50 protein-coding genes and 1 tRNA gene (2 of these 51 only partly in view) are annotated in these 56,682 nt (G+C 71.5%); 22 read left to right on the top strand and 29 right to left on the bottom strand.

The genetic code is table 11. From position 1 onward, the window contains the following. Positions 1-178: the final stretch of a maleylpyruvate isomerase family mycothiol-dependent enzyme gene (locus tag BJ999_RS04425; protein WP_179832088.1), read on the top strand. It extends 380 nt beyond the left edge of the window; the window shows 178 of its 558 coding nt (coding positions 381-558); the start codon falls outside the window, past its left edge; the stop codon is at positions 176-178. 5 nt (positions 179-183) lie between these two features. On the opposite strand, the gene BJ999_RS04420 is transcribed toward BJ999_RS04425, so the two are convergent. After that, positions 184-726: a TetR/AcrR family transcriptional regulator gene (locus tag BJ999_RS04420; protein ID WP_229810237.1), complete on the bottom strand. Its 543-nt coding sequence runs from the start codon at positions 724-726 to the stop codon at positions 184-186. 135 nt (positions 727-861) lie between these two features. Here BJ999_RS04420 and BJ999_RS04415 point away from each other — a divergent pair, with 135 nt between their 5' ends. After that, positions 862-1,443, top strand: a complete 582-nt coding sequence (locus BJ999_RS04415; protein WP_179838317.1) for a DUF2867 domain-containing protein — start codon at positions 862-864, stop codon at positions 1,441-1,443. 128 nt (positions 1,444-1,571) lie between these two features. Here the strand turns inward: BJ999_RS04415 and BJ999_RS04410 are convergent, their stop codons facing one another. From BJ999_RS04410 to BJ999_RS04385, 6 genes are all read right to left on the bottom strand, one after another. After that, entirely contained in the window at positions 1,572-3,182 is a 1,611-nt protein-coding gene (locus BJ999_RS04410; RefSeq protein ID WP_179832086.1) for a solute symporter family protein, read from the bottom strand. Continuing rightward, positions 3,179-3,538: a DUF485 domain-containing protein gene (locus BJ999_RS04405; RefSeq protein WP_179832085.1), complete on the bottom strand. Its 360-nt coding sequence runs from the start codon at positions 3,536-3,538 to the stop codon at positions 3,179-3,181. The genes BJ999_RS04410 and BJ999_RS04405 overlap by 4 nt, the downstream gene beginning before the upstream one ends. A 151-nt stretch (positions 3,539-3,689) precedes the next feature. Then, positions 3,690-5,420, bottom strand: a complete 1,731-nt coding sequence (locus BJ999_RS04400; protein WP_179832084.1) for a sodium/solute symporter — start codon at positions 5,418-5,420, stop codon at positions 3,690-3,692. After that, positions 5,417-5,725: a DUF485 domain-containing protein gene (locus tag BJ999_RS04395; protein ID WP_229810239.1), complete on the bottom strand. Its 309-nt coding sequence runs from the start codon at positions 5,723-5,725 to the stop codon at positions 5,417-5,419. The genes BJ999_RS04400 and BJ999_RS04395 overlap by 4 nt, the downstream gene beginning before the upstream one ends. 86 nt (positions 5,726-5,811) lie before the next feature. Beyond that, positions 5,812-6,558, bottom strand: a complete 747-nt coding sequence (locus BJ999_RS04390; protein WP_179832083.1) for a LytR/AlgR family response regulator transcription factor — start codon at positions 6,556-6,558, stop codon at positions 5,812-5,814. Between the two features lie 54 nt (positions 6,559-6,612). Further along, a complete protein-coding gene (locus tag BJ999_RS04385; RefSeq protein ID WP_179832082.1) occupies positions 6,613-7,800 on the bottom strand; it encodes a sensor histidine kinase in 1,188 nt (395 codons plus the stop codon). Positions 7,801-8,032: 232 nt separating this feature from the next. Between BJ999_RS04385 and BJ999_RS04380 the strand changes: the two genes are divergently transcribed. Beyond that, complete coding sequence (locus BJ999_RS04380; protein WP_179832081.1) at positions 8,033-8,224, top strand: hypothetical protein; 192 nt, start codon at positions 8,033-8,035, stop codon at positions 8,222-8,224. A 102-nt stretch (positions 8,225-8,326) separates the two neighbouring features. On the opposite strand, the gene BJ999_RS04375 is transcribed toward BJ999_RS04380, so the two are convergent. Together BJ999_RS04375 and BJ999_RS04370 are read right to left on the bottom strand one after the other, a co-directional pair. Further along, positions 8,327-9,583, bottom strand: a complete 1,257-nt coding sequence (locus tag BJ999_RS04375; protein WP_179832080.1) for an alpha/beta hydrolase family protein — start codon at positions 9,581-9,583, stop codon at positions 8,327-8,329. Positions 9,584-9,731: 148 nt separating this feature from the next. Further along, entirely contained in the window at positions 9,732-11,186 is a 1,455-nt protein-coding gene (locus BJ999_RS04370) for an MFS transporter (protein WP_179832079.1), read from the bottom strand. Positions 11,187-11,272: 86 nt separating this feature from the next. On the opposite strand from BJ999_RS04370, the gene BJ999_RS04365 reads away from it, so the two are divergent. Together BJ999_RS04365 and BJ999_RS04360 are read left to right on the top strand one after the other, a co-directional pair. Further along, complete coding sequence (locus tag BJ999_RS04365) at positions 11,273-11,989, top strand: TetR/AcrR family transcriptional regulator (RefSeq protein WP_179832078.1); 717 nt, start codon at positions 11,273-11,275, stop codon at positions 11,987-11,989. Positions 11,990-12,137: 148 nt separating this feature from the next. Further along, positions 12,138-12,752: a 2'-5' RNA ligase family protein gene (locus tag BJ999_RS04360; RefSeq protein WP_229810257.1), complete on the top strand. Its 615-nt coding sequence runs from the start codon at positions 12,138-12,140 to the stop codon at positions 12,750-12,752. A gap of 59 nt (positions 12,753-12,811) precedes the next feature. Here BJ999_RS04360 and BJ999_RS04355 read toward each other — a convergent pair whose 3' ends face one another. The 6 genes from BJ999_RS04355 to BJ999_RS04330 all read right to left on the bottom strand — a co-directional run bounded on the left by BJ999_RS04355 (position 12,812) and on the right by BJ999_RS04330 (position 19,722). Continuing rightward, positions 12,812-13,894 (bottom strand): acyl-CoA dehydrogenase family protein, encoded by a 1,083-nt coding sequence (locus tag BJ999_RS04355; RefSeq protein WP_179832076.1) that lies wholly within the window; start codon positions 13,892-13,894, stop codon positions 12,812-12,814. Beyond that, the gene (locus tag BJ999_RS04350) at positions 13,885-14,832 is read right to left on the bottom strand and encodes a VOC family protein (RefSeq protein WP_179832075.1); all 948 of its coding nucleotides are present in this window, start codon (positions 14,830-14,832) and stop codon (positions 13,885-13,887) included. The genes BJ999_RS04355 and BJ999_RS04350 overlap by 10 nt, the downstream gene beginning before the upstream one ends. 8 nt (positions 14,833-14,840) lie before the next feature. Then, a complete protein-coding gene (locus tag BJ999_RS04345; protein WP_179832074.1) occupies positions 14,841-15,599 on the bottom strand; it encodes an enoyl-CoA hydratase/isomerase family protein in 759 nt (252 codons plus the stop codon). A gap of 24 nt (positions 15,600-15,623) precedes the next feature. Next, positions 15,624-16,856 carry an acyl-CoA dehydrogenase family protein gene (locus tag BJ999_RS04340; protein ID WP_179832073.1) on the bottom strand — a complete coding sequence of 411 codons (1,233 nt, stop codon included), beginning with the start codon at positions 16,854-16,856 and terminating at the stop codon, positions 15,624-15,626. Further along, positions 16,853-18,445 (bottom strand): AMP-binding protein, encoded by a 1,593-nt coding sequence (locus tag BJ999_RS04335; RefSeq protein WP_179832072.1) that lies wholly within the window; start codon positions 18,443-18,445, stop codon positions 16,853-16,855. The genes BJ999_RS04340 and BJ999_RS04335 overlap by 4 nt, the downstream gene beginning before the upstream one ends. Before the next feature lie 380 nt (positions 18,446-18,825). Further along, positions 18,826-19,722, bottom strand: a complete 897-nt coding sequence (locus tag BJ999_RS04330; RefSeq protein ID WP_179832071.1) for a S1 family peptidase — start codon at positions 19,720-19,722, stop codon at positions 18,826-18,828. A 225-nt stretch (positions 19,723-19,947) separates the two neighbouring features. Between BJ999_RS04330 and BJ999_RS04325 the strand changes: the two genes are divergently transcribed. Continuing rightward, a complete protein-coding gene (locus tag BJ999_RS04325; RefSeq protein WP_179832070.1) occupies positions 19,948-21,768 on the top strand; it encodes a bifunctional metallophosphatase/5'-nucleotidase in 1,821 nt (606 codons plus the stop codon). A gap of 173 nt (positions 21,769-21,941) precedes the next feature. Here the strand turns inward: BJ999_RS04325 and BJ999_RS04320 are convergent, their stop codons facing one another. Continuing rightward, positions 21,942-22,886 carry a GlxA family transcriptional regulator gene (locus tag BJ999_RS04320; RefSeq protein WP_179832069.1) on the bottom strand — a complete coding sequence of 315 codons (945 nt, stop codon included), beginning with the start codon at positions 22,884-22,886 and terminating at the stop codon, positions 21,942-21,944. 71 nt (positions 22,887-22,957) lie between these two features. On the opposite strand from BJ999_RS04320, the gene BJ999_RS04315 reads away from it, so the two are divergent. Beyond that, positions 22,958-24,382: a pyridoxal phosphate-dependent decarboxylase family protein gene (locus tag BJ999_RS04315; RefSeq protein ID WP_179832068.1), complete on the top strand. Its 1,425-nt coding sequence runs from the start codon at positions 22,958-22,960 to the stop codon at positions 24,380-24,382. A 61-nt stretch (positions 24,383-24,443) separates the two neighbouring features. Here BJ999_RS04315 and BJ999_RS04310 read toward each other — a convergent pair whose 3' ends face one another. After that, positions 24,444-25,652, bottom strand: a complete 1,209-nt coding sequence (locus BJ999_RS04310; RefSeq protein WP_179832067.1) for a PP2C family protein-serine/threonine phosphatase — start codon at positions 25,650-25,652, stop codon at positions 24,444-24,446. Between the two features lie 230 nt (positions 25,653-25,882). On the opposite strand from BJ999_RS04310, the gene BJ999_RS04305 reads away from it, so the two are divergent. After that, positions 25,883-27,622 carry a BCCT family transporter gene (locus BJ999_RS04305; protein ID WP_179832066.1) on the top strand — a complete coding sequence of 580 codons (1,740 nt, stop codon included), beginning with the start codon at positions 25,883-25,885 and terminating at the stop codon, positions 27,620-27,622. Positions 27,623-27,637: 15 nt separating this feature from the next. Here BJ999_RS04305 and BJ999_RS04300 read toward each other — a convergent pair whose 3' ends face one another. Both BJ999_RS04300 and BJ999_RS04295 read right to left on the bottom strand, forming a co-directional pair. Continuing rightward, a complete protein-coding gene (locus BJ999_RS04300; RefSeq protein WP_179832065.1) occupies positions 27,638-28,462 on the bottom strand; it encodes an oxygenase MpaB family protein in 825 nt (274 codons plus the stop codon). A gap of 197 nt (positions 28,463-28,659) precedes the next feature. Next, positions 28,660-29,391, bottom strand: coding sequence for an isocitrate lyase/PEP mutase family protein (locus BJ999_RS04295; protein WP_179832064.1), 732 nt, complete (start codon positions 29,389-29,391; stop codon positions 28,660-28,662). A gap of 138 nt (positions 29,392-29,529) precedes the next feature. On the opposite strand from BJ999_RS04295, the gene BJ999_RS04290 reads away from it, so the two are divergent. The 4 genes from BJ999_RS04290 to BJ999_RS04275 all read left to right on the top strand — a co-directional run bounded on the left by BJ999_RS04290 (position 29,530) and on the right by BJ999_RS04275 (position 35,853). Then, a complete protein-coding gene (locus tag BJ999_RS04290) occupies positions 29,530-30,558 on the top strand; it encodes an alpha/beta hydrolase (RefSeq protein ID WP_179832063.1) in 1,029 nt (342 codons plus the stop codon). 330 nt (positions 30,559-30,888) lie between these two features. Further along, entirely contained in the window at positions 30,889-33,300 is a 2,412-nt protein-coding gene (locus tag BJ999_RS04285) for a M4 family metallopeptidase (protein WP_229810240.1), read from the top strand. Positions 33,301-33,383: 83 nt separating this feature from the next. After that, positions 33,384-34,892, top strand: coding sequence for a M28 family peptidase (locus BJ999_RS42795; RefSeq protein WP_179832062.1), 1,509 nt, complete (start codon positions 33,384-33,386; stop codon positions 34,890-34,892). A gap of 748 nt (positions 34,893-35,640) precedes the next feature. Continuing rightward, the gene (locus tag BJ999_RS04275) at positions 35,641-35,853 is read left to right on the top strand and encodes a DUF2277 domain-containing protein (protein ID WP_179832061.1); all 213 of its coding nucleotides are present in this window, start codon (positions 35,641-35,643) and stop codon (positions 35,851-35,853) included. Here the strand turns inward: BJ999_RS04275 and BJ999_RS04270 are convergent. Together BJ999_RS04270 and BJ999_RS04265 are read right to left on the bottom strand one after the other, a co-directional pair. Then, entirely contained in the window at positions 35,850-36,872 is a 1,023-nt protein-coding gene (locus tag BJ999_RS04270; RefSeq protein WP_179832060.1) for an aspartate-semialdehyde dehydrogenase, read from the bottom strand. The genes BJ999_RS04275 and BJ999_RS04270 overlap by 4 nt on opposite strands. A gap of 97 nt (positions 36,873-36,969) precedes the next feature. Continuing rightward, on the bottom strand, positions 36,970-38,121 hold the full coding sequence (locus BJ999_RS04265; RefSeq protein WP_179832059.1) for an acyl-CoA dehydrogenase family protein: 1,152 nt from the start codon (positions 38,119-38,121) through the stop codon (positions 36,970-36,972). A 127-nt stretch (positions 38,122-38,248) separates the two neighbouring features. Between BJ999_RS04265 and BJ999_RS04260 the strand changes: the two genes are divergently transcribed. Beyond that, on the top strand, positions 38,249-38,575 hold the full coding sequence (locus tag BJ999_RS04260; RefSeq protein ID WP_229810241.1) for a PspC domain-containing protein: 327 nt from the start codon (positions 38,249-38,251) through the stop codon (positions 38,573-38,575). Here the strand turns inward: BJ999_RS04260 and BJ999_RS04255 are convergent. Beyond that, the gene (locus tag BJ999_RS04255; RefSeq protein WP_179832058.1) at positions 38,572-39,900 is read right to left on the bottom strand and encodes an MFS transporter; all 1,329 of its coding nucleotides are present in this window, start codon (positions 39,898-39,900) and stop codon (positions 38,572-38,574) included. The genes BJ999_RS04260 and BJ999_RS04255 overlap by 4 nt on opposite strands. A 95-nt stretch (positions 39,901-39,995) precedes the next feature. Then, on the bottom strand, positions 39,996-40,346 hold the full coding sequence (locus BJ999_RS04250; protein ID WP_218905445.1) for a metallopeptidase family protein: 351 nt from the start codon (positions 40,344-40,346) through the stop codon (positions 39,996-39,998). Between the two features lie 23 nt (positions 40,347-40,369). On the opposite strand from BJ999_RS04250, the gene BJ999_RS04245 reads away from it, so the two are divergent. Further along, complete coding sequence (locus tag BJ999_RS04245) at positions 40,370-42,010, top strand: metallophosphoesterase family protein (protein ID WP_229810242.1); 1,641 nt, start codon at positions 40,370-40,372, stop codon at positions 42,008-42,010. A gap of 71 nt (positions 42,011-42,081) precedes the next feature. Continuing rightward, positions 42,082-42,157: transfer RNA gene (locus tag BJ999_RS04240), tRNA-Glu, on the top strand. A 187-nt stretch (positions 42,158-42,344) separates the two neighbouring features. Here the strand turns inward: BJ999_RS04240 and BJ999_RS04235 are convergent. The 5 genes from BJ999_RS04235 to BJ999_RS04215 all read right to left on the bottom strand — a co-directional run bounded on the left by BJ999_RS04235 (position 42,345) and on the right by BJ999_RS04215 (position 47,633). Then, positions 42,345-43,475 (bottom strand): cytochrome P450 family protein, encoded by a 1,131-nt coding sequence (locus tag BJ999_RS04235; protein WP_179832056.1) that lies wholly within the window; start codon positions 43,473-43,475, stop codon positions 42,345-42,347. Positions 43,476-43,838: 363 nt separating this feature from the next. Continuing rightward, positions 43,839-44,453 carry a GTP-binding protein gene (locus tag BJ999_RS04230; protein ID WP_179832055.1) on the bottom strand — a complete coding sequence of 205 codons (615 nt, stop codon included), beginning with the start codon at positions 44,451-44,453 and terminating at the stop codon, positions 43,839-43,841. After that, positions 44,434-44,802, bottom strand: a complete 369-nt coding sequence (locus BJ999_RS04225) for a DUF742 domain-containing protein (RefSeq protein ID WP_179832054.1) — start codon at positions 44,800-44,802, stop codon at positions 44,434-44,436. The genes BJ999_RS04230 and BJ999_RS04225 overlap by 20 nt, the downstream gene beginning before the upstream one ends. A gap of 6 nt (positions 44,803-44,808) precedes the next feature. Continuing rightward, positions 44,809-45,222: a roadblock/LC7 domain-containing protein gene (locus tag BJ999_RS04220; RefSeq protein WP_179832053.1), complete on the bottom strand. Its 414-nt coding sequence runs from the start codon at positions 45,220-45,222 to the stop codon at positions 44,809-44,811. Then, on the bottom strand, positions 45,222-47,633 hold the full coding sequence (locus tag BJ999_RS04215; RefSeq protein WP_179832052.1) for a sensor histidine kinase: 2,412 nt from the start codon (positions 47,631-47,633) through the stop codon (positions 45,222-45,224). The genes BJ999_RS04220 and BJ999_RS04215 overlap by 1 nt, the downstream gene beginning before the upstream one ends. Before the next feature lie 229 nt (positions 47,634-47,862). On the opposite strand from BJ999_RS04215, the gene BJ999_RS04210 reads away from it, so the two are divergent. The 7 genes from BJ999_RS04210 (at position 47,863) to BJ999_RS04180 (ending at position 56,506) form a co-directional block, all read left to right on the top strand. Continuing rightward, on the top strand, positions 47,863-48,276 hold the full coding sequence (locus BJ999_RS04210) for a roadblock/LC7 domain-containing protein (protein WP_229810243.1): 414 nt from the start codon (positions 47,863-47,865) through the stop codon (positions 48,274-48,276). An 800-nt stretch (positions 48,277-49,076) separates the two neighbouring features. Then, entirely contained in the window at positions 49,077-50,003 is a 927-nt protein-coding gene (locus BJ999_RS04205) for a DMT family transporter (protein ID WP_189269930.1), read from the top strand. A gap of 281 nt (positions 50,004-50,284) precedes the next feature. Then, a complete protein-coding gene (locus BJ999_RS04200) occupies positions 50,285-51,796 on the top strand; it encodes an RtcB family protein (protein WP_179832049.1) in 1,512 nt (503 codons plus the stop codon). A gap of 207 nt (positions 51,797-52,003) precedes the next feature. Then, positions 52,004-52,675 carry a hypothetical protein gene (locus BJ999_RS04195; RefSeq protein WP_179832048.1) on the top strand — a complete coding sequence of 224 codons (672 nt, stop codon included), beginning with the start codon at positions 52,004-52,006 and terminating at the stop codon, positions 52,673-52,675. Between the two features lie 252 nt (positions 52,676-52,927). Beyond that, a complete protein-coding gene (locus tag BJ999_RS04190; RefSeq protein ID WP_229810258.1) occupies positions 52,928-54,901 on the top strand; it encodes a serine/threonine-protein kinase in 1,974 nt (657 codons plus the stop codon). Between the two features lie 121 nt (positions 54,902-55,022). Next, positions 55,023-55,571 carry a hypothetical protein gene (locus tag BJ999_RS04185; RefSeq protein WP_179832046.1) on the top strand — a complete coding sequence of 183 codons (549 nt, stop codon included), beginning with the start codon at positions 55,023-55,025 and terminating at the stop codon, positions 55,569-55,571. Continuing rightward, positions 55,568-56,506 carry an FAD:protein FMN transferase gene (locus tag BJ999_RS04180; protein ID WP_179832045.1) on the top strand — a complete coding sequence of 313 codons (939 nt, stop codon included), beginning with the start codon at positions 55,568-55,570 and terminating at the stop codon, positions 56,504-56,506. Before BJ999_RS04185 ends, BJ999_RS04180 begins: the two co-directional genes overlap by 4 nt. Here BJ999_RS04180 and BJ999_RS04175 read toward each other — a convergent pair. Further along, positions 56,446-56,682: the 3' portion of an ATP-binding protein gene (locus BJ999_RS04175; protein ID WP_179832044.1), read on the bottom strand. It continues 1,833 nt past the right edge of the window; 237 of the gene's 2,070 nt are visible here — the last part of the coding sequence; the start codon falls outside the window, past its right edge; the stop codon is at positions 56,446-56,448. The genes BJ999_RS04180 and BJ999_RS04175 overlap by 61 nt on opposite strands.

Genomic DNA, 56,682 nt, shown 5'->3' with positions numbered 1-56,682 from the left:
GTCCCGGATCACCGAGGCCGCGCTGCCTCTCGCCCGCGCCAACACCGCGCCCGGCAGCCCTCTCAACGGGCCCGGCGGCGCCTACCGCCCGCCCCTCGCCGAGGACCCGTCCCGTCCCGCGATCGACAACATCGCCGCCCTCCTGGGCCGCGACCCGCACTGGGCCCCGCCGGCCTGACCGGATCAGCCGTCGCCGAGGAGGAGCCGGCCGGCGCGTTCGGTGACCTCGCTCCGGGTGCGGGCGCCGTGGTCGGCGGCGAGGAAGTGGCTGCCGACCAGGAGGCAGAAGGCGAGCATGCTGCGGGCCTCGACCTCGTCGGGGTCCGAGCAGAAGGTGCCGAACAGCTCGCGCAGGTAGTCCATGCGCTGGTTGTCCACGCGGCGGACGCGGTCGGCGACGGCCGGGTCGCGGCGGGCCCAGTCGCGCATCGCGAGGTCGATGTGCAGGTGGTCGCCCGCCCGGGTGAGCATGCCCGCCCGCCGGATCTTCGCGCGGGCGTCGCCGCCCTCGCGTTCGACCCGGTCGCGCATGTCGTTGACGGACTGCCGCTCCCAGTGGTCGAGCATGGCGCCCAGCAGGGCCTTGCGGTCGGGGAAGTGGCCGTAGAAGCCGCCCTTGGTGACGCCGAGCGCCTGGGCGAGGGCCTCGACCCGGACCGCGTCGGGCCCGCCGGCGGCGAGGGCCTTCAGGCCCTGCTCGATCCAGCTGCTGCGTGGCGTGCGCATGACGGCGGGCATGGTCCATTATCACCTCCCCTCCGGACGGCACCTCCCCCTTCGAAGGCGATTCATACGGTGCCGTATATTTGAGCGCGAGGCGGCCGCGACGGAGCGTCCGCCGAACGAGGAGGTGGCTTGGCGATGAAGCTCCCCGCGAGCGCGCACACCGACCGTCCCTGGCGGATCCACGAGATCGCGCCCGACTTCCGGCTCGAGGACGTGTGGGCCCTGCCCGCCACCGGCGGCCCGGACGACTTCCCGAAGCTGGTGGAGCAGATGACCTCCGGCGAGGCGAAGCTGCCCGGCATCGCCGGCATGCTCATGGAGCTCCGTTGGAAGCTCGGAGAACTGTTCGGCCTGGACAAGCAGGACGCCGGGCTCGACGCGCGGGTGCGGACGCTGAGCGACCGGCTGCCGGACGATCTGCGCGAGCACTCGGGGCCCGCCCCCGGCTCACTGCCGTTCCGGTCGCTGTACCTGACCGGCGACGAGTGGGCGGCGGAGATGGCCAACCGGACGGTGCACGGCGTCATGCACATCGGCTGGGTCCCGGACGGCTCCGGCGGCCACCGCGCCCAGATGGCCGTACTGGTGAAGCCGAACGGCCTGTTCGGCAGGGCCTACATGGCCGCGATCCTGCCGTTCCGCCACGTGCTCGTCTACCCGTCGCTGATGCGCACGATCGGTCGCGAGTGGCGGGCCGGCCAGGCGAAGCCGGCCTGACCGGCGTCGAGCCCGCCTGACCCCGGGCATGGAGGCGGCCCCGTCCCTGCGGGGGCAGAAAGGGACGGGACCGCCGTGCCGCGCGGGACCGGGCGACGCCCGCCCGCGCGGCGGCTCTCAGTGCTCGTTCAGTGCTCGGCCGCCTGCTCGGCGCCCGCGCCCGTGAGGGAGCGGACCTCGATCTCGGCGTACTTCTCGGCGTTGAACTCCTTGCTGAGCATGGTCCCGATCCAGCCGCACAGGAAGCCGAACGGGATGGAGATGATCCCGGGGTTCTCCAGCGGGAACCAGCTGAAGTCGGAGTCGGTGAACAGGGCCTTCTCCGAGCCCGACACCACCGGCGAGAACGCCACCAGGAAGATGGCCGAGCCGAGGCCGCCGTAGATGGCGGAGACGGCGCCGGTGGTGTTGAACCGCTTCCAGAACAGGCTGTACAGGATCGCGGGCAGGTTCCCCGACGCCGCGACCGCGAAGGCGAGGGCGACGAGGAACGCCACGTTGAGGCGCTGGGCGTAGATGCCGAGGACGATCGCCACGGCGCCGATCACGAACGCGGAGATGCGGGCCACGCGCACCTCGTCCCGCTCCGAGGCCTTGCCCCTGCGGAACACGTGGGCGTACAGGTCGTGGGAGAAGGACGAGGACGAGGCGAGGGTGAGGCCCGCCACGACCGCGAGGATCGTCGCGAACGCGACCGCCGCGATGACCGCGAGCAGGATCGTCCCGCCCGCGTCCCCGAAGACGATCTCGCCGATCCGCTGGGCGAGCTGCGGGGCGGCGGTGTTGCCGGCCGGGTTGGCCTTGGCGATCTCCTTGGACCCGACGAGCGCGGCGGCGCCGAAGCCGAGGACCAGGGTGAGCAGGTAGAACACGCCGATGATGCCGATGCCCCACAGCACCGACTTGCGGGCGTCGCGGGCGGTCGGGACGGTGTAGAAGCGGATCAGGATGTGCGGCAGCCCGGCGGTGCCGAGGACGAGCGCCAGGCCGAGGCTGACCAGGTCGAGCTTGCCGCTCAGGCCCTGCTCCGCGGTGGCGTAGCGCAGCCCCGGCTCCAGGAACTCGCCGCCCTTGCCGCTCTGGTCGGCGGCGTCGTTCAGCAGGCTGGACAGGTTGAACCCGAACTTGCCCAGCACCAGCAGCGTGATGAGGGTGGCGCCGGTCATCAGCAGGACGGCCTTGACGATCTGGACCCAGGTGGTGCCCTTCATCCCGCCGAACACCACGTACACGATCATCAGCACGCCGACCAGCGCGATCGTCGCGCCCTTGGCGAAGTCGCCGGTGAAGCCGAACAGCAGCGACACCAGGGCGCCGGCGCCGACCATCTGCGCCAGCAGGTAGAAGATCGACACGATGATGGTGGAGACGCCGGCGGCGGTGCGGACCGGGCGGGGGCTCATCCGGAACGCCAGCACGTCCGCCATCGTGAAGCGGCCGGAGTTGCGCAGCAGCTCGGCGACGAGCAGCAGCGCCACGAGCCACGCGACGAGGAACCCGATCGAGTACAGGAACCCGTCGTAGCCGTACAGGGCGATCAGGCCGGCGATGCCGAGGAACGAGGCGGCGGACATGTAGTCGCCGCCGATCGCGATGCCGTTCTGCGCGCCGGAGAACGACCGCCCGCCGGCGTAGAAGTCGGTGGCGTTGCGGGTGTTGCGGCTCGCCCACACGGTGATCGCCAGGGTGGCCGCGACGAAGACCAGGAACAGGATGATCGACAGGGTCTCGTTGCTCATGGGGCGTCCTTCGCGGCCGGGGCCGACTCCGCCTCGATGCGGGCGCGGATCTCGTCGGAGACCGGGTCGAGGCGGCGCTCGGCGTGCCGCGCGTACAGGTAGGCGATGAGGAAGGTGGAGACGAACTGCAGCAGCCCGAACACCAGGGCGACGTTGACGGCCCCGAACAGCTCGGTGCCCATGAAGTCCCGCGCCCACCCGGACAGGACGACGTACAGCAGGTACCAGGCGAGGAACGCCGCGGTCATCGGGAACACGAAGCGACGGAATCTGCGCCGGAGTTCCTGGAACTCCGTGGTGCCCTGGAACCGTTCATAGACGGTGCCGGTGGCGCTCTTGTCGACGGACACGCCCACCCCTCCTCGGTTGTGACGCCGGTCACGCGCAACCGTAAAGATCCTGCTGGGAGCGGACGAGGGGTCGGCGGCAAGGCTGCGACCAGCCGCCGTTCGCGGTCGACCAAAGGTCGCCCCCGTCGCCGAACGGTCGTTCTCGCACGACGAACGGTCACACCCGCTTGGGCCGCCACGTGCCCCGGTCGACGTCGAGCGACTCCGGGGTGTGCAGGCGCACCATCATCCGCGCGACGCCGCGCGGGATCCGTCCCGGCGTGCACAGCGACACGAGGATCATGACGGTGAACGCGATCGGGACCGTCCAGGCCGCGGGCTGGGCGAGCAGCGCGCCGAGCAGCCCCGGCGGCGGCCCGGCGGCGATCGTCACCACGACCGCGGTCCCGGCGAGCGCGCCGCCGAGGACGAGCCCGGCGAGCGCGCCCGGCACGGTGAGCCGCCGCCACCAGACGCCGAGGACGAGCAGCGGGCAGAACGTGGACGCCGCGACGGCGAACGCCAGCCCGACGACGTCCGCGACGGCGAGGGACCGGGCCGCGATCGCCAGGCCCAGCGGGACGGCGAGGGCGAGCAGCGTCCCGACGCGGAACGAGCGGACGCCGCCCCGCAGGATGTCCTGCGCCAGCACCCCCGCGACCGACACGGTGATGCCGGACGACGTCGACAGGAACGCCGCCACGGCCCCGCCCGTCACCAGCGCGCCCAGCAGATCGCCGCCGAGCCCGCCGATGAGCCGTCCGGGCAGGGTGAGGACGACGGCGTCGGCCCGTCCGGTCATCAGCAGCTCGGGGGTGTAGAGGCGTCCGAGCACCCCGTACAGGGCGGGCAGCAGGTAGAACGCGCCGAGGAGCGTCAGCACCACGACGGTCGTCCGGCGGGCGGTGCGACCGTCCGGGTTGGTGTAGAAGCGGACGAGGACGTGCGGGAGCCCCATCGTCCCGAGGAACGTGGCGAGGATGAGCGAGTAGGTGGCGTAGAGGGAGTGGTCGCGCCCGTCCAGCGGCAGCGCCCACTCCCGTCCGGTGGTGGCGGGGCGCCCGCTGACGTGCGGGACGTCGGCGCCCGCCGGGAAGGTCACGGACGTGTCCTTGTCGAAGCGGTGCCGCCCGGGCCCCAACGCGAGAGGGGAACCGGAGTGGGCGCGCCCGTCCACCCGGCCGTCCGCGGTCACCTGGACGGGCGTCGTGACCTCCACGGTGACCGCCATGCCGACCGAGACGGTCGTGCGGTCGCCGAACCGCGGAGGGACGTCCGACGAGAGGCCGGGCGCGCCGTCGTACCGCCACGCCATGAGCAGGAACACCAGCGGCACGGCCAGCGCCGTCAGCTTCAGCCAGTACTGGAACGCCTGCACCATCGTGACGCTGCGCATGCCGCCGGCCAGCACGTTCGCCGCCACGACGACCGCGACGAGGACGCCGCCCGTCCACACCGGCGCGCCCGTGACCGTGCGCAGCACCAGCCCGGCGCTCTGGAACTGGGGCAGGAGGTACAGCCAGCTGATCAGCACCACGAACACGCTCGCGACGCGGCGCACCGCCATGGACTCGAGCCGCGCCTCGGCGAAGTCCGGCAGCGTGTAGGCGCCGGAGCGGCGCAGCGGCGCCGACACCAGGACGAGCAGGACGAGGTACCCGCCCGTCCAGCCGACGGGCAGCCACAGCATGTCGGCGCCGTAGGCGAGGATCAGCCCGGCGATGCCGAGGAACGAGGCGGCCGACAGGTACTCCCCGCCGATCGCGGACGCGTTGCGCAGCGGCGTCACCGTCCGGGACGCGACGTAGAAGTCGGACGTGGTGCGGGAGATCCGTACCCCGAGCACGCCGACGAGCATGGTCGCGACGACGACCAGCAGCACGCCCGCGAGCCCGTACGCGGCGCTCACAGCCGGTCGGCCCGGTCGACGAGGTCGGCGAAGTCGTCCTCGTTGCGCTCGGCCTGCCGGACGTACCACCAGCCGCAGGCGACGAACCACGGGTAGATCAGCCCGCCGAGCAGCACCCACGGCAGCGGCAGCCCGAGCACCTCCTGCTCGCGCACCGCGGGGACGAGCGCGAACAGCAGCGGCAGGCCGAGCACCACCACGGCGAGGACCAGGCACAACCGGGCCGCGAGCCGCCACTGGGCGCGCACCAGCGACCGCATGTACGCCTCGCCGAGCCCGGTCTGCTCGTCGATCTCCCGCGTCACCGGGTACCGGGGCCGCCGGACGGTCCGGGTCCGCGGCCCGGTGACCAGCGTCCGCCCGGGCGCGACGTCCCGCGCGTCCGGCCCGCTCAGGGGGACCGCCTCGCCCGGCGGACGAGCAGGTCGCGCAACTCGCGCACGTGCCGGCGGGCGACCGGCAGCTCGGCGCCGCCCACGATGACGGTGCAGCGTCCCGAGTCCAGCCGCAGCTCCGTGATCGCCGCCAGCGCGACGAGATGGCTGCGGTGCACCCGGACGAACCCGGCGCCGCTCCACCGCTCGCTCAGCGCGGCGAGCGGAATGCGCACCAGATGACTGCCGCCGGACGTGTGGAGCCGCGCGTAGTCGCCCTGCGCCTCCACGTACAGCACCTCGCCCGGCGTGACGAACCGCGTCACCCCGCCCAGCTCGACCGGCATGGCCTCCGGCTCGGACGGCTCCGGCGCGACCTCGTCCTCCCGGGCGGCCTCGGTGACCCGCCGGATCGCCACCGCCAGCCGCTCCGGCCGCACCGGCTTGAGGATGTAGTCGGTCGCCTTGATCTCGAACGCGTCCACGGCGTGCTCCTCGTAGGCCGTCACGTAGACGATCTGCGGGGCGCGGGCGAACTGGGCGAGGACGCGGCCGAGCACGGTGCCGTCCAGGCCGGGCATCCGGATGTCGAGGAAGACGGCGGCGACGGGGCGCCCCTCGGCGAGGGCCCGGTCGAGCTTGCGGAGCGCGGCGGCCCCGTCCCGGGCGGTGTCGATCTCGCCGATGCGCGGGTCGGCGCGCAGCAGGTGAACGAGGTCGTCGAGCGCGGGCGCCTCGTCATCCACCGCCAGGACACGCAACACCGCACCGTCCTTCCGCCGCCATTCGCCACATTCCAGTCAAGTACCGGCCGGGCGTCAAGAGGCCGTGACGCCGGGCCGGTACTTCGGCACCCGCACGGTGACCTTGGTCCCGGCGCCCGGCCCGGTCTCCACGGCGAGGCCGTACTCGTCCCCGTACACCTGCCGGAGCCGCGCGTCGACGTTGGCGAGCCCGATCCCGGCGGCGTCGTCGGCGGACGGCTCGGGCCGCTCCCCCGACAGCAGGCGGCGGACGTCCTCGGGATCCATGCCGATCCCGTCGTCCTCCACACTGATCACGCAGTCGGCCCCGGCGTCCTCCGCGATGATCGTGATCACCCCGGGCTCGGACCGGTCCTGGAGCCCGTGCCGGACGGCGTTCTCCACGAGCGGCTGCAGGCACAGGAACGGCACGGCCACCGGCAGCACCTCGGGCGCGATCCGCAGCATCACCCGCAGCTCCTCCCCGAACCGGGCGCGCTGGAGCAGCAGGTACCGGTCGATCGACCGCAGTTCCTCCGCCAGCGTCGTGAAGTCGCCGTGCCGCCGGAACGAGTACCGCGTGAACCCGGCGAACTCCAGCAGCAGTTCCCGCGCCCGCTCCGGGTCGGACCGGACGAACGAGGCGATCGTCGTCAGCGAGTTGTAGATGAAGTGCGGCGAGATCTGCGCCCGCAGCGCCCGCATCTCCGCCTCCATCAGGAGCGTCCGCGAATGGTCCAGATCCGCGAGTTCGAGCTGGGCGTCCACCCACTGCGCGACCTCCTCGGCTGCGCGGATCAACCCCGCCGGAACGTCCTCCCCGTAGGCGGCCAGCGTCCCGACCACCCGGTCATCGGTGGCGAGCGGCACGACCACGACGCGACGGATCGGGCAGTCGAGCCGGTCACAGTCCACATCGTGCACCTGCGTGCGCCCGTTTCCGCGCGTGACCTCGGCGTGCTTCGGCCCGTCCACCGCGTGATGGTCGTGCTCCCCGTCCCAGGCCAGCAGCCGCTCCCCATCGGTGATGGCGAGCGCCTCGCACCCGAGCAGCGCCCGCAGATGCCGAGCCGCCTTCTGCGCCCCCTGCTCGGTCAACCCGCCCCGAAACGCCGGCGCCGCCCGCGAAGCGGTGTGCAGGGTCTCGAAGGTCGCCCGCCGCTCAGGCCCCCCGAGATCCCCCCGCCGCCGATGCCGCCGCCACAACCACGCCGGAACCCAGGTGAGGACCAACGTCGCGGCAACGGCAACGATCACGCTCATCCGGCAAACCTATGCCGAACCGGGCTCTCTCACTCCTTCTCATCCACCTCGCCTGCCTGGGAAAAACTTCAATCATCTCAGCACGTAGCCCGTGTGACAAGCCCCACAATCGCCACATTCTTCTTCACTGAAGCTTGCCGGCCAACGCCGCACCGGACAGTCCTGCGTGAACGCTTGGCCGCACCTCAAACGCGGACCAGCAAACAAACTGGGGAGTTACAACGTGCTTTTGATGGAGCCGAAGCTCGAGCCGCAGTCCGACCTGCCGCCCGAGACACCGTTCGACCAGCAGCCCGAGTCCTCCAACCTTCCGATCTGCATGGGGGACTGCCCTTCGAGCCCGGATGGCAACCACAATCTGGTGGACCACCACACGAAGGGCTTCAAGATCTGCACGTACTGCAGTGGGGTCTACTACGGGTAAGCAACTGCTTTCAAAGCTCTCATCTCGATGAATTTCGGGAGCTCCTATAAGGGTCCTGGCCGTTATGCGGCCAGGACTTCCTTTTTGTCATGGCCGCTCGGCTCATGTCTGGGTCTGGAACCAGCGCAGCGTGTCGGGCAGGGCGCGGTGGAGGGTCGCGAAATGATCGGTGCCAGTGCCGGTGCCGTAGTCCACGACCTGCGGCCGGGTCCCGTGGGCGCGGAGAGCGCGGACGCAGTTGCGCGTGTTGCCGAAGGTGACCTGCTCGTCGCCGGACGCGCCGTAGAGCCTGGTCGGGACGCTCGGAGCCCAGTCGCAGGTGCCGTCGGCCGCACGGATCGCCCGCAGGAGGGCGCCGGAGGGGTGGTCGAGCCGGCGCAGGTAGCGCTGGGTCACCAGCCGATCGGGACTGGCGGGGAGCTGCGGGAAGATGTCCGATTCATCATGGCTGCCGTCGAAGAGCCGTTCCACGGTGGTGTCATAGGGCGCCTGGAAGACCTCCGAGGGCGCCTTGTACAGGTGGTGGAGCCGGTTCCAGGACACCGTGGCGTAGGCGAGGTTGAACGCGGACACGCGCGGGTCCAGCGATCCCCGGGCGCGCAGGGATTCCGGGAGCTGCGCGCGCCGCAGGTCGTACGTCCCGCTGATCGGGGCCAGCGCGCCCAGCCGCAGATAGGAGTCGGTGCCGCTTTGCAGTCGACGTCCCAGCGCCATGGCGGCCTGGCCGCCCTGCGAGAAGCCGGTCACCAGCACCCGCCGTTCCAGTCCTCTGCCCTGCCGGGCGGCGACGGCGCGGGCGGCGCGGAGCATGTCCAGCGATGCGGACGCCTCCGAGGCGGCGTCCAGGTAGGGGTGCGCTCCGGGCCCCTCGCCGAGACCGAGGTAGTCGGGGGCGACACCGGCGTATCCGGCGGTGGCGTAGTAGATCGCCGCGATCCTGCTCTGGCCGTCCGCGGCGACCGAACCGGCGGTACTGCGTCCGGCATGGGTTCCATGGGTGAAGCTGACCGCCCGCACCGTCCCGGCGGTGTCGCTGGGCAGGACGACGACGCCACTGGCAACGGTGGGGCGGCCGGTCGCGGAGACGGTGCGGTAGACGACCCTGAAGCCGCTCACCCCACTGCGCGGCGGCGGAGACGTCAGCCCCTCATCGCCCAGGTAGTCGCGGACCTGCGACCGCGACATGCTGACCACCGGCGTCACCGAGACCACCGTCCCCCGCCCGCCGGTGACGTCCGACCGTCCGGCCGCAGCCGCGGCATGTTCTCCGGGCTGCGCGGCACAACCCGCGCCCGACACGACCAGCGCGGCACCGAGCAGGACCCGCGACACGCGCCTGCCCACGAAGCTCATTTCCATGCCCATGACGCTAAGAAGCAGGGTGTCTTCACACCATCGGCCTACACACCCGGAAGCCGGTGAACTCAGGCCCCTCAGGCGGTGTACCCAAACACACCTCTTCGGCTTGCGGTGCTACTTGAAGTGGCCGACCACTCGTTGTCGGTGCTCATGGGGCGACTTCCTCCACAGGCACGGGGTCGGGTTCTTTCCCCGGCGCGGTCTTCGCCGCGTCGGGCTTGAGCGCAAGGGCGATGAGCCCCCCGGCGGCGGTGACGGCCGCGGCGGCCCATCCGGCCGTGTGGAGGCCGTCCAGGAGGCCGGGGGTGGCGGGGCCGGTGGCGCGGCCCGCGGTGGCGACGGCGACGAAGACCGCCAAGCCCATGGCGCCGCCGACCTCCTTGGCAGTGCTGGCCAGCCCAGAGGCGACGCCCTGCTCATGAGGCGTGATTCCGGCGCCGGCCGAGGCGAACAGGGCGACGAAGGCGACACCGCCGAAGACGCCCCAGATGAGGCTGCCGGGCATCAGCGTCCAGAATCCGCCTTCGGCCGGCATCCCGGCGACCAGGACGGCGATCCCCGCTCCGGCGCCGAGCATGCCGATGCTGAGCGTGGTGCGGACGCCCCACCGGCCGAGCATCGCCGGGGCGATCTTCAGAGCGGCGGCCATGCAGACGACGGTGAGGGGCAGGAACGTCAGCCCCGCCTCCAGGGCGCTGTAGCCCAGGACGGGCTGCAGGTAGGAGGTGAGCACGTAGTAGCCTCCGCCCAGGGTCCCCTGGAACACGGCGATCACCGCCATGGTCGTGGCCAGGCCGCGATTGCGCAGGAGTCGCGGCGGGACCAGCGGGTCCCGGGTGCGTGACTCGACGACGAGCAGCGCTCCCAGCAGCGCGGTTCCGGCGGTCAGCGCACCAGCGCCGCGCAGCGACCCCCAGCCGTGCTCCGGCCCGCTCGCCAGGCCGAGCACCAGCAGCACCGAGCCCGCGGTCGCCAGCAGCGCGCCCGGCAGATCGAACCCGCCGAAGCCGGAGACGCGGGGCGGATCGGTTGCCAGCAGCCGCAGCGCGGCCAGTGCGGCGCCGAGGGCCAGCGGGACGTTCACGAAGAACACCCACTCCCAGCCCAGGTAGTTGGTCAGCACGCCGCCGAGCAGCGAACCTGCGGCCAGACCGGCGCTGCCCGCCATGCCCCAGGCACCCAGTGCCCGGTTGCGTTCGGGGCCTTCGGCGAACCCCCTGTAGATCAGCGCGAGCGTCGCCGGGGTGAGCAGTGCCCCGCCGACACCTTGAACGGCGCGGGCGGCGATCAGCACACCGGCGTCCGGCGCGAGGCCACCGGCGAGGGAGGCGACGCCGTACAGGGCCAGACCGAGCATGAACATGCGCCGCGGGCCCAGCCTGTCGACGGCCCGGCCGCCGAAGAGCAGGAGCCCGCCGAGACCGACGGCGTAAGCGCTGACCACCCACTGCACCGACGCCGCGGTGAAGCCGAGCGCGCCGGCGACGTCGGGCAGCGCCACATAAACGATGTTGTAGTCGAGAGCGACGATGAGCTGGGTGAACGCCAGCAGCGCCAGCCTGAGGCCGGCACGTGTCGGCGGCCGGGACGGGGCCTGTTCCACGAGCTTCTCCTTCACAGCGTTGATTTACTACACGCCGTTCAACTTTGCCACGGCGGACAGTACTACAACGCTGTAGAGTGTCAAGCGTGAACGATCAGACGACGAGCCGACGCGACCGGCTGCGCGCGCAGGCCAGCGCGGAGATCAAGACGATCGCGCTCGAGCTCATGGCGGACGGCGGACCCGACGCCATCTCACTGCGGGCCATCGCCCGCCAGATGGGCATGACCGCGGGCGCGATCTACAGCTACTACGCCACCCGCGACGACTTGATCACCACGCTGATCAGCGACGTCTACACCTCGCTGGTGGACGCGGCGGAGGCCGCGCGTGACGCCGTGCCCGCCGACGACCCCGGCGGACGGATCCTGGCCTGGGCTCAGACCGTCCGTGAATGGGCCCTGGCCAACCCCGAGGGCTTCCGTCTGGTCTACGGCGATCCGGTGTCGGGCTACCAGGCGCCCGACGACGGACCCGCCAAGGAGGCCGAGCAGCGCGCCTGCACCGGTCTCACCGGCCTCATCGCCGCGATCTGGCCGCAGGCCGAGCCCTTGCAGCCGGGCCTGCGCCGCTATTCGTGGAAGGACTTCGACCCCGGCCTGGCAGCCCACATTCAGGCGAAGTTCCCCGGCCTCCCGCCGGCCGCCGTCGCGCTCGCGCTCCGCGTGTGGGGCCGCATGCACGGCCTGGTGGCCCTGGAGATCTACGGCCACCTGCGCACGCTCACCCACGAACCCGCCACCATCTACCGCGACGAGATGATCGACCTCATCGGATCGCTCGGCATCGCACCACCCGCCTGATCGTCGTAGCCGGTGGCCACAGGGTGGGCCACCGGCACCGCCCCTCGCCCCGTCCCTCGAAGGGCCCGCACGGCCGGGCCGGTGTTCCCGGCCTGAGCGGCGCGTCCGGCATGCTGGCGTTGAGCGCTTTGGAGGCCCCGTGAACCCGATGCCCGAACGCATGTCCGACCACTGGTGGTGGCTTCCGGGGATGCGGCCTGGACGGAGGATGCTGCTCTGGCACATCCTGCCCGACGGGCAGCCGGAGGTGTTCGACCTGGTCCGTCGTTACCAGGAGAAGCTCGCCGGGGTGGACGGGCTGGATCTCGTTCCTGCCGAGTGGCTGCACATGACCACGCAGATCGTCGGGTTCGAGGACGAGATGTCCGGCGAGCAGGTGGAGGCGCTCACCGCGGGGGTCGCCGGTCGTCTGGCCGCCCTTGAACCGATCGAGGTGGAGGTCGGGCGGCTGTGGGTTCACAGCGAGGGGGTGGCGCTCGGCGTCCGTCCGGGGCGCGGGCTCGATCCGGTCCGGCAGGCGATGCGCCAGGCCGCGGCCGAGACCGTGGGTGTGCACCCGCTCGACGGCGAGCCAGGCTGGACACCGCACATCTCCGTCGCCTACAGCAACGCCGACGGACCCGCCGCGCCCGTCATCGACGCTCTCGACCTGCGCCCCGAGCCGGTCCCTCTGCGGGTGGCCGCCGCGTATCTGGTCGCCCAGGTGAGGGACGGGCATCTGTACCGGTGGGAGCGGCTCGCAGAGGTCGCGTCGGGCGGTTGAGGGTCACGGCGCGCGAGCTGATGCCCGCCGGGTCGGCCCGGCGGGCATCAGGTTCGCGGTCAGGGGAGGTCGAGGGCGGTGGCCAGCTGGTCCAGGTGAAGGTCTGCGTCGCCGAAGGCCAGGGACGCCGCCAGTGCGTGTTCGGAGAACAGGTGCAGGTCGTGCTCCTGGGTGAAGCCGATGGCGCCGTGTACCTGGTGGCCCAGGGCGCACACTCGTTCGTACGCCTCGCTCACCCATGCCTTGGCCATCGCCACCTGCTGCTCCGCGTCGCGGTTCACCGACAGGAGCCAGATGGCCTCGTAGGCGGTGAAGCGGGAGCCCAGGACGTCGATGGCCATGTTCGCGCAGTGGTGCTGGACGGCCTGGAACGAACCGACGGCACGGCCGAACTGCTCGCGTTCTGTGGCGTACTGGACCGTCATGTCCAGGACGTGTTGCGCGGCTCCGACCATCTCGGCGCAGGTGGCGGCCGCGCCGAACAGGGAGATCGCGGCGGCGGCGTCCGCGCCCAGGGCGGCTTCGCCGGGGACCCACAGGCCGTCCAGTTCGGCGTGGCAGGGACGGTCGTGGCCGATCGTTCCGAGCGGTTTCAGGGTGACGTCCGCGGCGTCCACCCAGAAGGCGTGCGGCTCGCCGTCCAGGCGCGCCGCCAGGAGGATGTGCTCGGCGGACGCGGCGAACGGGACGAACGTGGCCGTGCCGTCCAGGACGTGACCGGAGTCGGAGCGTGTCGCGACCGGCCCCTCCCCTGGGCGGTCCCACGGGAGGGGCGCGGCGGTCACGATCTGGCCGTCCGAGATGGCGTTCAGCCAGCGCTCCTTCTGGGCGGACGTCCCGAACCGCGCGACCGGCATGCCGCAGCAGGCGACCGAGGCCAGCAGCGGGCTCGGGACCTGCGCGTACCCCAGTTGCTCGAACAGCAGGCAGACGTCCAGGAAGTCGCCGCCCACGCCGCCGTGCTCCTCAGGGAAGGCGAGGCCCGTCCAGCCGAGCTCGACCATCTCCTTCCAGAGCGGCGCCGAGTACCCGGCCGGGTCGCCGCCGAGGGCCCGCGCGCCCGCCGCCGCGGCCTTGGACTCCAGGAGTTCGCGGGCCGTGGCGGCGATCAGCTCCTGGTCCTCGGTCAGGCTCAGGTCCATGGCGGCGGCACCTTGTCCGAGCGGACCCACACGCCCGGCCGCTCCTCCCAGAACAGCTGGACGAGGATGCCGCCGGTGTGCTTCGGGTGGACGAACGTGTGCTTCCAGGCGGCGCCGTCGGTGACGCCCTCCTCGTCGTCGAAGGTGGGGACGCCGTGGTGGTCGCAGGCCGCCAGGGCCGCGTCCCAGTCGGCCACCTCGAAGGTGACGTGGTGGGCGCCCGGGCCGCCGCGCTCCAGGAAGCGGTCGATGAACGAGTCCTCCCCGCGCGGCATGATCACTTCCCAGCAGATCGTCGAGCCGGGGATGTTCAGGACGAGGTCGGCCATGTCGGGGTGCTCCTCGTCCGCCGTCCGCCAGACCTGGACGAAACCGGCGAGGTCGCGGTACCAGCGGGCGAGGACGTCCCGGTCGTGGAAGGCCTGGCAGATGTGGTCGAGCGCCACGACGCCGAGCGACGGGCCGTCCGGTTCGGACGGCCCGGACGGCTCGGTGACCGAGGCGGCGGTGTCGCCGCACATGTCCAGGCCGCCCGGCCCGCGGAGCCGCCACAGCACGCCGGGGCCGTGCTCGGGCGGGCTCAGCGACGCCTCCAGCCAGCGTCCCCACGCCCAGTCGGTCGGCTTGATGGCGCGCACTTCGAGTTCCGCGCGGACGGCCTCCAGGTCGGGCACCTCGGCGCCGACGTGGTGCAGGCCCGGGCGCCCGTTGTGCTCGTCGAGCCAGGTCTGCAGCGACGCGCCGTCTCCGGCGGGCGCGACCACCTCCCACGCCTGCCCGCGGCCTCCCGGGATATCCAGCCGGGCGCCGCGCACGCCCTCGTCCGGGTTGTCCCAGCTCCGGACGCGCCGGAACCCGAACAGCCCCTCCAGCAGGGCGACCTGCGTGTCGAGGTCGGGGGTCACCTGCGCGACATGATCGATGCGGTAGATCTGCACGGGTCCTCCTAGCTCGGGTGGGGTTCGATCCAGTCGTAGCCGTAGGTGACGAGTTCCTTGACGAGCCGCAGGTTGTAGCGGTTCATCGCCGCGATCCGCTCGGCCAGCTCTCCGATCCGCTTGTCGAACTCCTCCGCCGGATACACGTCGTTGACCAGGCCGAGGCGCAGCGCCCGCTCGGCGTCGATGCGGGCGCCGGTGAACAGCAGCTCCTTGGCGCGGGCCTTGCCGATCCGTTCCGGCAGCCGCTTCACGCCGCCCCAGCCGGGCGCCGACCCGCCGAACTCGGGCTGGTCGGGGTCGCCGTCCTCGGTCATCTTCGGGCGGTACGGGGGACGCGCCGACAACGTGATCTCGACGAGCCCCATCTTGGCGTTGTCGGAGGCGATGATGAAGTCCGCCGCGAGCGCCAGCTCCAGGCCGCCGCCGACCGCGTACCCGTGCACGGCGGCGATCACCGGGACGGACAGCCGCTCCATCATCGCGAACGTCTTCTCGCCGAGCCGGCCCTGCTCGATCCGCTCACGCGGGGTCAGCTTCTCCGACCAGGACAGGTCCATGCCGGCGCAGAACGCGCGCTCGCCCGCGCCGCGCAGCACCACCACGCAGACGTCCTCGTCGTCGTCCACGCGGGTGAAGATGTCGCGCAGCTCCGTCATCGTGGTGGGCGTCAGCGCGTTGAGCTTGTCCGGCCGGTTCAGCGTCAGCCAGGCGACCCGCTCCTCGATCCGCAGGTCGACCGTCTCGTAGGCGTTCTCGTCGGGCATGTTCGTGCGCTCCTCCCGTGTTGGTCAGCCGCGGGGCAGGTTCAGGCCCCGGGTGGCGATGACGTTGCGCTGGATCTCGGTGGTGCCGCCGAGGAAGGTGGACGCGACCGAGTCCCGGCGCATGTGGGTGAACACCGCGTCGAGGGGCGCCCCCTCGCGCTCCCACAGGGCGGCGGACCGCCCGAACGCCAGCGCGCCCGTCCGCGCGAGCCGCTGGTGCAGCTCGGCCCCGAACAGCTGGTTGACGGACGCCTCGAAGCCGGGCTCGTCGCCCGCCGCCTGCCGCGACACGGTGTAGCGGGCCAGGTTGTACAGGACGGCGATCTCGGTCCGCCGGCGCGCGATCTCCTGCCGCAGCGCGGGGCCGCGCCGGGCGTGCCGCTCCCCCTCCGGCGACCTGAGATGGGCCACCAGCTCGGCGAGGGCCTGCTCGTACTTGATGGTGGCGCCGATCCCGGCCCGCTCGAAGCCGAGCGCGGACATCGCCACGTACCAGCCGCGGTTCTCCTCGCCGACGCGGTTCGCCACCGGCACCCGGACGCCCTCGAAGAAGATCTCGCAGAACGGAGCGGTGCCGCGGATGTCGGTGATGGGGCGGATCGTCACCCCGGGCGCGTCCGCCTCGACGAGCAGGAACGTGATGCCGCGATGGGGACGCTCGGCGGACGGGTCGGTGCGGACGAGCACGAACAGCCAGTCGGCGTACTGGCCGAGGGACGTCCACACCTTCTGGCCGTCCACGACGTACTCGTCCCCGTCCCGGACGGCGCGGGTGCGCAGCGAGGCCAGGTCGGAGCCGGACTCCGGCTCGGAGAAGCCCTGCGCCCACGTCGCCTCGCCCGCCGCGATCGGCGGCAGGTGGACGGCCTTCTGCTCGTCGGTGCCGTGGACCAGCAGGGTCGGGCCGAGGAGGAACGCGCCGATGCCGTTCACGGTCGGCACCCGGGCCCGCATCATCTCCTCGTGCAGGACGAACTCCTCCAGCGCGGACAGGCCCGCGCCGCCGTACTCCCGCGGCCAGTGCGGCGCGATCCAGCCGCGCTCGGCCAGCGCCGCCGCCCACGCCCGCGCGCCCTCACGTCGCTCGGGGTCGTCCGCGACCCGGTCGACCGGCCAGTTGTAGCCGGCGACGTCCTCGGGTTCGAGGCTCTGCTCCTCGTCCCCCGCCGGACGGTAGGACGCGGGGAACCGCTCCTTGACGAAGGCCCGGACCTCCTCGCGGAAGGCGGCCTGCTCCGGTGTGTCGTCCCAGTTCACGGGCTGCTCGCCTCCCGGTCCCAGGTGGTCGGGGTGATCCCGCCGTCGCCCTGCGCGCGCAGCCGGTACTTGGCGACCTTGTCCGTCGGGGTGCGCGGCAGCGCGTCGATGAACTCGACGTAGCGCGGCACCATCGAGCGCGGCAGCCGCTCCTCGCAGTAGGCCACCAGCTCCTCCGGGTCGAGCCCGGTGTCCGGTTGCACCACGACCGACACCTTGATGTCCTCGTCCTCCAGTTCCGAGGGCACGCCGATCGCGGCGCACTCCAGTACCGCCGGATGCCGGTTGATCTCGGTCTCCAGGTCGAACGCCGAGATGTTCTCCCCCCGCCTGCGGATCGCGTCCTTCATCCGGTCGAGGAAGTAGAAATACCCGTCGTCGTCGCGCCACACCCGATCTCCGGTGTGGAACCACATGTTGCGGAAGCAGCGGGTCGTGGCCTCCCAGTTGCCGTAGTAGCCGGTGGTGAGGACGAACGGCTGCTTCGGCCGCAGCACCAGCTCGCCCGGCTCCCCCGGCCCGACCTCGCGGTCGCACTCGTCCACGACGGCCACCTGGAACCGCTCCTCGTGCGCCTGCCCGCACGAGCCGAGCCGCCACTCCCCGTACGGGCTGCCGGTCGCGATGCCCGCCTCGGTGCTGGTGTAGGTCTCCACCGACCGGACGCCGAACCGCTCCCGCAGCGGCTCGTCCAGGTTGGACTTGCCCATGTAGAACGTCTCCAGCCGGTGGTCGCGGTCGCGGGACGTCGGCGGGCGGTTCAGCAGGATGGGGATCATCGAGAACACGCTCATGCACACCTGCGCGTCGAAGCGGCGCACGTCGTCCCAGAACCTCGACGCGCTGAACCGTTCGACGATCGCGATGGAGCCGCCGCCGAGCAGGGCCGAGAGCATGCCGTCCCAGAGCGCGGCGGCGTGGAACAGCGGCAGCGGGCAGTAGACCGTCTTGCCCCAGCGGTCCAGGAAGTCCAGCGAGTCGTAGGCGCAGGTCAGCGCGAGCGCGTGCGGGACCATCGCGCCCTTGGAAGGCCCGGTCGTACCGGACGTGTACATGATCGCCTGCATGTCGGCGAAGCCGACCCCGGCGTCCACCGGCCCGGACCCGTCGGCCGGGAGCGCGGACATCTCCCGGGCGGGCTTGCCGAGCCGGTCGAGCAGCACCCCGGCCGCGGCGGCGTCCCGCACGACGACCCGTTCCAGGGTGGGCAGGCGGTCGGCGATCTCGACGAGCCGCTCGGCGTACGGGCCGTCGACGACCAGCCAGCGGGAGTCGGAGCTGTCCAGGACGTGCCGGAGCAGTTCGCCCCGGTAGGCGATGTTGATCGGCACGGCGACCGCGCCCAGCCGCGCCAGCGCGAAGATGACATGGACGAAGTCGGCGCAGTTGGGCAACATCACGCCGACGTGGTCGCCGCGGGCGATGCCGGCGGCGGAGAACGCGCGGGCCAGCCGGTCGGCGGCGGTGTCCACCTCGCCGTAGCTGATCTCTCCGTCGCGGAATCTGAGGAACGTCTGTCTTCGGTGAACCTGCGCCTGTGACCGGAGGACGTCCCCGAGGACGAAGCTCTCCAGCGTCTCCTTGCGCATCCGGACCTCCGCTGTCGCTGCGTGGCGTGGGCGGCTCGATGGCTGGCGGCTCGGTGGCTGGCGGCTCGGTGGCTGGGCGGTTTCGATGGGCGGCTCGACGGCGGGCGGGCGGACGGCGGCGCGGAAACGGCCAGCGGTGGTCCGCAATCAGACATTGCCTTAAATAGAGGAACACGAAACGCTAAATACGGCAATACTGACTTAAAGGCCACAAAGATGTTCAAGCGGTGAGCTACTGAGACGTCGGGTCACCACTGTGACGCAGGCCACACCATCGTGGCGGTCGGGTTTCGGACACACGTCCCGGTAGGCGACGTACCCCCGATATGACGGAACGCCCGGTCGGGCATGGCCTGACCGGGCGTTCGCGCGGGACGGGATCAGCCGATGACGCCGGCGATCCAGCGGTGGTAGTGGCCGACGCTCGTGTAGATGTCGGGCGTCTCGCCGCAGACGTCGCCGACGCCGCGGGAGTCGACCCCGGTGATGACCCAGCGGCCCCTCACCTTGATCAGCAGCGGCGAGCCGGAGTCGCCGCCGCAGGGACCGCGGACGCCCTCGGGGTTGTCGGTGCAGATGTCGTGGTCGCGGTAGCCCCACGCGTCGTCGCCGTTCGCGTCCACCTGGCACTTCAGGGTGGTCGGCGAGATCACCTTCGTGTCGAGCTGCTGCAACTGCGCGGGAAGCCGACTCGGGTCGTCGTCACTCGTCGAGGTGTATCCCCAGCCGATCTGCCGGACCGGCGTCCCCGGCGCGGGAATGGTCGTGGCCTGCCGGACGGGCGTCTGCGGCACCGCGGTGTCGAGGTGCAGGAGCGCGATGTCCTTCCCCTCGGAACGGTCGTCCAGGTACTGGTAGCCAGGGTGGACGACGATCCCCTTGAGCTTGGCGACGGTGCCGCCCTGCGTCCGGTCGTTGGACCCGACCCGCACGTGGAACAGCCCCGGGTCCATCACCGAGTAGGGCGCCCCGTTCTGGCCCGCCTGGGTCACGCAGTGGGCGGCGGTGACCACCCACTCCCCGTCGATCAGCCCGCCACCGCAGCGGTGCGAGTCGGGGTTGCCGTTCCGCTCGTACTCCAAGGAGGCCATGAACGGGTAGGCCTGGTCGGCCGGCGTCCCACCGATGATCTTCGGCGTGGGCGGCGGCTCGTCGGCGTGCGCCGCGGCCCCGAGGCCGGCGACCGCCCCGCTCGCCAGAACCGTCCCGCCTGCCAGCACCACCGCGCCGGCGAGCCTCCGCCACGTTCCCGTCGTCTTCCTGTCGCGCGTCCGCAAGGACAGCTCCGATCGGTCGAGTTGATCTTGGCCCGAGGGACGCTACCGGCCGCGGCCGACCGGTGTCCGCAGGTCCGCGGCACAAGATCAAACAGCCCCAGGTCAGGGGTGCTGCACAAGGACTGCCAACGAATCCGCCCAAGGATCGGAGAATCTCGCCGAAAGCGATCGTGAGCTGCGCCTCTATCGTTCTGCCGTCCCCTCCGCCGAAGGAACGAGAGCGTCATGCAGAATCCGAAGGCACCCGAGCCCCGCTGGTGCTCGTGCCGCGTGCCGGACGTCAGTCGCAGGCAGGTCCTCGGCGGCCTCACCGCCGCGAGCGCGCTCGCCGTGGCCGGATGGCCCGGTCCCGCGCAGGCCGCGCCCCGCGGCCGCTCCGTGACGATCACCGTCATGGGCACGTCCGACCTGCACAGCCACGCCGTCGACTGGGACTACTACAAGGACGCCGAGTACACCGACAGCGGCGGCAACGTGGTCGGGCTGGCGCGCATTTCCAGCCTGGTGAACCAGGTCCGCGCCGACCGCGGCCGCGACCGCACCCTGCTCTTCGACGCGGGCGACACGATCCAGGGCACCCCGCTCGGCTTCTACTACGCCTCCGTCGAGCCGATCACGAAGACCGGCGGGATCCACCCGATGGCGCGGCAGATGAACGCCGTCGGCTACGACGCCGTGGCCCTCGGCAACCACGAGTTCAACTACGGCATCCCGTTCCTGGACCGGTGGATCGAGCAGATGGACGCGCCGGTGCTCGCCGCCAACGCCGTCCACGCGGGCACCCGCCGCCCCGCCTACCTGCCGTACATGATCAAGACGATGCGGGTGCGAGGCCTCCCGCCGATCCGCGTCGGGCTGCTCGGCCTCACCAACCCGGGGGTAGCGATCTGGGACAAGGCCAACGTCTCTGGCAAGCTCGACTTTCTGGACCTGGTGGAGACGGCCCGGCGCTGGGTGCCGGTCATCCGCGCGAAGGGCGCCGACGTCGTGGTCGTCAGCGCCCACTCCGGCGACAGCGGCACCTCGTCCTACGGCGACGCCCTGCCCGTCGAGAACGCCGCCGCCCTGGTCGCCGAACAGGTGCCGGGCATCGACGCGATCCTGTTCGGGCACGCGCACCTGGAGATACCCGAGCGGTTCGTCACCAACAAGGCCACCGGCCGGACGGTCGTGATGAGCGAGCCGAAATGCTGGGGCCAGCGCCTGTCGGTCTTCGACCTCACCCTCGTCCACGAGCGGGGCCGCTGGAAGGTCACCGGCAAGTCCGCGACGACCGTGAACAGCAACACGGTCGAGGAGGACCCGGCGCTCGTCACGCTCGTCAAGAAGCAGCACGACGCGGTCGTCGCCTACGTCAACAAGGAGGTCGCCTCCTCCACCGAGGAGATGTCGGCGGCGGAGTCGTGCTGGAAGGACACCGCGATCCTGGACTACGTCCACCAGGTGCAGACCGCGAAGGTCAAGGAGGCGGTCGCGGGCACCGAGAACGCGTCCCTGCCGGTCGTCTCGATCGCCGCGCCCTTCAGCCGCGCCGCGACCTTCCCGGCGGGCAAGGTCACGATCCGCGACATCGCCGGCCTCTACATCTACGACAACACGCTGCTGGCGAGCATCCTGACGGGGTCCCAGATCAAGGCCTACCTGGAGTACTCGGCCCAGTACTTCAAGCCGGTCGACCCCGGCGCCCCGGTCGACCCGGCCTCGTGGACGAACGCGAACAACCGCCCCGACTACAACTACGACCAGTTCTCCGGCGTCACCTACAACGTCGACATCGCCGAGCCCGAAGGCTCGCGCATCACCGACCTGGCCTACGACGGCACGCCCGTCGCCGGCGACCAGAAGTTCGTGGTCGCCGTCAACAACTACCGCCAGTCGGGCGGCGGCGGCTTCCCCCACATCGCCACGGCCCCGGTCGTCTACAACGCCCAGGTGGCGATCCGCGAGGCGATCGTCGAGTACGCGTCCGCCGCGGGCACCATCGACCCCGCGACGTTCCACGTCGAGAACTGGAAGCTCGTCCGGAACGGCACCCCCGTCTTCTGACGCGGATAACCGTTGGCGGTGATCCCGCCGAGGCGGCCATCGTGTGCTCATGCTCTCCGACGCACAGGTGGCCGCCTTCGTCGCGGACGTCGGCGGACGCCTCCGCGGTGGAGGCCGCGATCGTCCGGGCGCTGGAACCATGACGCCCCGGGCCCGGCCGGACGCGGGACAGCTCACGGGGCGGGCGCGAAGGTGCGGCGGTAGGCGGTCGGGGGGACGCCCACCACCCGGGTGAAGTGGTGGCGGAGGTTGGCCGGGCTGCCGAGGCCGGAGCGCTCGGCGATCTGGTCGACCGGGAGGGACGTGGTCTCCAGGAGTTCGCGCGCGTAGTCGACGCGGATGCCGCGCAGCCAGGCCATGGGGGTCGTGCCGGTCGCGGCGTGGAAGCGGCGGATCAGCGTGCGGGTGGTGACGTTGGCGCGGCGCGCCAGCGCGGCGACGGTGAGCGGCTCGTGCAGGCGCTCGCGCGCCCAGTCGAGGAGCGGGCCCAGTTCGTCCGCGTCGGTCAGGGGGACGGCCGCGTCGATGTACTGGGCCTGGCCGCCGGGACGGTGCGCGGGCATCACCAGGCGCTTGGCCAGGGCGCTCGCGACGGCGGCGCCGTGGTCGTTGCGGACGACGTGCAGGCACAGGTCGAGCCCGGCGGCGGTGCCCGCGCTGGTCAGGACGTCGCCGTCGTCGATGTAGAGGACGGATGCGTCCACCAGGACCTCCGGATGACGGGCGGCCAGCTGGCCCGCGTGCATCCAGTGGGTGGTCGCCGGGCGTCCGTCCAGGAGGCCCGCGGCGGCGAGAACGAACGCGCCCGTGCACAGCGAGACGATGCGGGCGCCGTTGTCATGCGCGGCGCGGACGGCGTCGACCAGGTCCGGCGGCTGCTCGTCGACGACGCTCGCGCAGGCGGGGACCACGACGGTGTCGGCGGCCGCGAGCGCGTCGAAACCGTGCTCGGCCTGCGGGGCGAAACCGGCGGTGGTGCGGGTACCGGGGGCGGCGCAGAGGCGGAAGTCGTACCAGGAGTCGGCGAGCCCGGGGCGCTCGTACCCGAACACCTCGCACGGGATCGCCAGCTCGAAGATCGGCACGCCTTCGGTGACGGCGACGGCCAACTTGTGCATGTCACTAATTTAGCGGTGATGGTCACTTCTGCCACTTGGGGTGGGGGTCGGTGCGCATCATGCTCGGACGCATGGACGACTTCCCCTCTGGACGAGCCTCCTTCGACCCGCCCGCGGAAGGCGCCGAGCGCGTGTGGCGGCAGGTCGTCGACCTGCTGCGGGAGGAGCGCGAGCGGATCGCCGGGCGGGACGTGAGCGCGCCCGTGGACGTGGGCGCGCTGCGGGACGCGATCGGCGCCTACGACTTCGTCCGTCCCGTCGCACCCGGCACGGTGGTCGACGGGGTCGCGGAGCTGCTGCGGGCGACCACCGTCCACACCACGCATCCCCGCTACTTCGGGCTGTTCAACCCGACGCCGACCCTGATGGGCGTGGTCGGCGAGACGCTCGCGGCGGCGTTCAACCCGCAGCTGGCCGCGTGGTCGCACGCGCCCGCCGCCGCGGAGATCGAGGCGCACCTGCTGCGCTTCCTGGGCGGACGGCTCGGCTACCCGCCTGAACGGGTGGCCGGGTCGTTCACGAGCGGGGGCGCCGAGGCGAACCTGACGGCCGTGCTGCTGGCGCTGACCCGGACCTGGCCCGAGTACGGCGAGAAGGGACTGCGAGCGCTGCCCGGCCGTCCGGTCCTGTACGCGTCGGCCGAGAGCCACCTGGCCTGGCTGAAGATCGCGCACGCCACCGGTATCGGGCGGGAGGCGGTGCGCCTGGTCCCGACCGGGCCCCGGCTGCGGATGGAGGCCGCGCGGCTGGCCGAGCTGGTCGCCGCCGACCGCGCACGCGGCGACCTGCCGTTCCTCGTCGTCGCGACGGCCGGCACCACCGGCGCCGGGGCGATCGACCCGACGCACGACCTGGCCGACCTCTGCGCGGCCCACGGCCTCCGCCTGCACGTGGACGCCGCCTACGGTGGCGCCGCGGCCCTGTCGGACCTGCTGCGGCCCGCCCTGGACGGCATCGAGCGCGCCGACTCGATCACGCTCGACGCGCACAAGTGGCTGAGCGTCCCGATGGGCGCGGGCGCGCTGCTCACCACCGACGCCGAGGGCCTCGCGGAGACCTTCCGGGTCACCACGTCCTACATGCCGGACGAGATCCACGGCACCGTCGACCCCTACACCTCGAGCCAGCAGTGGTCGCGCCGGTTCATGGGCCTCAAGCTGTTCCTCAGCCTCGCCGTCGCCGGCCGCGCGGGCTACGCCGAGCAGCTCGAACACGACGCCGGACTGGCGGACGCGCTGCGCGACGGGCTCACCGCGACGGGCTGGGAGATCGTCAACGACACCCCGCTCCCCGTCGTCTGCTTCGCCGACCCGGGCGACGGGACGTGGGAGCGCCACGACGCGCTCGCCCGCGCGGTCGTGGGGAGCGGGCGCGCGTGGATCAGCCCCGTCCGGTTGGACGGGCGCGCCGCTTTGCGCGCCTGCGTCATCAGCCACCGCACCACGATCGCGGACGTCGAGGACCTCGTCGACGCCGTGAACAAGGCACGCACCTGAACCAGCAGGTCAGGGGATACGGGCGAGGGCACCTGCGACCGCGTTGTCGGCTGGTTCCGGCCTACTGGTCGAGAGGGGTGCGCCGGCTGGAGCCGGGGCCGTGCCAGTCCAGGCAGATGACGGTGGCGTCGTCGCGGAGTTCGCCGCCGCTGACCTCGTGCAGCGCGCGGGTCATGGACCGGACCGCTTCGCGGGGGTGCAGTCCGGAGCCGTCCGCGATGAGGGCGGGCAGGTCCAGGGCGGTGGTGGTGCGTTCGATCATGCCGTCGGTGAGCAGCACCACCCGGTCACCGGGGGCCAGGTCGAAATCCTGCACCCGGTGACCGTCGGGGTTGGGCACGCCGAAGGGCGGGTCGATATGAGGTTCGATCATGGTGACGCGCCCGTCGCGCAGGCGCAGCGGCCAGGGATGGCCGGCGTTGACGAACAGGGCGCGGCCGGTGGCCAGGTCGATGCTCAGCAGTTGGCCGGTGGCGGTGGCGTCCTGCCCGTAGTCGGTCACGGCCCGGTCGGCCGCCCGAGCCTGTGCGGCCAGGCCGGCGCGCGAGCGGCGAGCGTTGCGCAGGGCGCCCACCAGCAGTGTGGCGAGCATCGCGGCGGGCACATCGTGGCCCATGGCGTCGGTGATGGAGATGTACAGGCTGTGCTCGTCCAGGCTGTAGTCGAAGGTGTCGCCGGCGATGTGACCGGCCGGCTCCAGGCTCCCGGCGATGGTGGCCTGGCCGGCCTCGCACGACAACGCGTCCGGCAGCAGGTTGTGCTGGATCTCGGCGGCCAGCGACACCGGCACGCTGCGCCGTCCCCATTCGTACAGGTCGGTGAAGCGGCGGTTGGCCACCACGATGTAGGCCATGGCGTGCGCGGCCTGTGCGACGTGCATGCGTTGCCGCTCGCCGGGCCGTTCCCGCATCGTCAGTTCCAGCACGCCGATCGCGTCGCCGCGGTTGGTCACCGGCGCCACCACCCGCCACCCGGGATCGAACCCGCCCGCGGGTCCGGGCGACTCGGTCACGAGGAGCCGCTGGGAACTGATCACCTGGTCGTACAGGCTGCCGCTCAGCTCCTCCCGGTCGTTCTTGCCCTCTCCGAACCGGACTTCGGCGGGCAGCCGCCACAACGAGTCACCGGCGAAGTCGGTGAGCATGAAGCACACGTCCGAGGCGTCGAGCTGCTCGGCCAGGATGCGGCCGATCACCGCTGAGGATTCGACCGGCGGCGCCTGCTCCACCGCTGCCAGCAAATGCTCCAGTGCCACATCCTGTTCAGCCATCAAAACCCCCCTTCTCCAGTGTTTCCTTCACAGGCGGCTGATAACGGCCAAGGTCAGGTGCGGCGGGATCCAGGACGGAAATTCCCCCGGTGTCGCCCCGGACTGCACCGGATCCGGCGCTGCAGGCCGCTGGGAGGACGGGGCGCGCGGTTTCCGGATCCCGAAAACTTTGCGCGCGAATCGCTTCGCCGCGTAACTGAATGGTGAACTTCCGGGCAGGACACCGGGCTATGGAGAGGAGCAAGCCCGAGCCCGGCGAGCGGGACGAGTACCCCGGCACCGAGCCCGTGAGTCTCGTCAAGCACGGACGGCCGCACACCGACTGGATCGTCTACGGCGTCGCGGCCGTGCTCTCGGCCTCGTTCGTGGTCTGGGGCGGGGCCGACACCGGCGGCCTCAGCTCGGCCGCGGACACGATGCTGGGCTGGCTGCTGACGAACCTCGGCTGGCTGTTCGTCCTCGCCGCCACCGGCTTCGTGATCTTCTCGCTGTGGCTGGCGTTCAGCCGGTACGGCCGCATCCCGCTCGGCCGGGAGGAGGACGAGCCGGAGTTCCACACCGTCTCGTGGGTCGCGATGATGTTCAGCGCGGGCATGGGAATCGGGCTGATGTTCTTCGGCGTGGCCGAGCCCCTCACGCACTTCGTCGAGCCGCCGCCCGGCACCGACCCGGCGCAGAGCGAGGCCGCGATCGAGACGGCCATGGCGACCACGATGTTCCACTGGACGCTGCACCCGTGGTCGATCTACGCCGTGCTCGGCCTCGCGATCGGGTACAGCCACTACCGCCGGGGGCGCAGCCAGCTGATCAGCTCGGCGTTCGTCCCGCTGCTCGGCCGCCGCCGCGCCGCGGGCCCGGCGGGCAAGGTCATCGACATCCTCGCGCTGTTCGCCACCCTGTTCGGCTCGGCCGCCTCGCTCGGCATCGGGGCGCTGCAGATCCGGACCGGGATGCAGGAGGCGGGCTGGATCTCCTCGCTCGGCACCACCGTCCTCGTGCTGATCATCGTGGTGCTGACGGTCTGCTTCGTGGTGTCGGCGGTGTCGGGGGTCGCGCGCGGCATCCAGTGGCTGTCCAACATCAACATGGTGCTGGCCATCGTCCTCGCGGTCTTCGTGTTCGTGGTGGGGCCGACCGTGTTCATCCTGGAGCTGCTGCCCACCTCGCTCGGCGTCTACATCCAGGACTTCGGGCAGATGGCGTCCCGGTCCGGGGCGACGGGCGGCGAGCCGATGAAGACGTTCCTGTCCAACTGGACGATCTTCTACTGGGCGTGGTGGATCTCCTGGGCGCCGTTCGTCGGGATGTTCCTGGCCCGGATCAGCCGCGGCCGCACCATCCGGCAGTTCGTCGGCGGCGTGATCCTCGTGCCGAGCGCGGTCAGCGTGGTCTGGTTCGCGATCTTCGGCGGGACGGCCATCGACCAGCAGCGCAGGGGCCTGAACCCGTTCGGGAACGGCACCGAGGAGCAGATCACCTTCAACGTCCTCGGCCACCTGCCGTGGCTGGCGGTGACCGCGGTCGTCGTCATGGTGCTCGTGGCGATCTTCTTCGTGTCCGGCGCGGACGCCGCGTCGATCGTCATGGGCACGCTGTCGCAGCGCGGCTCGACCTCTCCGTCCCGCTGGGTCGTGATCTTCTGGGGCGCGATGACCGGCGGGGTCGCCGCGATCATGCTGGTGATCGGCGGGGACAAGGCCCTCAACGGCATCCAGAACATCACGTTCATCGGCGCGCTGCCGTTCGCGATCGTGCTGATCCTGCTGTGCGTCGCGCTGGCGAAGGACGTGCGCTCCGACCCGATGATGCGCCGCCAGCACAAGGGCGCCGAGGTCCTGGAGGACGCCGTCATCGCCGGCGTCACCCACCACGAGGGCGACTTCGAACTCCAGATCAGGCCGTCCGGGCGGGAGGGCGCGAAGGCCGCGGAGGACACCGGGGAGGACACCGCGGAGGACCCGCGGCCCTGAGGGCCCGGGACGCGGTCACACGATCGGGCGCCCGTTCCTGATGCGGCGGCGGACGTCGCGGAGGTAGAGGTTGAAGGGGAACTCCCGGGCAGGGCGCGGCAGGGCGCGGTTGCTCGCCGCCAGCACGCGGACGAAGCGGTCGAAGCGCGCCTGGTCGCGGGCCGTCCAGGGGAAGCCGAGCTCGTCGCGGAACGGCTGGGGCAGGAAGCCGAGCGTCAGGAAGCGGTGGAACCGGCCGAGCGTCCAGTGGACGGGCGCGGGCAGGAAGCGCATCTCGGCGAGGTCGCGCAGGTAGCCGCGGGTGACGTCGTCCATCTCGATCTTCGCCAGGCCCGCCTGCCAGTAGGTCTCGAAGGCCGCCCGGTCCGGCGGCCACAGGTCCGGGGTGACCTGGAGGGTGGTGCCGAAGCGGGCACCGTGCCGGTACAGGTCGGCGGCCTGGTCCGGCGACGGCTTCCCGTACAGCATCGTGTAGATCATCTCGATGCCCACGTAGAGGCACGCGGCGACCCACAGTTGCAGCTCGCGGTCGAACGCGTTGTAGGCGACGGGCTCCTTCGCCCGGACGTGCCGGTGCGCGCGGTTCACCTCGCGGCGCATCGCCTCGCGTTCGGCCTCGGTGCCGAGCATGGCGACGGCGATGTAGCTGAGCGTGGTGCGGGCCCGCTTGACCGGGTGCTTGTCGACACGGCCGCTGTCGACCGTGCTCTCCGCGACGCCGTGCCCGATCGGGAGGCGGGAGAGCTGCATGACGACGTTGGACGCGGCGGCGGCCAGGGCCGCCCCGCTGATCGAGTCCAGGACGACCTTCGGCGGCGTCTCCTCAACGGTCGCGGTCATGCCGGCCCCACCTCCGTACGGGCTCGCGCCTGCGCCCACATGTGATACAACGAGTCGAATTTTGTCTCACTGTGCCAGTGTAAGTACGCACTTGCAAGGCGCCCGCGACGAGAGCGCGCTCACACGCGGCCCGCACGGAGGCCGGGTCGGGCGACCCGGTCAGGGTCGACCGGGCCGGTCCTGAGCGGGTGACCCGGTCAGGCGTAGGGATTCTCCTTCGCCAGGACGCGGCCCGCGAACTCCTTCAGGGAGTCCAGGGCGCGCAGGTACGGCATCGGGCCGTAGGAGACGCGCGCGACGCCCGTCTCCGCCAGCTCCGCGAGCGACGTGCCCGGGAAGTTGTTCGCGTTGACCGGGCCCGGGATCCCCTTCACCAGGGACGGGACGGCGTCCGGCGGTGCGGCGATCGGGTACACGCAGTCGGCGCCGGCCTCCAGGTACAGCCGTCCCCGCGCGATCGCCGCCTCGACCGGGTCCGGGACCTTGGCGACGAACGTGTCGGCGCGAGCGTTGATCACCAGGGCGTCCCCGGCCGCCGCCCGGACGGCCGCGATGTACTCCGCCTGGGTCTCCGGCGCGGCCAGTTCGCCGGCGTAGGTGTCCTCCAGGTTGCAGCCCGCCGCGCCGATGGCGAGCAGCCGCTCGACCAGCTCCCCCGGCTGCAGCCCGTACCCGGCCTCGGCGTCCACGGTGACGGGGACGGTCGCCGCGCGGATGACGCGCCCCGCGGCGGCGAACATCTCCTCCACGGGCGCCCCCTCGTGGTCGGGGTAGCCGAGCATGGCGGACACGGCGGCGCTCGCGGTGGCGAGGGCCGGGAACCCGGCCTCCTGGACGATCTTCGCGCTCCCCGCGTCCCAGACGTTGGGCAGCAGCAGCGGGTCGCCGGGTCGGTGCAGGTCCCTCAGGAGTGCGGCGTTGTCGGTCATGTCTGTCTCCTTCCTTCGCAAGAGGAACGGAGAACACGGCCGCGTCGTGACACCCGCCCCGGGCGACGGCCCCGTCCCGCCGTCCCGGCCATGGGTTAGCGTCGAGGTGATCATCCGCTTGCGACGAGGGAGTACGCAATGCAGCCGTGGTCCGCCGATCTCGCCGGCCGCCTCGAAGAGCACGTCGTCACCAGCGAGCTGCTTCGCGGCAACCCGCTGGACGACCCCCACGAGCGGCCGGTACTGGTGTACGTACCGCCCGGCTACGACGACGAACCGGACCGCCGCTACCCCAGCGTCTACGTGATCACCGGATTCACCGGGCATGTCGGGATCTGGCGCAACCGGATGCCGTACCGGCGGCCGTTCCCCGAGACGGCCGACGCGGTGTTCGCCTCCGGGGAGGCACCGCCCGCGATCGTGGTGTTCGTGGACGCCTGGACCGCGCACGGCGGCAGCCAGTACGTCGACTCCCCCGGCACGGGCCGCTACCACTCCTACATCTGCGACGAGATCGTCCCGTGGGTGGACGGCCACTACCGGACGCTCGACGCACCCGGGCACCGGGCGATCAGCGGCAAGTCCAGCGGCGGCTACGGCGCGATGATCACGCCGATGCTCCGTCCCGACCTGTTCGGGGCGCTCGCGACGCACGCGGGGGACGCCCTGTTCGAGTACTGCTACCTGACCGAGTTCCCCAAGTGCGTCCGGCACCTGCGCAAGTACGACGGCGACATCCGGCGCTGGTGGGACGACTTCAGGAGCCGCACCTCGTTCACCAAGCCCGAGGACATGGAGCTGCTCAACATCCTCGGCATGGCGCTGTGCTACTCCGCGCGCGAGGACGGCACGCCCGACCTGCCGTTCGACCCGGTCACCGGCGTGCTCCGGCCGGAGGTGTGGGATCGCTGGCTCGCCTGGGACCCGGTACGGATGGTCCCGGGGCACGCCGAGGCGATGCGCTCGCAGCGGGCGATCTGGATCGACGGCGGCACGCGCGACGAGTGGTACCTCGACATCGGCGCGCAGGCGTTCCACCGGGCGCTGCTCGACGCCGGCGTCGCCGAGGACGCGATCCACTTCGAATTGTTCGACGCGGGCCACGGCGCGATCGACTACCGCTACCCCCTGGCGCTCTCCTGGCTCTGCCACCGCATCGCCCCCTGACCCCGCCGGGCGGCCGGCGTCTCAACGCGCGCGCCGCCCCCGCGGTTCCCTGCCGGACGGGCCGGGCCGACCTTTCGGCCCGGCCCGTCCGCGCTGCTCCGCCACGGAATTCCATTGGTTTCAGAGAGCTGCCCAACAGTATTGAAAATCCAGAACTAAATGGATTTATTGACACCTTTCTCGAACCAGGGTGCACTTCGGGTCAGCTCATCCGGATGAGTCCCCCATCCCAACCCCCCGCCGGGCGGGCGGCGGTTCCTGGAGCGCTCTTACAAGGGCCTCCACGTGCCCACCCCCTCCGCCCGTCCGGCATGTGGAAGGAGCACCCCCGTGAGACACCAGACCGCGATCGGGGCGGCGGCCTTGTCCGTCGGCCTCGCCGTGGCGATGTCCTCGCCCGCCTCAGGTGCGACACCCCGCACCGCCCCCGCGGCGCCGGCCAGGCCGGACCCCCGCACCGTCGCCGCCGCCTCGGCCGACCGCCTGGTCGCGGCGAAGCCCGCCGAGTTCAAGAAGGCCCCGAAGGACAGGATCGTCCGGCGCGGGGTCACCTCGGGCCTGCGCGGCCTCCAGTACGTGGCCTACGAGCGCACCTACGACGGCCTGCCCGTCTACGGCGGCGACTTCGTCGTCACCACCAACGCGAGCGGGGGCGTGCTGAGCACCTCCGTCGACCAGACCCGCATCCTCGACGTGGGGACCAAGGCGTCGGTCGGCGCGGCTCAGGCCGCCACGACCTCGCGCGCCCGCGTCTCCAAGGTCGAGACCGCCTCCACGCCCCGCCTGATGGTGCTCGCCGAAGGCTCGGGACGCCTCGTCTACGAGACCGTCGTCAGCGGCACCCGGAAGAAGGCCCCGACGAAGCTGCACGTGTTCGTCGACGCCAAGTCCGGCAAGGTCGTCAAGACCTACGACGAGGTCCGGGACGCGGCCGACGACCGCAGCTACTACCACGGCACCGTCGACCTCAGCACCGCCGCCACGTCCATGACCGACCCGCAGCGCTCCGGCATCCGGTGCGGCGGCCAGAACGGCTCCGCCTACACCGGCACCGACAGCGCCTGGGGCAGCGGCAGCGGCACGGACCTGGAGACCGCCTGCGTCGACGCCCTCTACGCGGTCCAGAAGGAATGGGACATGCTGGGCTCCTGGCTCGGCCGCAACGGCGTCAACGGCAGCGGCGGCGGCTTCCCGCTCCGCGTCGGCCTGAACGACGTCAACGCCTACTGGAACGGCAGCTACACCAACTTCGGCCACAACCAGGCAGGCACCAAGCAGGCCACCTCCGTCGACGTCGTCGGCCACGAGAACGGCCACGCCGTCTTCACCACCACGCCCGGCGGCGACAGCGGCGGCAACGGCAACGAGAAGGGGGGCATGAACGAGTCGGCCGGCGACATCTTCGGCACGCTGACCGAGCACTACATGAACGAGCCCTCCACCTACGACCCGCCGGACTACCTCATCGGCGAGGAGGTCGACCTGGTCGGCAGCGGACCGATCCGCAACATGTACAACCCGTCCGCGCTGGGCGACCCGAACTGCTACTCGTCCTCGATCCCGAGCACCGAGGTGCACGCGGCGGCCGGCCCGCAGAACCACTGGTTCTACCTGCTGGCCGAGGGCTCGAACCCGAGCAACGGCAACCCGACCAGCCCGACCTGCAACAGCTCCACCGTCACCGGCATCGGCATCCAGAAGGCCGGCCAGATCTTCATGGGCGGCCTCAGCCGCAAGGTGACGAGCTGGAGCCACGCCCGCGCCCGCGTCGAGACGATCAACGCGGCGCTGCAGCTGTTCCCCGGCTCGGCCACCGAGTGCAACGCGGTGAAGGCGGCGTGGAGCGCGATCAGCGTCCCCGCGCAGAGCGGCGAGGCGTCCTGCGGCACCCAGCAGAACGACTTCACGGTCACGCTGAGCCCCGGCTCGGGCAGCGCCCAGGCCGGCGGGACGGCGACCGCCACGGTCGGCACCCAGACCACCGGCGGCAGCGCCCAGCAGGTCTCGCTGTCGGCGACGAGCAGCCCGTCCGGCCCCACGGCGACGTTCTCCCCGGCCACGGTCACCTCGGGCCAGTCGTCCACGATGACCGTCACCGTCCCGGCCGGGACCGCTGACGGCACCTACAGGCTGACCGTCCTCGCCGACGGCGCGTCCGTCGACCGCACGGCCACCTACACGCTGACCGTCGGGCAGGGCCAGCCCGGCACCGTCTACTCCGACGACCTCGAGTCCGGGACGGGCTGGACGACCAACCCGAACGGCACCGACACCGCCACCGCGGGCCGCTGGGAGCGCGGCACCCCGCAGCCGACCAGCTACTCCGGCACCAACCTGCAGCTCGCCGCCGCGAGCGGCAGCGGCGCCCTCGTGACGGGCGCGGCCGCCGGAACCGACGCGGGCACCTACGACCTCGACGGCGGCGTCAGCAGCGTCCAGTCCCCGGCGATCAGCCTGCCGAGCGGCACCCTGTCGCTGAAGTTCTCCTGGAACTTCGCCTACCTCAACAACAGCACGACCGAGGACTACCTGCGCGTCCGCGTCGTCGGCGCGAACGGGTCGAGCACCGTGCTGAACCAGGGCGGCGCCGCGGCCAACAAGGCCGGGGCGTGGCAGACGGCGACGTACGACCTGTCCGCCTACGCCGGGCAGTCCGTCCGCATCCTCGTCGAGGCGGCCGACAACGGCACCGGCAGCCTCGTCGAGGCCGGCATCGACAACGTCTCCATCACCAAGGCCTGACCGCCCCCCGCCCGCGGCCCGTGACGGGGCCCGCTCCCCCGTCGCGGGCCGCGCCCTACCTGGAGGAACGCATGAGATCGCGCATGATCGCGACCTTGGGCGCGGCGGCCCTTGCGGCGTCGGCCCTGCTCGCCCCGTCCGGCGCGTCGGCCGCGCCCGCCACGCTGGCCGCGCCCGACATCTCGCTCGCCAACGTCAAGGCGCACCTGTCCCAGCTGCAGAGCATCGCCACCGCCAACGGCGGCAACCGCGCCCACGGCCGCACCGGCTTCCGCGCCTCGATCGACTACGTGAAGGGCAAGCTGGACGCCGCCGGCTACCAGACCAGCGTCCAGTCGTTCACCTACAACGGCGCCACCGGCTACAACCTCATCGCCGACTGGCCCGGCGGCGACACGAACAACGTCCTCATGACCGGCGCGCACCTCGACAGCGTCACCGCCGGCCCCGGCATCAACGACAACGGCTCCGGCTCCGCCGCGAACCTGGAGATCGCCCTCACCATCGCCCGCGAGAAGTACGCGCCCAAGCGGCACCTGCGGTTCGGCTGGTGGGGCGCCGAGGAGCTCGGCCTCGTCGGCTCGACCAACTACGTCAACAACCTCGCCTCCACCGAGCGGTCGAAGATCAAGGGCTATCTGAACTTCGACATGGTCGGCTCCCCCAACCCGGGCTACTTCGCCTACGACGGAGACGGCTCCAGCGGCAGCGGCGGCCCCGCCGGGTCCGCCGAGATCGAGCAGACGCTGCGCGCCCACTTCCAAACGATCAACGTGCCCGTCCAGGACACCGCGTTCGACGGCCGCTCCGACTACGGGCCGTTCATCCGGTACGGGATCGCCGCCGGCGGCCTGTTCACCGGCGCCGAGGGACGCAAGACGACCCAGCAGGCGCAGCTGTGGGGCGGCCAGGCAGGCGTCGCGTTCGACCGCTGCTACCACTCGTCCTGCGACACCACGTCCAACATCGACGACACCGCCCTCGACCGCAACTCCGACGCCATCGCGCACGCCGTCTGGACGCTCGGCGGCGACGGGGGCACCACGGAACCGCCCGGCGACACCGTCTTCACCGACGACCTCGAATCGGGCACCGGCTGGACGACCAACCCGAACGGCACCGACACCGCCACCGCGGGCCGCTGGGAGCGCGGCACCCCGCAGCCGACCACCTACTCCGGCACCAACCTGCAGCTCGCCGCCGCGAGCGGCAGCGGCGCCCTCGTGACGGGCGCGGCCGCCGGAACCGACGCCGGGACCAACGACCTGGACGGCGGCGCCACCACCGTCCAGTCGCCCGCGATCGCGCTGCCGGCCGGCTCGAAGACCCTGTCGTTCTCCTGGTACCTCGCCCATCTGAACAACAGCTCCACCGACGACCACCTGCGGGTGCGGGTCGTCGGGCCGAACGGCTCCACGACCGTCCTCGACCAGTCCGGCGCGGCCTCCAACCGTGCCGGCTCCTGGCAGACGCAGACCGCGGACGTCTCCGCCTACGCCGGCCAGACCGTCCGCATCGTCGCCGAAGCCGCCGACGCCGGTACCGGCAGCCTCGTCGAGGCCGGCCTGGACAACCTCAAGATCACCAAGTAACCGCAGGCCGGGGGCCGGTTTCAGAGTTTTCCACGGCCCCGTTCACACCATTGAAAATCCAGTGGCGGATGGATTCGTTGACACCCGGCCACCCGCCGCGATCCACTCGAAAGAGCCCGACCCCCACCCCCAAGGGCCGTTCACCGGCGACCGCACGGGACGAATCTCGGCCCGGCCCGTGCACCGCAAGAAGAGACGGGGCCCGCCCCCCGCCCAACGCCCCCTCTGGCTGTGCCAGAGGGGGCGTTTCTTGTCTATTGCAGTGCCCTCCTCCTTCGGGCCTGGCGGCCCTCCATCGTCGGGCACTGCGGGCGATCGCTGGCATCGCTCCGGCTCGCCTTGCGGCTCGCTTCGCGATCAGATTCTTGCTTCGCTCGAATCTGCCTTCGGACGCGATCGCGATGGTGAGGTTGTTGCGGGGTTGCGCTGCGGGCTGAGGTTGTTGCCGTGGCGGGTGCCGATTGAGCCTGCGCGATCAGGTCCTGCTTCGCTCGAATCTGCCTTCGGACGCGATCGCGATGGTGAGGTTGTTGCGGGGTTGCGCAGCGGGCTGAGGTTGTTGCCGTGGCGGGTGCCGATTGAGCCTGCGCGATCAGGTCCTGCTTCGCTCGAACCTGCCTTCGGACGCGATCGCGACCATTCAGGTTGTCGCGGAGTGCTGTGGTGGCTGGGGTTGCTGGGTCCGGGGGTGCCGATGGGACGTCGCGGCTCGGTGCGGTCTGTCGGTGGGGCCGGGCACACTGAAGACATGTGCCGCAGTATCAAGACGCTTCGACCGCCTTACTCCGACGACGTCACCGATCAGGACGTGCGGGCGGCGGCGCTCCAGTATGTGCGGAAGATCTCCGGGTTCCGGGCGCCCGCCTCGCACAACGCGGAGGCGTTCGACCGGGCCGTGGAGGAGATCGCGCGGAGCACCGCCGCCCTTCTCGATTCCCTGGAGGTGCGGGGGCGCCGTTAGCTCTCGGCGGCGACCAGCTCGGCGATCTGGACGGTGTTGAGCGCCGCGCCCTTGCGGAGGTTGTCGCCGGAGCAGAACAGGGCGAGGCCGTTCTCGACGGTCTCGTCGCGGCGGATGCGGCCCACGTAGGTGGGGTCCTGGCCGGCGGCCTGGAGCGGCGTCGGGACGTCCGAGAGGACGACGCCGGGCGCGCCCGCCAGCAGTTCGCTCGCGCGCTCGGGGCTGAGCGGACGCTCGAACCGGGCGTTGACCTGCAGGGAGTGACCGGTGAAGACCGGGACGCGCACGCAGGTGCCCGACACCTTCAGGTCCGGGAGCTCCAGGATCTTGCGGCTCTCGTTGCGGAGCTTCTGCTCCTCGTCGGTCTCGGCGAGACCGTCGTCGACGATCGAGCCCGCCATGGGGAGCACGTTGAACGCGATCGGGCGCACGTAGACCGACGGCTCGGGGAAGTCCACGGCCGTCCCGGAGTGGGTCAGCCGGTCGGCCGTCTGGACGGTCTTGGCCGCCTGGTCGTGCAGCTCGGCGACGCCGGCGAGGCCGCTGCCGGAGACGGCCTGGTAGGTGGAGACGACGAGGGCGGTCAGCCCGGCCTCCGCGTGCAGGGGGCGCAGCACCGGCATCGCGGCCATCGTGGTGCAGTTCGGGTTGGCGATGATGCCCTTGGGGCGCTGCGTCGCGGCGTGCGGGTTGACCTCCGCGACGACCAGCGGGACTTCCGGGTCCATCCGCCAGCCCGAGGAGTTGTCGATCACGACGGCGCCGGCGGCGGCCACCTTCGGGGCCAGTTCCCTGGACGTGGTCTTGCCCGCGGAGAACAGCACGATGTCGAGGCCGCTGTAGTCGGCGGCCGTCGCGTCCTCGACGGTGATCTCGGTGCCGTTCCACGGGAGCCTGCGGCCCGCGGAGCGCGCCGAGGCGAAGAGCCGCAGCTCGTCGACCGGAAATCCTCGTTCGGCCAGGATCTCGAGCATCTTGGCCCCGACCTGTCCGGTGGCCCCGACGATGCCGACTCTCATGCCGCTCCCTCGTGTAGATCGTCCGACCGGGCGAGTCTGCCCAGCTCGGATGCAGGACGTCCAGTGAATAACCCTACGCGGAGGGTTCAAGCAACGCTTAACGGAAGGCGTCCAGCCCGGTGACGGCCTTCCCCAGGGTCAGCAGGTGAACCTCCTGTGTGCCCTCGTAGGTCAGGACGCTCTCCAGGTTGTTCATGTGCCGGATGACCGGGTATTCGAGCGTGATCCCGTTGGCGCCGAGGACGGTCCGGGCCTCGCGGGCGACGTCCAGCGCGGCGCGGACGTTCGCGAGCTTGCCGAACGAGACCTGCTGCGGGGTCACGTTCCCCTCGTCCTTGAGCCGCCCGATGTGCAGGGCGACGAGCCCCGCCTGCCCGAGGGCGACCTCCATCCAGGCGAGCTTCTCCTGCGTGAGCTGGAACGACCCGATCGGCTTGCCGAACTGCTCGCGGGTCTTGGCGTAGTCGACGGCCGCCTCGTAGCAGGACCGCCCGGCCCCGACGGCGCCCCACAGGATCCCGTACCGGGCCTCCGAGAGGCAGCCGAGCGGGCCCTTCAGGCCCTTCACGCCGGGCAGCATCGCCGACTCGGGCAGCCGCACACCGTCCAGCACCAGCTCGGAGGTGACCGACGCCCGCAGCGACAGCTTCCGGTGGATGTCGCTCGTCGTGAACCCCGGGGTGCCCTCGGGGACGAGGAAGCCGCGGATCCCGTCGTCGGTGCGCGCCCACACCACCGCGACGTCGGCGATCGACCCGTTGGTGATCCACATCTTGGCGCCGTCCAGCACCCAGTCGGCGCCGTCCCGCGTGGCGCGGGTGAGCAGGTCGCCGGGGTCGGAGCCGCGGTCGGGCTCGGTCAGCCCGAAGCAGCCGATCGCCTCCCCGGCGGCCATCCTCGGCAGCCACGCGCTCTTCTGGTCCTCCGACCCGTACTTGTGGATCGCCGCCATCGCCAGCGAGCCCTGGACGGACACGAAGCTGCGCAGCCCCGAGTCGGCCGCCTCCAGCTCCCGGCACGCCACCCCGTAGGCGACGGCGCTCGTCCCGGCGCAGCCGTAGCCCTCCAGGTGCATGCCGAGCAGGCCCAGCTTGCCGAGTTCGGGCGCCAGCTCGCGCGCGGGGAACGTCCCGTCCTCGAACCAGGTCGCCAGGTGGGGCGTCACCTTCTCCGCCACGAAGGCGCGCACGGTGTCGCGGACCATCCGCTCCTCGCCGGTGAGGCGGTCGTCTACGCGCAGCACGTCCATGCGGGGTCTCCTCCGTCCGGGGCCGTCCGCGACGAGGGTACGTCGGAGGCCCGACCCTGACCGGGCAGGGGTCCAATCAGGGATGAATCAGGGCGAATCCGGATGTCAGAGTTACCTTCCGCTGGGCATGATCGAGGGCATGGACATGGACAAGACCACGGGCAGGCAACTCCGCCGCACGCACGAGGGACGCATGATCGCCGGCGTGTGCTCCGGCGCCGGCCGGTTCCTCGGCGTCGACCCCAACCTCATCCGGCTCGGCCTGGGCATCTTCACGATCTTCGGCGGCGCCGGCATCGCGCTCTACGCGATCGCGTGGCTGCTCATCCCCGAGGAGGGCGCGCGCAAGTCGGTCGCCGAGGACCTGTTCAAGAAGGCGAGCGACTCGCCGACCGTCCAGGACGCGGTGCAGAAGACGAAGGACGCGGTCAACAAGAACCGCACCCACGCCTAGGACGCCGGGATGCCGGACAGTTCGTCGCCGCCCCCGGCGGAGGGGGTGACGACGACGGGCTCGGCGTGCTCGCGCGTCCCGGCGATGACGCCGCCGCGGACCTGGTTCCAGCCCAGGGTCAGTATCGCGGCGGCCGACAGGCCGAGGACGCCGGCGAGCGCCACCACCGTCTCCGGCCCGAGCACCTGGGCCGCGGCGCCGCCGACGAGGATGCCGACTCCCTGCCCGGCGAGGATGCCGGACTGGGCGAGCCCGAACGCCTGCCCGCGTCCCGCCGCCGGCACCGCCCCCACGAACGCGGTGTTGGCGGCGAGCTGGTAGGCGCCGCCGACACCCGACAGCGCCCACAGCGCGACGACGCACCACAACGGCGGATGCGCGCCCGCGCCGATCAGCGGCAGGCACGCCAGCATCGACATCCACCCCATCACGTGCAGCCGCTTCGCCGGACGGACGAACCGGCTGAACAGCAGCGAGCCCACCACCATCCCCGCCGGCATCGCCGCCAGCAGCAACCCGGCCGTCACCGCGCCGCCCCCGAACGTCGCCGCGTAGGGGACGGCCAGGCCCTCGGGGATCACGTAGAACGCGCACAGCCACGCGAACAGCACCAGTGACCGCAGCACCGGATCGCCGAACACGAGCCGCACGCCGTCGCGCGTCCCGCGCCACAGCCCGAGCGACTGGGGCTCCCTGCGCCGCTGCGCGGGCCGCCGCCGGAGCCCGCCGATCAGGACGACGGCGGACGCGCCGAACGTCAGCGCGTCCAGGCCGAGCGCCTCGTACGTGCCGACGACGGCGACGGCCGCGCCGCCCACGAGGAAGCCCAGCACCTGTGTGATCTGCTGGGTGACGCTCGCGATCGCCGACCCGGCCACATATCGGTCGCCTTCGAGTACGTCCGGCATGACGGCGGCGCGGGCCGCGGAGAAGGGCGTCCCCAGGAGCACCGTCAGGAACACGAGCCCCGCGAGCCCCGCGACCGGCATCGGCACGAGCGCCATCACCGCCACGAGCCCGGCCCGCAGGACGTCGCAGACGACCATGACCGTCCGGCGCGGGAACAGGTCGGCCAGCCCGGACAGCACGGGCCCGCCCACGATCGGCGGGATGTAGGTCAGCGCGTACATCAGGGCCGTGAGCAGCGTCGAACGGGTGTGGTCGTAGACCAGGACGGCGAGCGCGACCTGCGCGAGCTGGTCGCCGACGAACGACAGGGCCTGCGCGAGCCAGAGGGCGCGGAACTCACCCACCGCGAACACCTCGCGGTAGGTCGCCTGCTCATCCGGCGGACGACGATGCCGGCCGGTCTGCCTTCCCGCCACGCACGCTCCAGTTCAGCCCGCCCGGTGCCGGGCGCCCTCCCCTATTAACTCACGCTGCGTGGCAGTCGCGTGACCTACAGTGCGCATTTCCCGGATCAATATCCGAGTTCGTGCAGCCGCTCGTCGTCGATCCCGAAGTGGTGCGCGATCTCGTGTACGACTGTTATCCGGACTTCTTCCACCACGTCCTCCGCGGTGTCGCATATCCGGAGGATCTCGTGGCGGTAGATCGAAATGTGATCGGGCAGGACGGCCCCGTACCAGTCGCCCCGCTCGGTGAGGGGGATGCCCTGGTACAGGCCGAGAAGGCCGCGCTCCGGCGCATCGTCCTCGACGACGATGACGACATTGCGCATGTGCGCGGTCAGCTCGGGCGGCACACTGTCGAGGGCCTCCGCCACGAGGTCCTCGAACGCCTCTCGCGACAACTCCATCACACCGATCATTCTGCTCGACAGAAGGGGAACACGTGCCCAAGGTCCGCGCCGCGTCGACCCAGGCCTTCGCGGCCCTGCGCGCGCAGGCCGCGCGCGCCCGCGCCGCCTGCTCGCCCGTCACCCGCCGCGCCCGGCCCGTCCTCGGCAGCCGCTGGACGCGGTTCTCCCTCGTCGTCATCGTCGGGCTCGCCGGAGGCTACCTCGGCCTCCTCGCCGGCGGCAGCTACGTCACCCCCGTCGGCCCCGCCGACGTGCAGCTCACCCTCCACCCGTCCCTCCACGGGGGGACGACCCTGAAGCTGCCCCCGCTCGGCGCCCTCCAGCTCGACACCCACGGGGGCCCCGTCGCCCTGGAGGCCCGCCTCACCGACCTGCGTCCCGACCAGGCCAAGAAGCTGATCGAGGACGAGACCGAGCTCGACCGCCTCACCGACCAGATCGCCGGCCAGCTCCGGCACGGCCTGGCCGAGCTCCTCCTGCGCGCCGTCCTCATCGGCCTGGCCACGAGCTTCGTCGCGTCCCTCGCCCTCTTCCGCTCCTGGCGGCGCGCCCTGCTCGGCCTCGGCTCCGCCGCCGCCGGCCTCGTCGCCGTCACCCTCATCACCTGGGGGACGTTCAATCCCCAGTCCATCGCCGAGCCCCGCTACACCGGCCTGCTCGCCAACGCCCCCCAGGTCGTCGGCGACGCACGCAGCATCGTCGAGCGCTTCTCCGCCTACCGCGCCCAGCTCGCCCGGCTCGTCGGCAACATCTCCGAGCTGTACGCCACCACCTCCACCCTCCCCACCTACGAGCCCGACCCCTCCACCATCCGCGTCCTGCACGTCTCCGACATCCACCTCAACCCCGCCGCCTGGAACGTGATCAAGTCCGTCAGCACGCAGTTCAAGGTCGACGTCATCGTCGACAGCGGCGACCTGATGGACCACGGCAGCAAGCCCGAGGACAAGTTCGCCGACGAGATCTCCGGCCTGAAGGTCCCCTACGTCTACGTCCGCGGCAACCACGACTCCAAGGAGACCCAGAAGGCCGTCGAGCGGGAGAAGAACGCCATCGTCCTGGACGGCGCGACCCGCGAGGTCGCGGGCCTGCGCATCTACGGCCTCGGCGATCCCCGCTTCACCCCCGACAAGAGCACCCGCGACGACTACGTCGGCGCCGACCAGCTCCGCGCCGAGGGCCTCCGCCACGCCGACGAACTCCGCAAGTCGGGCAAGCTCCCCGACCTCGTCCTCACCCACGACCCCACCGAGGGCGAGGGATTCTCCGGCGTCGCCCCCATGGTCCTCGCCGGCCACGCCCACGCCCGCTCGACCAGGCTCCTGCCCACCGGCACCCGCCTCTTCGTCCAGGGCTCCACCGGCGGCGCCGGCCTCCGCGGCCTCGAACACGAGGAGCCCACCCCCATCGAGCTGTCCGTCCTCTACTTCAGCCGCGCCAGCCACCGCCTCCAGGGCTGGGACGACCTCCGCCTCGGCGGCCTCGGCCTCACCTCCGCCCAGATCGAACGCCACCTCGAACCCGCCCCGGACCGCGCCGTCACGCCCCAGCCCCCGGCCGCGTCCCCACCCGCGTCCCCGACGTCCCCGTTCCCCTCGGAGTTCCCGTCCGACTGGCCGTCCCGCACCCCGTCCCCCACCACCACCCCGTCCCGCACCCCCTCTCCGGGGTAACCGATTGCACGCCGCCCCGCCACGTCCTCTAGACTTGGCGAGTCAAGTGGCGCCCATCTCCGCCACCACGGGCCCCCTTCGTCTAGCGGCCTAGGACGCCGCCCTTTCAAGGCGGTAGCGCCGGTTCGAATCCGGTAGGGGGTACCACCACCGATAGGTGCAGGTCTCGCACCACTTTTCACCCGCCCCGTGTATGAGGGCGGCGGTCAGCCACCGGCGGCCGCGTCGGTCTCCCATCGTCCTTGGCACGCCGGCGAGCCCTTGACGGCCCGGTCGAGCCTGCCCACCGACGGGTCGGCCCGGCGGCCGGGGCCGCCGGGCCGAGGGGGATCCGTCAGGCCTTCGGAGTGCCGAGGGCGACGGGGAGGGAGAGCGGCCCGACGGTGAAGAAGGACGGGGAGTAGGGGATGTCGCCGGGGTCGATGCCGAGGCTGAGGTCGGGGAACCGCCGGTACAGCGTGGCGAGTGCCAGCCGGCCCTCCAGGCGGGCCAGCGAGGCGCCGATGCAGTACCGGGGGCCGTGGCCGAAGCCGAGGCGCGCGTTCTGCTCCCGGGTGATGTCGAACCGGTCCGCGCTCGCGCCGTGCTCAGCCGGGTCGATGCCGCTCGCCTGGTAGACGACGCCGACCGCCTGGCCCTTGGGGATGTGCACTCCGGCGACGGTCACATCCTGCGCCGTGAAGCGGAAGCTGGTCATCATGACCGAATGGCGGTAGCGAAGGGTCTCCTCGACCACGTCGTCCCACCGGTCCTCGGCCTTGGCCAGTTCGAACTGGTCGGGGTTCTGGGCGAGCGCCACGATGGCATGGCCGAGCAGATGGACGGTGGTCTCGTGACCGGCGACGAGCATCAGCCACAGCACGCCGACCAGTTCCTCGGTGGTGAGCCGGTCGCCCTCGTCACTGGCCTGCACCAGGCCGGAGGTGAGGTCGTCGCCGGAGTTCCGCCGCTTGCGTTCCACCAGGTCGTGCAAGTAGGCCTGAAGAGCGTTCTGGGTCGCGAAGGCCTCCTCCGGCGGCGTCGTGTGCGCCAGCAGGGTGGCGGTCCAGTTCCGCATACGGGACCGGTCATCGGCGGGGACGCCGAACAGTTCGCAGATCACCCACATCGGGAGCGCCTCGGTGAAGGCGGGAACCAGGTCGACGCCGTCGCCGGCGGCCGCCACGTCGTCGAGCAGGGTGTCCACGATCTGCTGGACGCGCGGCTCCAGCGCCTGGACCCGCGCGGGAGTGAACGCCTTTCCGACCAGGCCGCGCAGGCGCCTGTGGTCGGCGCCGTCCTTGGTGGACAGGTGACCCCCCTGGACGATGGCGCGCAGCGGCCAGTCCTCAGGGATCGTTCCGTCGTGCAGGGCGGGCCAGTGTTCGGGATCCCGCAGGAAGGTCTTGTTGTCTCCGGCGAGGATCTCCTTTACCGCGTCGTGGGTCAGTGCCAGGTACGCGGCGACGCCACCGGGGAATTCCACCTCGACGACAGGGGCGATTTCTCGTAGCCGGACGCAGGTGTCGAGTGGGGCTTCGTCTGCGGCGGGGAAGGAGGGCAGGGGGGTTGACATTCGATCCAATCCGGGGGTGTGGGAGCGGGATGGGACTTGCGCGGGTCGTGCTGTTTCGTTTTTCGAGGGGGTATCGGCGCGATCGGTACGCGAATTGGCGTGCGGGTATCGGACCCGGTCGACCTCGGGTCCTTGGCGGCCGGACGGCGGCCGGCCCCATCGTGGAACCGGCACGGCGCCGAAGCGCGCGGACGAGGCCCGTCACGCGGCCGTGGACGCGCCGCGGGGCCGCGGTCCTGACCCCGCCGCGCGGGCACCGGGCGGCGGGCGCGCTCAGCGCTGGGACACGGTCCTGGCGAGGACGTGCTGGACCATGGTGATCAGCACCAGCTTGGCCGACTCCCGGCTTCGCACGTCGCACAGCACCAGCGGCACGTCCTCGTCCAGGTCCAGCGCGATCCGCACGTCCTCGGGGTCCTTGCGCTCGGCGCCCTCGAAGCAGTTCACCGCGACCATGAAGGGGGTGCGGCGGTCCTCGAAGTAGTCGACGGCGCCGAAGCAGTCGGCGAGGCGGCGCACGTCGGCGAGCACCACCGCGCCGACGGCGCCCAGCACCAGTTCGTCCCACATGAACCAGAACCGCTGCTGGCCCGGCGTCCCGAACAGGTACAGCACCAGGTCGTCGGGGAGCGTGATCCGGCCGAAGTCCATGGCCACGGTGGTACTGGTCTTGCCGTCGACGCCCGTGGTGTTGTCGACGCCCACGCTCCGGTCGGTGAGGATCTCCTCGGTGCGCAGCGGGCGGATCTCGCTGATCGACCCCACCATGGTCGTCTTGCCGACCCCGAACCCGCCGGCGATGAGGATCTTCGCGGCGGTCAGCTGACCGCCGCCGGTGCCGGCAGCGCCCGGCTCGTGGACGGCGGTGTCAGAGTGCACGTAGTCCATTCAGCAACTTCCTTAGTACGAGCTCGTCCGGGACGTCGCCGGTGGGAGTCGGTTTCAGCACCCTGAGCACATTCTCGTCGCGCAGGTCGTCGATCAGGACCCGCACGACGCCGACGGGCAGGTTGACCTCGGACGCCAGGTCGGCGAAGGTGATCGGCCGCTGGCAGATCGCCAGCAGCCTGCGGTGCTCGGGGTCGAGCCGCGCCCGCCGGGAGACCGGCACGCCGGTCGCCTCCAGCACGGAGATCAGGTCGAGGCTGTCGTTGCGGAGCCGCGTCCGGCCCCGCGTGACCGTGTAGGGGCGGACGACGGGTCCCGCGTCCGCGTCGAGCCATCGGTCACTGCTCACCCGGTCTCACCTAACGCTCGACCCCGACAGCCGGGGAATGACCGGCGGCCGCTCGGCGAGTCCCTCGGCGAGTTCGGTCATCGCGTACACGACCGCACCCGCGTCCGCGTCCGGGGAGCTCAGCACGGCGAGGCACGCCTGCTCCCCGGCCGACACCATGAACACCAGCATCGAGTCCATCTCGATGACGCTCTGCATCAACTCACCGCCGTCGAACCGCCGGCACGCGCCGCGGGCGAGCCCCTGCACGCCCGCCACGAGTGCCGCCAGATGCTCGGAGTCCTCCCGGCCGAGGCCGGAGGAGCAGGCCACGACCAGCCCGTCTCTGGACAGCAGGACCGCACCGCCCACCAGCTCCGCGCCGCCGACCAGGCGGTCGAGGAGCCGGCGCACGTCCTCGGACGTGATCGCAGGTTCCATCATCGCTCACCCTCGTCGTTCCGTCCGCCGGGCGGGGCCGGTGGCGGCTCGGCCCGCCCGCGCCGCCATCCGCTCTGCATCGAGGCCATGACCGAGCGGGCCCGCTCCGGCGAGCGCGCGTCCTGCCCGGAGGGCTTCTTCTCCTCCTGGGCGGGCGACGCGGCGTCGAGCAGCTGCGGGGCCAGGTTCGCGCGGCGCACGCGACGCGGCATTCCCGCATGGGTGTTCGCGGTCGTGGGCGCCGTCTGCGCGGGCTGCTCGGCGGGCGGCGGCGCGGCCGTGCCGGGCGGCTCGGGCGGCGGCGGCATGCCGAACGGGTCCTGGTCACCGCGGGTCTCGGTTCTGCCGACGCGGTGTCGTCCAACGGAGTCCATCGCATACTCCTGGGTGTCGCGGCCGATGTTGTCCCGAGGGTCGGAAGCCGCCGGCGGCACGGTCCCGTCCGGAACGGTACCGGCCGGGGCGGTCGCAGGTACACCCGCCTGACGGGTGCCGGTGTCGTCCGCGCGGCCGGCCCGGTCCGCCGACACGACGAGCGAGCGCGGCAGGAGCACGATGGTCTTGAGGCCGCCATAGGAGTTCGGCTCCAGCGCCACCTTGATCCCGTGCCGGTGCGCGAGGGTCCCGACGACGAACAGCCCGAGCTGGTCGCCGTTGGTCAGATCGAACTCCGGCTCGCGGCCGAGCTGCTCGTTGACGGCCGCCAGCTTGTCCGGGCTCATCCCCAGGCCGCGGTCCTGGATCTCCACCACGAACCCCTGGCCCACCAGCCCGGCGTCGATCTCGACCGGCGTGTTCGGCGGCGACAGGACGGTCGAGTTCTCGATCAGCTCGGCCAGCAGGTGGATGATGTCGGCGACGGCGGAGCCGATGATGGCCTCCTCCGCCGTGCTGACCACCTCGACGCGGGCGTAGTCCTCGATCTCGCCGATGGCGCCGCGCAGCACGTCCAGGATGCCGACCGGGTGGCGCCAGCCGCGACCGGGCGCGGCGCCGGACAGGATGATCAGACCCTCGGCGTGCCGCCGCATGCGGGTGGTGAGGTGGTCGATGGCGAACAGGTCGGCCAGCGCGTCCGGGTCGGAGGCCTTGCGCTCCAGCGTGTCCAGCATCGCCAGCTGGCGGTGCAGCAGCGACTGGTTGCGCCGCGCCAGGTTCTGGAACACCTGGTTGACCGCGGCGCGCAGTTCGGCCTGGCCGACGGCGGCCTGAACGGCGGTGCGCTGCACGGACGAGAACGCCGCCGCGACGTTGAACACCTCGGCCGTCCTGCCGACCTCCAGCGGCGGGGCCTCCGCCGCCACGTCGACCTCGTGCCCGCGGCTCAGCCGACGCACGACGTCGGGCAGCCGCTCCTCGGCCAGGGCGCGCGCGGTGCGCTGCAGGCCCAGCAGGTCGCGGCTGATGCGGCGGCCGAAGCGGAGCATGAGCAGCGCCGTCAGGACGATCGCGACCAGGCCGACGGCGCCGATGACGGCGAGGCGCAGCAGGGTCTCGTCAGAGGTCTTCTTGGCGTCCTCGGCGCCCAGCGCGCGCGATTTCCCGAGCGCACCGTCCACCGCGCCGATGGACGCCCCCGCGGCGTCCTTCCACATGGCCGGGCTGACCTGCAGCCTTGCTCCGGGAGGGGTCGCCAGGATGCCGTCCTCCACCGCGGTGAAGGACGTCACGGCGGGGGACGACAGCGCCTGCCGGAAGGGATCGGCGGTGGCCCGCTTGAGCTGGGAGAGGCTCGAAGTCTCAAGGAACCGCCGCTCGTACACGAGCTTGCTGATCGCGGCGTGCTCGCCGGCGGTCATCCGGCCGCCGTCGCTGAGCACGCCGCCCACCAGCGCCACCTCGCGCCCGAGCAGCTCGATGGCGCGCGACATGTTGGCCAGGTGGTACGACTGCTGGAGGCCGTCGCCGGCGACCAGCACGTTGATGTACTGGAAGTGCGCTTCGAGGACGTCGTTGTAGGCGTTGAACGCCTCCAGCCTCGTCATGGCGCGGGAGTCGACCTGGCTCCGGAGAACCTTGATCCGGTTGAGCTTCCCCATCAGCACCGAGAGCCGCTGCTTCATCGGGCCGGTCAGGGTGGCCTGGAACTCGTCCGAGCGCACGGCCTTGTTCATCTGCACGATCGTGCCGTCCATCTTCGTGCGGACGGCGTCCATCGACGTGCGCGGCAGGAGGGTGTTGCGGCTCAGCCAGACGACCGACTCCTGCCGTTCCTGGGCCAGGGTCACCAGCAACGGCTGCGCGGCGCCGCCGTAGATCTCGTTGGTGGTGTCGAGGTTGCGCTGGTTGATGGCTTCGGACGCGGTGCTCTGCGCCGCGAAGGCCCACAGCGTGACCAGGGAGATCATCGGGATGATGATCAGGCCGAAGAGCGAGAACCGGATCGAGCGCCTGCGGCGCGAGCCCTTCACCGGGCGGACCGGCCGAGGTCGGCGCGGATGTGGCTGATGAGCTCGGTCATGGGTGGTGTCGTCTCCCAGACTTGGTGATGCACCGGACAGCCGAATCTCGTGTCACCGTAGCCACAGACTTGATCATTTGTCCGAGATTCTGTGGATCTTGCCGACCGTTCGGTGGAATCATGTGCCGACGTTCGGTGACCCCTGACGGTCAACGATGTCTCGGAAGAGGGGAACTCACGTGACGCCGCTGCGGGACGAATCGACCGACCGGCTGGACTGGCTGATCGACGGGCTGGTCAAACGCGTGCCGCAGGTGACCAGGGCGGTGGTGCAGTCGGCGGACGGGCTCCTCATGGGAGCGTCCGCCGGCCTGAGCCGGGAGGACGCGGAGTACCTGTCCGCGCTGGCCGCCGGCCTGCAGAGCCTGGCGCAGGGCGCGCGGAGCCAGTTCGACGCGGGGGAGGTGCATCAGACGATCATCGAGATGCGCAACGCGTTCCTCTTCGTCACCGCGGCGGGCGAGGGCGCCTCGCTGACCGTGCTCAGCGACGCCAGCGCCGACCCGGCGCAGATCAGCTACGAGATGACCCTCCTCGTCGGCCGAGTCGGCGACCACCTCGCCTCCCGCCCCCGAAACCACACCGGCGCCTGAACCCGGTCGCGCCGCCCAGCACGAGGGGGCGGCCAGAGCTCGGCCATCCGTACACCGGCGTTCCCCACGCCCGTGTTCCAGATGCCGCCGACCATGCCCAGCGCCGTCCCCGCGACAATGGCGTCGAAGACCGGGGACTCGGCCTCGCGGACCTCACCGACGACCGCGCGGCTCTACTCGACTTGGGTGTTCCATTCCGGCCCCGCACCGCCGCCCGCACTCAGCCGCCCGGCAGTGAATCCTGGATTCGGGAAAGGGGCGGATAGCGGGTTCGGAGATCTCGGCCATATCCGGCCGCCCACCCGAACTGCAACCGGACGACCTTTCCAAGCGGACAGAAACGCTCAGGGCGACAATGCCCTCCGGTCTCGTCCGGCAGGACCTCGGCACGGCACAGGTACCGGCCGCAGCCCCCGCGAACGGACGGCGAGAGACGGCGATCGCCTGTTCCCCTGGGCGGCACGGGCATGGGCCTCGGGGCGATCGGCGTCCGCGGCCGCCGAATGCAGCGGCCGCAGCACCGGCTCCCCGGTGAATATGGTGCTCATTTTCGCGACCGCCGTTCTGGTAAGATTGTGGTGCAACATATAACTGAAAAGCCTCCCGGCTCTTCAGTCGTTACGCGGAAGCGGGCGCGAAAAGGGGCCGGGGACATGTTCCGGGATCCCTTTGCGCGCCCCAACAAACAAGGGGTTCCCGTGAAAAGGAAAAGTTGGCGCCCGCGAGAGTTTCTCGCAGGCGTCCGCAGGCATCTGGAGCCGCTGTCAAGCGATCTCCGTGCGGCGGACAAAAAAGTGCTCATGATGGTCACGGCCGCGAATGCGGCGGGCCTCGCCAACGGCTACATGCTGGTGCTCGTGGGCGTGACCAAAAATGTGGGGCCGATGACGGCGTCTTGCGTCGCGGTGCTCTTCGGAACGCCGGTCTTCTGGTTCTTCTTCAGGCCGACGCTGCGAAGTCGCTGGGACGTATGGATGCCGTCCATCCTCCTGGGCCTCGCCATGGGAGCGAACAATCTGGCCTACCAGTACGTTCTGAGGTGGGTTCAGTTGCAGCTCCTGCAGCCGCTCTCGTTCTTGTTCAGCGCCATCTTCATGGTCGGCCCCGATGCCGTGCGGGACGTCAGGAACGGGAGATATTCGACCGTCATGTGGCCGGTTCTGGGTGTGCTCGGCATCTGGGCCCTGGCGACCGACACGGTCGGCGGCGCCGGCGGAGGGGCCTTCACCGACGCGATCCCGCACGTCCGTGTCCTGGGCCTGCCCGTTCCGGTGTGGGCGCTGGGCCTGGGAAGCCTGATCATCACCGCGGCCAGCTACGCCTTCCACAACAGGAAGACGGAGGAGTACAGCAAGGACGCCGGCGGGAAGATCAACACTCTCGCCGGCATTCCCGCCTTCGCCGTCCTCGGAGTGGGCGCGTGGGCGCTTGAGGGCGGCTGGTCGGGCATGACCGGTGGGGGCTGGCCGTATCTGCTGATCTGCGCGGGCAGCGGATTCTTTCTCGCGCTGCTCAGCGGAGTCGTCATGGTGAAGGCCTACGGCAGGGGCCTTCGCGCGTCGACGACGGCGATGCTCCTACCGCTGCGGACCCTCCTTGGGACCTTCCTGGGGATGGTCGTGGCGCGCACGGCCCCCGGCCCCCTGGGGTGGGTGGCGATCGGCCTGATCCTCGTCGCCTCCTGCGGGGCGGCGGTGATCCAGAGTCGGCAGGCCGACTCTGCATGACCCGGCGGCGGGGAGGCTCACCCTCCCCGCCGTTCGCGTGCCGCCGTTCGCGTGCCGCCGGGCGCGGCCCTGGAGGAGCCGGCCCGCGCCGGTCGATCCCGGGATGCGGGCGTGGACATATTCGGTTGGCCCGGCTGCCGGCCCCGGCTAGTGTTCGTCGCACCTCGCGGCTGCTGAACCTCGGGGCTTCCATCGCCTACGAGCGATGTCCCGTGCGTCCGCTCTGGACGATCACGTGTGTGAACCATGCCCGAAATCCAGCAGCCACCAAGGAAGAGTTCATGACCGCACCCCGACAGGACCCGCGCCTCGTCCGTACCGACGACGACTGGCTCCAACTCCCCAACCGGTGGGACCTCCCGGTCGACATCTGCGCCGGTGTCGACGTGCCGATAGAGCCCAGCGCGGTCGAGGAGATCCTCACCGTGCTCGAGACCGCCGACACCCTGGCGCGGCTGGCCGACGCGACCGGACATCGGCAGGCGAGCATCGACCGTGTCGCGCTCACCCCGGACCTGCACAAAGGCGCCGGGATCCCGATCGGCACCGTGCTGCGGACCAGCGGTGCGCTGATCCCGCAGGCGGTCGGCAACGACATCAACTGCGGGATGCGGTTGGAGACGACCTCGCTCACCGTCGACCAGGTTCGCCCCCGGCTGGACGCGCTGGAAGGGCGGCTGCGGCACCTGTTCTTCGAGGGCGGCCGGCGGATCGCCCTGTCGGGGGTCCAGCGGGAGGCCCTGCTGCGCGACGGGCTGCCCGGCCTGCTCGGGGTCCCGCGGGATTCCGCGAACGGCATCTGGTCGCAGCACCGGCCCGAGGACGGGCGGCCGGGCCGGGTCCACGGCGAGCGGTACCCGACCACGACCGCCGAGTCGTTCCGCGACTGGATCGACAGTGCGGGCGGCACCAGCTACGACAGCATCATCGGCGGCGTCGGCGGCGGCAACCACTTCGCCGAGTTGCAGTACGTCGCGTCGGTCCACGACCGTCAGGCCGCCTACGCCTGGGGGTTCGAGCTCGGCCAGGTCGTGCTGATGGTGCACAGCGGCTCGCTGTCGCTGGGGCACCAGGCGAACTCCGACGGCCTGGAGCTGGCCAGGAAGGCGTGGCCCGCCTCCGTCCCGATGCCGGACAACAAGATCCTTCCGATCCTTTCCGGCGAGCGGAACGAGGCGGCGCTGCGGCGCTATCTCGACGCGTTCGGCAATGCCGCGAACTTCGCGGTCGGCAACCGGTTCTTCCTCTCGCTCATGCTGCGCCAGGGACTCGCCGCGGAGTGCGGCGACCTCACCGGCGATCTGGTCTACGACGCCCCGCACAACCTGCTGTGGCGGCACGACGACGGGTCGGTGGTGCACCGCAAGGGCGCGACGCCCGCGGGCGGGTACGCCGACATGGCGGGTGGACCGTACGCGATGTGGGGCGAGCCGGTCATCGTGCCCGGGTCGATGGGGGCGGCCAGCTACGTGCTGCGGGGGCACGGCAACCCGCGGACGCTGGCGAGCGCGTGCCACGGCGCCGGCCGCCGCGTTCCGCGCGGTGCCGCGTCCCGGGCCGGCGACGCCGAACTCGACGCGTTCCTCGCCGAGTTCCGCGTGGTCACGCCCCTCGACCACCGCGATCCCGCGGTCACCCGCCGCGCGGACGTCATGGCCGCCTGGCGGCGCGACCTCAAGCAGGAGGCGCCGTGGGTGTACAAGGACATCGGCCCCGTCGTGTCCAGCCTCGGACGGGCCGGCGTCGCGGACCCGGTCGTCGAGCTGCGGCCGCTGCTGACCGTCAAGGGATGACCCGCCGGCGGGTCCGGCATCCGAACGGCGAAGGTCGGACCCGCCCCTTCACGCCGGTGGCCTCATCGTCGCTCTGGAGGCCGCCCCCTGCGGCTGTCCCACGTCTGGAGCCGGATGGCCCGTCAGTACGCTGGCCTCTGCCAGACCGCCGACCGCCGCCGCAGCGGTGAGACCTCAAGCCGACAGGCACCCGCGAGGAGCCGACGCATGCACTCTGCCCCGAATGAGGGGGCTCGCCCCGACGTCGCGCGGGAGCGGTTGCGGCACGTCTACTGGATCGGCGGCGGCAGCGGCGCCGGCAAGTCCACCATCGCCCGGCGCATCGCCGACGGGCACGGGATGCACCTGTACGACACCGACGCGGTCATGCCCGACCACGCCCGGCGCATGCCCGCGGAAGAGGCTCCCTACCTGCGCGACTTCGCGGCCATGGACATGGACGAGCGGTGGGTGGCCAGAAGCCCGCGCGAGATGCTCGACACCTTCCACTGGTACCGGGGCGAGGGGTTCGCCCTGATCGTGGAGGATCTGCTCGCCCTCCCCGCCGACCGTCCGGTGCTGGCCGAGGGGTTCCGGTTGCTGCCCGAGCTCGTCCGGCCCCTGCTCACCGAGATGGACCGCGCCGTGTGGCTGCTGCCCACTCCCGGGTTCCGCCAGACGGTGTTCGACGGCCGGGGTGGCCCGGCGTGGGGGTTCGTCGCCAAGACGGGCGATCCGCACCACGCACTGCGGAACCTGCTCCAGCGCGACGCCATGTTCACCGACCGGCTGACCGAGCAGACCCGGGACCTGGACCTGAACGGGCTCAAGGTGGACCTCACCGTCACCGAGGAAGACCTTGCACGGCGAGTCTCCGCGGCGTTCAACCTTCGGAAGTAGGCGGTCACGGCGCGGCCGCCCCGGGCGACGCCGCCGTCGCGGCGATAACGGGCGTGCGCTTCTGCTCTCCTCGAAGGTGACGGTCGCGGCCGAAAGGCGCCCCATATCAGCTTCGGGCGCACCTCACCGGTCCCCCTGGACGGGATGGCGATTTCTGGAATGATTCATTCTGAGTGCACGGAACATCACTCACCGCAGTAGTGGTCGACCCTACGACATGGGTGACGGCGAGAGGGCGGGAACGGGACCGTGATGCCGCGACCGGAGTTGGTGCTGAACCGGCGATATCAGCTCGTGAAGGTGCTCGGTCAGGGTGGCATGGGGCAGGTCTGGTCGGCCCGCGATCTGGAACTGGAGCGGCAGGTGGCGATCAAAGTCGTCGCCGAGGGCGTGCCCGCGGACGCGGCGCCGGAGCTGATCGCCCGGCTGCGGCGCGAGGCCAGGACCGCGGGGAGGCTCCAGCATCCGGGGATCACCGCCGTCTACGACATCGGCAGTCATGACGGGGCGCCGTATGTGGTGATGGAACTGCTCGACGGGCGGAGTCTCCGGGAACTCCTGGACGACAGCCCCCAGGGCCTGCCCGTCGACCAGGTCGTGGAGCTCGCGATCAAGGTGGCCGACGCACTGGCGTACGCGCACGCCCAGGGACTGGTGCATCGCGACATCAAGCCGGCCAACCTGATGGCGCTGACCGGTGGCGGCGTGAAGATCTGCGATTTCGGGATCGCGCGGTTTCCCGACACGACGACCCTCACCGGCTGGGGTGTCCCTGGGACCCGGGCGTTCATGGCACCCGAGCAGTCCCCGGGCGTGGTCGACGCCCGTGCCGACATGTACTCGCTGGGCCGCACTCTCCAGGTGCTGCTGACGGGCGGGCCGGCATCCACCGCATCACCGGACGACGTATCCCGCGGATTCGCGGCCCGACCCGACATCCCACCGCAACTGAGGCATCTGCTGCTGCGGCTGCTCGCCTCCGATCCGGCCGCAAGGCCCGACGCCGCCACACTCCGCGACCGGCTCGCCGCGCTTCGCGACGACCGGGACGGTCCCGTCGGCGTCCGGTCGCTTCCGGCTCATGTGCGGGAGACCGCCCCGGACGGGCGCCCCGGCGACGCCTCCCCGCGGCCGAGGCCGAATACCCGCACGACGACGAGAAGGCCGCCACCTGACCCGGACCTTTTCACGTGGCCCGAAGTCCGCGAACCGCGGGCGTGGCTCGCACCGACCGCGATGGCGTCCGCTCTCGCATGGTTCCTGATCACCGCCGGCCAGGTCTGGTACCAGTCGCCGGCGGATCGGATCGTGTTTCCCCTGTTCCTCATCATCGTCGGCACGTATTCGCTGGGCGCGATGACGATCTCCGAGTGGGATTTCCCGGACCAGCGGACTTCCCCCGGGAAGGAGGACGAACTCCCGGACAGGCCAGGCCTCTCGGGAGGGCTGCTGATCGGGTTCGCCCTGCTCGTGGCCGTGGTGTTCTACGGCGTTCGAGTGGCGATCGGTGCCGGTGGCGATCGCTGGCTGATGCTGGTCTGGACCCTGGCCGGCCTGGTCTCGTTCGTCACCGCCTTCAGCACCAGGTGGATCCACTCCTACGAATCCGGGATGCGGTCCTTGATGCTGCGCAGCCTGGCGCGGTGCCGGGCGATCGCCGAAACCATGGCGAGCACGATCTGGTTCGGCGAGCCCTACGAAGACCCCCGGCTGCCGGACCTGCGAGATCTGCTGTTCGAACTTCCGGCCGCTCGCTTCTTTCGCCTGGAGAAGGGCCCCTTTCCCGTCGCCGTCGTGTGCGGGCCCAAAGTGCTGCTGGTCCAGACGACGACGTGGACCTCAGGGGTGTACCGGAATGTCGGTTACAAAGAACTGCTGCGAGACGGGCGGGCCTTCTCCTCGGGCGTGCGGGAGATCGAGCAACTCGACAGAGCCCGGAGCGACTGGGTCTACCAGGTCAACAAAGGGCACCGGGGCTACGCCCCGTCATATTCCGACGTCGAAGCCGTGCTCGTCGTCGGGCGGCCTGCCGACGACGCGGGTGAGGTGGTGCTGGGCGACGGCCCTTCCCTGTCCCTCTCGTTGATCAGATGCACGACGCCGGCCGGTTTCACCGAGGTCGTCCGCTCGCACTTCCGGAGGGCCGACCGCATCGATCTGCCGACGGTGGCGAGGATCCTCGACCACTACGACCGGACACAGAGCCCAGGCCAGGACGCCCGGTGATCGGATCCTGGCCCTGCGCCGCCCGCCGGCTCGCCCACGAACTGCTCGCGCCTTTCCTGGAGTCCACAACGCCCTGAACGGGAGGGGACCGGGCCTGCTGTTCGGACAGCTGTTCCGCTCGGTGGTGGACCTGCCCGGGTTCGCGCACGGCGACGGCGGCTTCCTGCGGTTCCTCACGCCGGGCGTGGTGATGATGGCGTACCAGGCGATCCAGACGCTCATCCAGAGCCTGGTCATCGTCGCCATCGCCCTGGTCGCCGGAGCCCGGTTCCCCGGGAGCGTCGCCGGTGTCGGCGTCACCCTGCTCGCGGCGGTGCTGCTGACCGTGACCTTCTCGGCACTGTCCGACGCGGCGGCGCAGCGGCGGCCCTTGTCATGGGCGCGGCCCTCCTCGGTCTCGGCCGCCGCGGAGGTCTGGGTACTCGTATGGGGGTTTCTACCCTCTTCATCCTGGACGCCCGGGAGCATGCTGGTGGGAACGCGGGATCTCACCGCAGCTCCCGCGCCGAGGAGAGCGATCCAGGCGCCGGTACCGGCCGCTCCGCCCGCGGGCGCACGCACCCGATCACGCACCGCGCCCGCCCGCCGCGACGACCCGGGCGGACGGGGCGGTCCGGTACCGGGGGTCACGATCTTCGGCTTCCCGATCCCGGTTGGAGCGGTTCGATGACCTACAGCTCGGAAGAGTTCCCCCTCTGGGGCGGTGTGGCCACCGTGATGGTGGAGAAACCCGACCGTCTCGGCGCCGCCCGGCGAGCGGTCGACCATGTGATCGATGACATCGACGCCGCGTGCAGCGCCCTTCGCGACGGTTCCGATCTGGCACGGGTCAACGCCGCCGCCGGCCGTCCGGTACGGGTGGGCGCCACCTTCGTGGCGGTGTTGTGGACGGCCCTGCACGCCGGCGAGCTGACCGGCGGTCTCTTCGATCCTCTCGTCGGCGCCGACGACGCCGCGATCGTGATCGACGATCCGCCCGGAACGGTCACGATTCCCGCTGGAACGGCCCTGGACCTGTGGAGCATGGCGGTGGCGTTCGCCGCCGACCGGGCCGCCGAGTCCGCCGCCGGACAAGCCGGGTGCGGAGTCTGCGTCTGTCTCCCCGGCAGCGTCGCCACCGCGGGGCCGGTCCCGGATCCGGGGTGGCCGGTCCACGTGATCAGCGGCCGCGGCCGCGGGCCCCGCGGCGAGCCGTGCCACGCGGAGAAGATCATGTTGCGGTCGCCGGGGCTGGCCATCTCCTGCCCGCCCGCGCCGGGCCGCACGGCGGCGCGCCCACGGGGAGGCGCGGTCGCCGCCGATATGCGGCCGCTCGTGCGCGGGCAACGGCCCTGGCGCACGATCTCGGTCATCGGCATGGGCTGCGTCGCCGCCAAGGCCGCCAGCATCGCCGCGCTCGCGTCCGGAAACGCCGCTGCCACCTGGTTGGGGTCCCGGGAGTTGCGAGCCCGGATGACGGACGCCGACGGCCACGTGACCACCGTCGGACGGTGGCCCGCCGTCTGCGTCTCCCGGCCCGTCACGCTGACGCGCGAACCGGGCGTTCAGCCGCTGATCGCGTACGCGACCGCGCCGTCCAGGGTCAGCTTCGCGCCCGAGTCATAGGCCGCGTCGAACACCCGCCCCCCGAGCCCGCGGCGGGCCCGGGCCGCGCAGTCCCGGTGGCTGTGCCTGAAGACCTGCAGTCCGAGAGGCGGGATGTCGAAGGCCCGCAGGAGCCGGTTCGCCGCGCCCAGCAGCCGGGCCGCCCGGTCGTGTTCTCCCTGCGCGCAGGCCGTCCA

The sequence above is a fragment of the Actinomadura citrea genome (assembly GCF_013409045.1).
GTDB lineage: Bacteria > Actinomycetota > Actinomycetes > Streptosporangiales > Streptosporangiaceae > Spirillospora > Spirillospora citrea.
This window is presented reverse-complemented; position numbering and strand designations above follow the sequence as displayed.

What these genes read in the sequence shown, in the direction of transcription:
- BJ999_RS04345 (WP_179832074.1), bottom strand. Translation starts at nt 15,599, where the DNA reads ATGCCCGACGAGAACGCCTACGAGACGGTCGACCTGCGGATCGAGGAG.
- BJ999_RS04385 (WP_179832082.1), bottom strand. Translation starts at nt 7,800, where the DNA reads ATGAGCGTGATCGTTGCCGTTGCCGCGACGTTGGTCCTCACCTGGGTT.
- BJ999_RS04290 (WP_179832063.1), top strand. Translation starts at nt 29,530, where the DNA reads ATGCAGCCGTGGTCCGCCGATCTCGCCGGCCGCCTCGAAGAGCACGTC.
- BJ999_RS04265 (WP_179832059.1), bottom strand. Translation starts at nt 38,121, where the DNA reads ATGGACGTGCTGCGCGTAGACGACCGCCTCACCGGCGAGGAGCGGATG.
- BJ999_RS04205 (WP_189269930.1), top strand. Translation starts at nt 49,077, where the DNA reads ATGATGGTCACGGCCGCGAATGCGGCGGGCCTCGCCAACGGCTACATG.
- BJ999_RS04410 (WP_179832086.1), bottom strand. Translation starts at nt 3,182, where the DNA reads ATGAGCAACGAGACCCTGTCGATCATCCTGTTCCTGGTCTTCGTCGCG.
- BJ999_RS04190 (WP_229810258.1), top strand. Translation starts at nt 52,928, where the DNA reads ATGCCGCGACCGGAGTTGGTGCTGAACCGGCGATATCAGCTCGTGAAG.
- BJ999_RS04180 (WP_179832045.1), top strand. Translation starts at nt 55,568, where the DNA reads ATGACCTACAGCTCGGAAGAGTTCCCCCTCTGGGGCGGTGTGGCCACC.
- BJ999_RS04275 (WP_179832061.1), top strand. Translation starts at nt 35,641, where the DNA reads ATGTGCCGCAGTATCAAGACGCTTCGACCGCCTTACTCCGACGACGTC.
- BJ999_RS04415 (WP_179838317.1), top strand. Translation starts at nt 862, where the DNA reads ATGAAGCTCCCCGCGAGCGCGCACACCGACCGTCCCTGGCGGATCCAC.
- BJ999_RS04380 (WP_179832081.1), top strand. Translation starts at nt 8,033, where the DNA reads ATGGAGCCGAAGCTCGAGCCGCAGTCCGACCTGCCGCCCGAGACACCG.
- BJ999_RS04310 (WP_179832067.1), bottom strand. Translation starts at nt 25,652, where the DNA reads ATGGCTGAACAGGATGTGGCACTGGAGCATTTGCTGGCAGCGGTGGAG.
- BJ999_RS04355 (WP_179832076.1), bottom strand. Translation starts at nt 13,894, where the DNA reads ATGGACCTGAGCCTGACCGAGGACCAGGAGCTGATCGCCGCCACGGCC.
- BJ999_RS04295 (WP_179832064.1), bottom strand. Translation starts at nt 29,391, where the DNA reads ATGACCGACAACGCCGCACTCCTGAGGGACCTGCACCGACCCGGCGAC.
- BJ999_RS04420 (WP_229810237.1), bottom strand. Translation starts at nt 726, where the DNA reads ATGCGCACGCCACGCAGCAGCTGGATCGAGCAGGGCCTGAAGGCCCTC.
- BJ999_RS04260 (WP_229810241.1), top strand. Translation starts at nt 38,249, where the DNA reads ATGATCGAGGGCATGGACATGGACAAGACCACGGGCAGGCAACTCCGC.
- BJ999_RS04325 (WP_179832070.1), top strand. Translation starts at nt 19,948, where the DNA reads ATGCAGAATCCGAAGGCACCCGAGCCCCGCTGGTGCTCGTGCCGCGTG.
- BJ999_RS04315 (WP_179832068.1), top strand. Translation starts at nt 22,958, where the DNA reads ATGGACGACTTCCCCTCTGGACGAGCCTCCTTCGACCCGCCCGCGGAA.
- BJ999_RS04195 (WP_179832048.1), top strand. Translation starts at nt 52,004, where the DNA reads ATGCACTCTGCCCCGAATGAGGGGGCTCGCCCCGACGTCGCGCGGGAG.
- BJ999_RS04220 (WP_179832053.1), bottom strand. Translation starts at nt 45,222, where the DNA reads ATGGAACCTGCGATCACGTCCGAGGACGTGCGCCGGCTCCTCGACCGC.
- BJ999_RS04200 (WP_179832049.1), top strand. Translation starts at nt 50,285, where the DNA reads ATGACCGCACCCCGACAGGACCCGCGCCTCGTCCGTACCGACGACGAC.
- BJ999_RS04300 (WP_179832065.1), bottom strand. Translation starts at nt 28,462, where the DNA reads ATGACCGCGACCGTTGAGGAGACGCCGCCGAAGGTCGTCCTGGACTCG.
- BJ999_RS04320 (WP_179832069.1), bottom strand. Translation starts at nt 22,886, where the DNA reads ATGCACAAGTTGGCCGTCGCCGTCACCGAAGGCGTGCCGATCTTCGAG.
- BJ999_RS04270 (WP_179832060.1), bottom strand. Translation starts at nt 36,872, where the DNA reads ATGAGAGTCGGCATCGTCGGGGCCACCGGACAGGTCGGGGCCAAGATG.
- BJ999_RS04305 (WP_179832066.1), top strand. Translation starts at nt 25,883, where the DNA reads ATGGAGAGGAGCAAGCCCGAGCCCGGCGAGCGGGACGAGTACCCCGGC.
- BJ999_RS04230 (WP_179832055.1), bottom strand. Translation starts at nt 44,453, where the DNA reads ATGGACTACGTGCACTCTGACACCGCCGTCCACGAGCCGGGCGCTGCC.
- BJ999_RS42795 (WP_179832062.1), top strand. Translation starts at nt 33,384, where the DNA reads ATGATCGCGACCTTGGGCGCGGCGGCCCTTGCGGCGTCGGCCCTGCTC.
- BJ999_RS04375 (WP_179832080.1), bottom strand. Translation starts at nt 9,583, where the DNA reads ATGGAAATGAGCTTCGTGGGCAGGCGCGTGTCGCGGGTCCTGCTCGGT.
- BJ999_RS04360 (WP_229810257.1), top strand. Translation starts at nt 12,138, where the DNA reads ATGCCCGAACGCATGTCCGACCACTGGTGGTGGCTTCCGGGGATGCGG.
- BJ999_RS04335 (WP_179832072.1), bottom strand. Translation starts at nt 18,445, where the DNA reads ATGCGCAAGGAGACGCTGGAGAGCTTCGTCCTCGGGGACGTCCTCCGG.
- BJ999_RS04250 (WP_218905445.1), bottom strand. Translation starts at nt 40,346, where the DNA reads ATGATCGGTGTGATGGAGTTGTCGCGAGAGGCGTTCGAGGACCTCGTG.